Source organism: Nostoc sp. GT001 (assembly GCF_030382115.1).
Lineage (GTDB): Bacteria > Cyanobacteriota > Cyanobacteriia > Cyanobacteriales > Nostocaceae > Nostoc.
This window is the reverse complement of the sequence record NZ_JAUDRJ010000003.1, coordinates 7125837-7183507: the sequence shown is the minus strand read 5'-3', so window position 1 is coordinate 7183507 and position 57671 is coordinate 7125837. Positions and strand designations below refer to the sequence as shown.

The window sequence follows — 57671 nt, the reverse complement described above, 5'->3', positions numbered from 1 at the left end:
TACTTGTGAAAATTGTGTAGGTGCAGCCTGTTGTAGATATTGCAGCCTTTCTTGGTACAAACGCTGCCGCCACTGCTCATTTTCTAGTAGCACTCCCCAGGTTGTAAATGGCACTGCAAGTCTCGGAAATGTTACAGAGGAATTACCTAATCGTTGAACAAGATTTTCTGCTTGAACATTCGATAATTCTGGTAGTGGAGCGATCGCACCTTTCATCTCCTCTGTTCCACAAAATTGGTAGGTTATCCAAAAAGCATTAAGGTCTTTAATTAAGTGCTGTGCATCTATACAATAAGTCCTATCTACTTGGTCATAATCTGCTAGTGATTTAAGTTTTTGATGGGTTATGTAGCCCCAAATTCTTACCCACTCGCCATCTGGTGTGACTTGCACTGCTAAATAATAGTCTGCTGCCCAACTGGGAATGTCTACCCATTCTTGAGGAACTTCTAACTCGCTATCATCAATTGCCTCACTAGGAATTAAAACGACTCGCTTTTGGTTTAACAAAATTGCTGTGCCATTGACAAATTCCCAAAAAGCAGGAATACCAGGGGAACTGTGCCAGATACTTGCTTCTGGAACATATTCAGCTTTTACCCAATTTAAAAACCCATGAAGGCAAATTTGATTCATGTAAGCACGCCAACGACTGCTAAGTGTGGCGTACATTTGGCTTTCTTGCCAAGAACTTGTCTGTAATGATGGTGATATTTTTAACAATAGTTCCTGCGGTTCTGTAAAAGCGGAAGTCATTTTTACTACCTCATCCTTCATAATCTCAGCGAGATTCCCCATACTTAACTTTCAACCATTCTTCCAAAGCGGTACTCATATCATTAACTAGGTTGGAAGTCACAGAAATATTAAGCGTATCTTGACTCCATTGGATCAATGCTTTCAGCATTGATTCTCTAGCTTTGAGCAGTCGGCGAGAAACAGTAGGCTGACTAATTTGTAGGTGTTCTACAATCTGTGGCTGAGTTAACCCCTGTTGGTAGTAAAGTTTAAGTATTTCCTGAGTTTTTACCTCAAGTGTTTGTAATTTTTTTAACAAAACATCTTCAATCTGAGATTGTTGATTTTGTTGATTTTGGGCATCTTCTTGGGCTATCATCTGAGCAATTAATGAGTCAGAGGATGAATCTGGCAAATCAAAAGTTGTTGTGGAGTCATCTTCTAATATTGCTAAATTTAAAGAACTAACAGGTGGATACAGATAACCACGCACGTAGATAGCTGCCTGGGTTAGCCACTGTTCAATTTTCTCTCTCGTGGATTCTGGAGTAGGTTGAGTTAACTGATTTTGGCGTTCGTGGTTGTAGAGGCTGACAATAGCTTCCCAAAGTTGAGGTTCTGGTTCTGGTAGAGACTTTGTGCCACCTGGTTGGTTTTGAACATACAGTTCTTTGAAACAAGTCCAGGCTAATCGATATTGGGCAATTAGAATCGGTGATAATCCAGCTTGAGCAAGAGCTTCTAATAACTGCTTTTTGCTGACTTTGCGTAACAATGCCCAATTTGTGCAAATATCAGCTTCTTTGCGTTGGCGTAAAATATCTTTTAGCCGACTGGGAACTGCCATAGTAGCATAGGCTTTTAAGCTAGAGCATTTTTCTAGATTAAAATTTTTGAGAATTGTTTCAATTTCAGCATTCGCCATTTGAAAATAATCTGCTAGGCTATGTTGACTATTTGTAAATTTGGCAATTGTTTTTTTCGCAGCCCAATAATTTGGTTCCTGTAAATAAGCAGATAAATGCATTCTAGCAAGGCTATTAGATTCCTCTCGCCAGCACTTGTGCCAATATAACGCCCAAAAATTTTCTGAGTTAGGGACGAATGGTGAAGACTCCAAACAATTTTGAATATTTCGATGCAGTTTGATATCAATCAACCATTTGCTGAATCTGTCTCCTTCCAACTCAACGAAGGTTGAGAACATCTCGATAGTTTTTTGACGAGGGCGCATAAGCAGTTAAAAATTTCAATTTATCCGAACTTAAGCAACTATCCAAGCCGCAGAGATATCTGTAGACAATTGCAAGATACTGGTTTGCTAATTTGCAATTCAATAGCGCACATATTTTATTCCTTGATGTTTTTTAAAGATAACTCTACTCATATTCTGTTGAATCTAGATAATTTAGTTATTTTAAAGTTAAATTGGCGTAAAAAGCGATTTTAAGTAAGCGTTGCATAAATGCGGCATAAATCGAGTAAACACTAGTTGAGAAGGTCTAGCAAGATATTGTCTCTTAACTTTTTGAAAATTATCTTGCCAATTTCCGTGTGTCGAAAAGTGTTTATCGATTAGCGATTGTACGCCCATACGCTCTATTTGAGTTAGAAGTATAGGTATATCATTGACTCCTTCGTTTGTAATTATGGGTTCAGTAGCCATAATTGCGAACATATACCTAATTGATCTTTTTGGGAATATGCCCTTCGGTATACTTTGACTATCTACTTTTCCTAAATCCCTAAAAAATGGGCGAACCGGGAATAANNNAAGTTAATTGCTTATTTTTCAGCTTAAAGTATTTTAATTAAATCGACTAAATCAATTTTTTGAGCTAACTGCAAGTGAGTTTAAAAGTGAGAAAAATCAAACTACTGGCTTTGATATTAATTAGTTTGGCAATGGTGTTGTGGTTTAATTTGCGTTTTTCAACACCTTCGATACCCACTATTGCGGCTTCACCACCAAAAACTATCCGCTACTTCGATCGCACTTTGCCCCAAAGCATCGCTCACATCGTGTTGATTCCAGTTAATAGCAAATTTTTGGTGACTCCTGCAATATCACAAAAGGTAGCCACTGTAGAGGAATTTGCCCAAAAGCATCAAGCCGTGGCTATTTTGAACGCAGGCTTTTTTGACCCAGCCAACCAAAAAACTACATCTTATGTTGTCCGACAAGGAAAGTTGATAGCCGATCCCAAGGAAAACGATCGCCTGGTGAACAATCCCAACTTAAAATCTTATTTGGGTCAAATATTCAATCGCACAGAATTCCGTCGCTATTTATGCGGGCAAACTAGCCGCTATTCCATTGCCATACACAGTCAGTCACCACCAGCAGGTTGTCAGTTAGCTGATGCAATAGGTGCTGGCCCACGCCTATTACCAGAACTCACCTTAGAAAAAGAGGGTTTTGTAGATAATGCCAATAAACGAGATGCACTTGGCAGCAACCAACCCAATGCCAGAACTGCTGTAGGTATCACCCGTGATGGCAGCGTTATTTTAGTTATGGTGGCTCAAAAACCCTCGGCTTCGGCGAACTCTGGAATCTCTTTGCCAGCATTAGCTGATTTGATGAAAACTCTTGGTGCCAGTCAAGCGATGAATCTGGATGGGGGAAGTTCGTCTTCGCTTTATTACAAGGGGAAAACCTTTTACGGGAAGGTTGATTTGGAGGGAAATTCTATCAAGCGTCCTGTGAAGTCAGTTTTGCTGGTTCAGGAAAAGTAGGGATTGTAGGAATTATACCTACCTAGTGGTAGATTTTTGCCATATACTCAATTCCCGAATCCGAATTGAGTCACAATAATAATAGGCAATCATTAAAGGTGCTGTTATGCTTCGTCTAACCCAAATTATTCGGAACTTGTTCCTTCGTCTTGAAGGCTTGTTTGGTGTTTTATTCCAAAGCATTTCTAATTTTTTCGGAAATTTATTTGGTTTTTTTGGCAAGCTTTTCGGATTTTCTCAGTCTGGTTATTTCTTGGAATCCGATCAGGCGCAAGACGTAAAACAAGCTTCAGCTAAACAGCCAATTGAAACGAATCGGGATAATATTGCTAAAATTCCTGCCACTAACCGCCGTCGTTCTAATGCCAAACTTGACGACTACTACCTCAACATGGCTCGTGATGTGAAAAAGAAATGAAAAAAGCCATAAATTAGATTTTTATCTCAGAATTTTATCAATTACTGTTCCCTATACTAGTGGTCTGTTCTATTATTTATGAAGGGTGAATAAGTTTGTAGTAAGGACTTTAGTCCTGGATTTTTAAGCACTGAAGTGCTTACTAGAAACTCATTATATTTAATAGGATAAGCCACTAGGTAGTGTAAGGTTGCGAAAATCATCCAGCCATAATTAACAGATTTGTATGTGCGTAGACATCGCACCTTTCACAAAAATTTTGTCCAGTTTGAGGCTGGACAATAGCTAGAAATATTTTTGAGCTTGAATATTTACTTAGTTTTTAACTTACCAAATCAACTAAGGCGTTGCTTTGGAAGCGAACTATAGATGAAACTGAGCAACCTCGATAATTCTCAGAGGTGAATACTGATAGTGTGATATTAGCTTGACCTGGATCTAAAATGCGTTTTACCTTGCAGGTTTGCATTTTATTGTTGCAGTAAGCAATAATCCGATCGCCAGCCTTGACTTCCAACGCTTGAATTTTCAATTAATACCAACCTTGCCAGGAGTTTGCTTTGTTAAAGGAAAAATATATTGCTATATCTCACTCGTTTAACAATAGCAATGTTATTTTAGTATAGCACAAAAATTAAGGATATCAATGCTATCAATTTAATCTTGGTAATGTCAAGTTGATTCATACTGCAAATCCTAGTGCAGGAGGTAGGAGGCAGAAATTGATCTGTTGCTCTCAACCATATCTAATTCCAAGCCACCAAATCGTTCGCGCCGTTTATCGGTCGGAGTATTTGTTGAAATTCAGATGTAGGGAAACCTCTGCTCCTAAGAAGTTGGACTAAATTTTTTNNNGGACAGATTTTTCTTTCGATGTTTTTGTTACAATCATTGAAATTTTTACCTAAAAATACCACTATGGCTTTATACGCTGAATTACATAGACATCTAGGCGGCTCGGTCGTACCACGAGTTTTATGGCGATATTTCGAGCGGCATTCTTCGGAGTTAATTTCCCGCTTTGCTGACTATTCAGATTTTGAAGATTTTTATACCCGCCCACGTAACACCCTAGATGAGTATCTAGAATTACACACCTTGGTAGAAAGCGTGCAAACTGTGGAGACTTTGCCTTACTTTATTTATCGCTTGGTGCGTGGTGCTTACATATTTGAAAATTTGGCTTATCTGGAACTGCGTTACACTCCTTATTTGCGGACACCTGAACATCTGAGTCAATCGGAAAGAATTGACAAGATGGCAGAAATTGTGCGAGTAGTAGGGCTTGCCAGCCATCAGCCAGAATATCCGATTGTTACTAGCCAAATTCTCTGTATGCACACACGCCTACCTTATGAGGTGAACAAGGCGATTGTTGATTTGGCGGCGCAAAATAAGCAGTATGTCTGTGCAGTGGATGTAGCAGGAGGTGATAGTTATTACGCCGATCGCTTAGAAGAATGGATTAGCTTATATGATTATGCGCGATCGCAGGGCGTTAACACCACGGGACATCTATATGAAACCACCGCTGGTTGTTACCCAGAACTGCTACCATATCTAATGCGGATTGGTCACGGCATTCAAATTCCCCTACTATATCCAGAGCTACTTAATGATGTGGCTAGACGCGGGCAATGTTTAGAGGTTTGCCCGACAACTTACCTAAAAACTGGAACTTTGCAGGACATACGTCAACTCAAATTAGTTTTTGACCGTTGTCTTGATGCTGGGGTTGATATCGCTATCTGTACTGATAATGCTGGATTGCACAATGTGCGTCTACCGTTTGAGTATGAGAATCTCTTGACTTACAACATCATTAGTTTTGAACAACTACAAGCTTGTCAAGATGCAGCTTTCCGTCATGCTTTTGCTTGGCCTTACAGTCAACCTCCTGCATCGCTGTTGAATGGTTTGCTTAAACCTGAACCAGCTAAAATTTTGTCACTGAGAGATACTAATTAACAAATCGCCTAAAGATATTCATAAAGTCAGGTGATTTAATGTTAATTAATGTTGCAATTACTAATTTTTTCTGATGCGATAGAAAAAGTTGTAATGCATAATAGATATCTTGCAATAATTAATGTTTTAGAAATTAAACCACAGATGCACACAGATAATTTATCGGTGTTTATTTGTGGTTCTTTTTTTGCAGAGACAGGATTCTTGCTATAAGTCGTATATAGCGTGCCCCCAGAAGCTATAAACTATAATTTATGGCATCTACTATTCAAGCTCTACCAACAGAAGTTGTATATCTCATTACAGCTGGAGAGGTAATTGACTCTTTAGCCTCTGTGGTGCGGGAATTGGTAGAAAATTCCCTAGACGCAGGTGCAACGCGAATTGTGGTTTCTCTGTGGCCGCAGCAATGGCGAATTCGTGTAGCAGATAATGGTTGTGGAATGAATCTAGATGATTTGCAACAAGCAGCTACAGCCCACAGCACTAGTAAAATTCGCTCTAGTGCCGATTTGTGGAAAATTAACAGTTTAGGGTTTCGTGGTGAGGCGTTGCACAGTTTAACGACTCTGGCAGATTTAGAAATTTTGAGTCGTCCTCTAGGGGGAAATTTAGGATGGCGGATAATTTATGGCAATGGTGGGAAAGTTGTACAAGTTGAAGCAACTGCGATCGCACCTGGTACAGTAGTTACAGTTTCTCATCTTTTCGGTAATTGCTCATCTCGTCGTCAGGGATTACCCACAACAGCACAGCAAATGAAAGCTGTGCAAGCTACAATTTACCAAATTGCCCTTTGTCATCCCCGCGTTACCTGGCAGATTTGGCAAAATGATCGTCAATGGTTCACCATCTCTCCCGCCGCCACAACTGGACAACTACTACCGCAGATTTTACCGCAAGTGCGACAAGGTGACTTGCAAGAAATAAAACTCGAAATACCCAACCCACTAAACTCCTCACTCCTAACTCCTAACTCCCCACTCCCCACTCCTAACTCCTCACTCAATTTAGTGGTAGGATTACCCGATCGCACTCATCGTCATCGTCCAGATTGGGTACGTGTAGCCATCAACGGACGGATGGTTAAGACACCGGAACTAGAGCAAACGATATTATCAGCATTTCATAGAACATTACCACGCGATCGCTATCCAATTTGTTTCTTACATCTTGCCATTTCCCCCAATCAAATTAACTGGAATCGCAATCCAGCAAAAACAGAAATTTACCTCAACGAAATCATTTATTGGCAAGAGCAAATTACCCAAGCAATTAACCAAGCGCTCAGCATATCTTCTAACAATCTTAAAGAAGCTGTTCACACAACACGAGTTAGTAAATTACTCAAAGCCGCAGAAGCCAAAGGTGGTTACAATTTTAATCCTCAAAATCCCAACGAAAATCACAAAACTCCTAACTCCTCACTCTCAACTCCTAACTCTTTAAAAGCTGTCGCTCAAGTTAGCAACACTTATATTGTGGCGGAACATTCAGGTGGGATGTGGTTAGTAGAACAGCACATTGCCCATGAGCGAGTTTTATATGAGCAATTGTGTGATGATTGGCAACTTGTCCCCGTCGAACCGCCAATAATTCTTTATCAATTATCACCAGCGCAAGTATTGCAATTGCAACGCATCGGTTTAGAAATAGAACCCTTTGGCGAACAACTTTGGGCAGTCCGTAATATTCCCGCACCTTTGCAGCAACGAGACGACTGTGCAGAAGCAATTTTAGAGCTTAGTTGGGGAGGCGATTTACAAACAGCCCAAGTTGCTGTCGCCTGTCGTAGTGCCATTCGTAACGGTACACCGATGAATCAACAAGAAATGCAGACACTTTTAGATAATTGGCAACGCACTCGCAACCCCCGCACCTGTCCCCACGGACGACCAATTTATCTATCTTTAGAAGAATCAGCATTAGCCCGATTTTTCCGGCGTAATTGGGTAATTGGTAAAAGTCATGGAATTTGATGCAATAACTCAGTCAAATACTCTCAGCGTCAAGATCCCCGACTTCTTAAAGAAGTCGGGGATCTAATACCAATTCAATTAATGATTGCAACACATCCTTGGGTGAAGACGCGATGAATCGCGTCTCTACAAATGGTCTATTTGTCGCATTCTTTTTTTAAACTGGTATAACTTTTCACAAATGATTTAAGATTGCTATAGTCCACTTCCCTTTATAAGCTACGGTCTACACACATCTGTGTACAAAATAGATCCTCCTAAATCCTCCTTTTTAAGGAAGATTTTGAGAGGTTTGGAGAGAGGTCAGAATTGTAATTACCTTAACTATTAATAATCCGTTCCACCGCAACAGAAATATCTGGAAATGCCAGAGGTTGAATTGTTCCCGCAGTTAATGTCAATTTTGTCGCATATTCTCCATCTAAGATTTCTCGAAACACTACTAAATGAAGCTTTCTGAGATTGACAACCCAATACTCTAAAATACCTGCTTCTCCATAGATTTTACTTTTTCTCTCTAAATCTTTTTCTAAACTGGAGTTAGCATATTCAATCAACCAGAAAATATTCTCTGGGTAGGGATGATGCTCTCGATACTCGCGTCCTAAACGCTGGACAATGGCAATATCTGGTTCTGGTTCCGAGTCGTTGGGTAAGGTGATAGGCTTGGCTTGTCGGATTGCAGCACGTTTACCTAACAAATCCGCTAGATACTCTGCCGATTCATGACTACAATAAGCATGGGGTTCCCCTTCCGGCGACATTTCGACAATTTCTCCCTTAAGTAGTTCTACTTTGCGATCGCTCAAAATGCCAGCATCAATCATGCGGTGATATTCGTCAATCGTCCACTTAGCAACAATAACAGTCATGACGATTGATTCCTCCCAATGATTATTGATATTTTTCCATCTTAAACGTATTTCAAAGGAAGCCGCTAGCGCGTATGTACCCGTGTAGCCAAGACTTCCAATTTAAAACCAATTTTTTAGTAATTTACTCTTTCAAATATTACACTAAGAATACAAAAACTCCACTTTCTCAAAGTAAGTGGAGTAATTAATGTTTAACTATGATTAACGAATCATCGCTAATCTAGTATTTTTATTTTCAGTCCAAAAACGTAAATTAATCTAAAGCTTTCTTAAGTTCGTCTTTAATGTTTTCTACAGTGTGAGCAACTTGGGCTTCAGCTTGCTTCGCTTGTCCTTCAGCTTTATCTTGTGGATTACTCGGTTATTTCACTCACAACCTCTTGAACTTTCCCTTCAATATTTTTTGCAATAGCTTCTACTCTTTTTTCGGCACTCATGGTTTTTATTTCCAGCTTGTAGTTAATTGACCTATTACATAAACTAACAAGAGTGTATTATTTGTGACTTCCATCAACGGAGAGAAGATTTTTTTAGATTATGTATCTTAAGATAGATACGGGGTGCGACAGAACACCCTCCTTCAAAAATCTGAAAATATTATAAATTTGCGGTGTCCAGATCCCCGATTTCTTAAAGAAGTCGGGGATCTGAAAAGCCGGGGATCTAACTTTTCACGAAGAATTGAGGGCTGCTATATGCACCTTCATAGAAAATTAGTATAAGTCAAAGCAAATTTTCAACAAAAGGAAGGTAAAGGAGTGCCAACAAAACGTCAAAAGAATGTATGGAGGAGTGAGATTAATGACATCATTCGGGGTGCTTGCGGAGGTTTTTTATTTGGCATACCCTTGCTGTATACAATGGAGGTTTGGTGGATTGGATCGCTGGCAAAAGCACAATTTATCATGACGGCGATCGCATTAATGTTTATTGTGGTTTACTTGCTCAATCAGATAGAAGGCTTTCGCAAACGCAGATATAGCTGGCTCTCTCATCAAGCCGCAATGGATACTGTCGAAGCGATCGCGATCGGCATAGCTTGTTCTACCTTTGTGCTGTTACTATTACGAGAATTGACACCAGAAACCTCCCTAAAAGAATCTTTAGGTAAAATCATCTTTGAAAGTGTGCCCTTTGCTCTTGGTGTAGCATTAGCGAATCAGTTGTTGGGAGATACTGAAAACAGTAATGGAAAAGGACAAGCAAGCGATCGGGAAAATAGCACAACCAAGAACAAAGGTGATGAGTTACACGCCACCTTTACTGATGTGGGTGGAACCCTGATTGGTGCAACCATAATTGCATTTAACATCGCTCCCACAGATGAAATTCCGATGCTTGCAGCCGCAACCTCTCCACCTTGGGAGTTGGCAATGATCGCCGCATCTTTGCTGATTTCTTATGGCATTGTATTTCAGGCAGGTTTTTCTAACCAGCAAAAACGTAAAGAGCAAAAGGGAATTTTTCAACGACCATCGAGCGAAACCATTATGTCTTACTTAGTATCATTGCTAGCAGGCGCTTTTATGCTGTGGTTCTTTCAAAAATTAACTTTTAGCGACCCCTGGACAATGTGGTTAGATCACACATTGATACTGGGTTTACCTGCAACTATTGGTGGTGCAGCCGGAAGGTTAGCAATATGACTGAAACAGAACAAGAACCAAAGCGCTCAATAGCTGAGTGGATAACATTCAGCATCGCCTCACTCATCCTAGCAATCATTGTGAGTCTAGTAGGCTACACTTGGCTGAACGAAAAAAATCAACCTCCCATCCTTTCTGTCACTAAAAAACAAACAATTCGAGAAATTAATGGTCAGTTTTATGTTCCTTTTGAAGTTATGAATAGTGGAGGAGATACAGCTGAGTCAGTTCAGATTATGGCTGAGTTACTGATTAACGGCAAAGTTACAGAAACAGGAGAGCAACAGATTGACTTTTTATCTAGTGGGGAAAGCGAAGAAGGCGCATTTATATTCAGCCATAACCCGCGCCAAGGTCAGTTAAATCTACGTGTTGGTAGCTATAAATTGCCATAGGAGACTGACAAATAAAAAAATACCCCACAATATTGCATAATCTATTTGTTGGAAGTATACCCGAACTCAACCCTCACCACACTTGCTTTCAGAGTGGGAGCGCTAAGAGTTGAGTTTGGGTGCGTGCGATCGCGTGGGTGAGATATTTCTTTACCTGACGTTGACGTAGCCTCTGTCTCCGACATACTGTTCGCGTTCCTAGAGACGTTGAAATCTGCTGTATAAGTCCTATATTTTATTGCTTGCCCATATTTTCAACACGATAGCGCCCGCATTTTGATAACCTTGAAGAAATTAAATAATTTAAAAAAATAAATAATCGCATTTTTATTTCACCAGAGATATAAAATAGGATTAACTGTTTTGAGGTAGATTTCATCAAATATTTACAGTTTTAATATTTGTACTATATCAGTATTACAAATATTAATTACATTTGACATATAAAACTATCAAGAAATATTTTACATCCATTTATTGTTGGGATACCTAACAATAATTTATTGCTGGGTACTAGTAATGACGACCGGATTTGTGTTTGTGGAGACAATAACAATATCTCCGCCAGTCTTGAATAACCTAATTGATCGTGGAGAAGACAGGCTGATAATGGCGGTAATGAAACATTTAAGTGCAGTCGGCGCGATCGCAGCAGTTGCTTCAACTCTCTCGCTTTAAATAAAGCATTGTTGCATTTTGATGATATTATCTTAAAAAATTAAGGAGAAAACCTTGTGGGAGTTACGCTCAATCAATTATTTAAGTTATCTGTAAAATATTTTTCAGCGATCGCAGTCATAATAACGGTTCTCTCATTACCAGTTAAAGCCGCTACATTTTTAGTAACTGACCGCGCTGGTTTAGGAGGCAACGATCAAGTTAATTGGGAAAGTTTAGGTAAAGTCTTTAATCCCTCTGCCCCTGATTTTTCTGCTTTTTTACCTAACTCTTTTTCAGCAACATCACAACGTGGTTTAGGCTTAGATATAAATATAACTCCAACTAATAAGCCTCAAATTACTCCACCATTTGTTTTTCAAACTTTACCTTCACCTGGCATTCGGAGTAACTTCGCTCTAGGTGATTTTATTCTCTTCGGAGGTATAGACCCAACAGGTTTTATTCCTCTTCCTCCTGGTACTTCCGATCCTGGAACTAAAGGGAACGGCGAGCCTTTTTCGATTAGTTTTGCCCAGCCAGTTTTTGGCGCTGGAACTCAGATAGCTGTAGACACTAGTAAATTGAAAATTGAAAATTCGATCGCCGCTTTTGATAACGCCAATAACCTATTGGGTACTTTCTCCGTTCCAAATCTTTCGTCTTTAGCATTAGATAATTCGGCAGTATTTTTGGGGATTCGTAGTGACACTCCAAACATCTCACGACTTGTTTTTAGCAGTTCTGCTCCAGAATACGGCTTGGCTATTAATCAGGTAAGCATTCTTGCAACTCCCGAACCAACTTATACCTTAGCGATATTAGCTTTTGGAGTTTCAAGTACTGTTTTGAAACGACGTAAACATATTTGATACTCCCACAGCATCGAAATAGCTTTCATTTAATAAGTTAGAGATTTCGGACATACTCAAACTTATGTAAGTACGTAACGTAAGTTCCAGATAATTCTTGTCTTTAACCAAATTTAAGTCAATGTTATACAAAGAATTAGAAAACATCATAGACGCTAAGATACAAAAAGCCATACGGAAGCACGAAATTATAGTTGCTTTAATTAGTAGTATTATCGGCTTGATTTTTATCATGGGTTTGTTCCATGCTATTTTGCTCAACCACACTGAAATTCAAAGATTTTGTTTGTACTGATTACAAGCCAAAAACAGAACGTGCAGCCTAAAAATCTAGGTCTTAATTTAAGAATTACGAATTAAGAATTACGAATTACGAACGATTATGACAGGTCGCCGAGTATTATTTTTAGGCATCTTTGTAAGCATCCTTCTCACCTACGCAATTTGGCTCGGTGGGAGCATTCCTGCAAACATCATCAAACTTCCTGACCAAGGATTAAACTGGTACTACTGGAAGCTTCCCCAACCAACCTTTTGGAGTCGAGCAACGGCTTGGGGTATGTACCTTGGGCATCAGTTTAGCATCTGGGCGTGTATCTTGTGGGCGCAGCGATGGCTACGCCCGCCGCAGGCATCCCAGTTGAAATACAAATCAGCGTTGCACCCGATAAATTACCTCATGCTTGCCATTAATGGTGCATTCATTGCTTTACACTTTCTGCAAACATATATCTGGTACGATGCTCTAGCTCAAGATACTTCAATTTGGGCTTCTCAAGGTGCAGTTGTACTCTTACTAGTCTTCGTACTGATTTTAGAAACACCTCGACGCGGTTTATTTTTTGGCAATTCTGTGCCATTTCATCAACAGTTTTTGCAAATTATCAAGCTGTACCACGGCTATTTTTTCTCCTTTGCCGCTATCTACACCTTCTGGTATCACCCAATGGAAGCGACTTTAGGGCACTTAATTGGTTTTCTCTATATGTTCTTGCTTCTGCTCCAATCTTCCTTGATTTTTAACCGCACCCATGTAAACCGTTGGTGGACATTTACTTTGGAGGCTTCAGTGCTTTTACATAGTGTAATTGTGTCATTAATACTAGGACAAAGCAAGTGGCCCACATTTCTCTTTGGTTTTCTTGGTATTCTTGTTCTTACTCAGCTTCACGGTTTACCTGTGGGTATCTGGACTAAACGTACTATTTACGGAGCCTTTTTAGTGAGTGTAATGGCCGTTTATGGACTGACTGAACGCGGCTTGGGCAGAATTTACGAAGTAACCTATATTCCTCTGATTGAGTTTGGATTAGTTGGTGCAATTTACTTAATCTTCCTACTCATCTTATGGACAATTTCTCATTTACCTGTCAAGACATAATGTCATTTCTTGACAAGAGGCAGAGCCTCTCGGAACTCGTTCCTAGCCTGGAGGCTGGGAACGAGAAATACAATAAGTCTTTGGGCTTTTCTTAGTGCCATTCCATACTATACCAAAGCTACGCATCGCAGCAGGGCGCGGTTCGCTACATCGCCTGGTTAGGGACTTCCAACAAATAAATTATCCAATCTTGTGGGGTGGACATCTTGTCATAGGTGTCAAGTTAAGGTTAAAACCCATTTGTCAACGATAGGTTTTGTGAGGAACGAAGTATAAAGGTGAACTTTTTTCTGCCTTTTATACGCAAGCAGGGAGTGATGCTAATAAACAAAGCATTAATAGTCCCTGAAAAAGTTCGTTTTTTGTCCCTTGAAAACCGAATTTTTAAGCCTAAATGCTTATTGACATAGTAAGTTTGAGCTTAACTTGACACTAATGACATCTTGTCCGCCCCAAGGCTTGGGGCGGGCGAGACGCCACTTGTGTCAACTTAACGCGAAACCGCACGTCCGCCAGGGATTGTAAATCCCTGTCTCATAGCTAAAGTCCTCTGAAGAGGACTAAATAGCTCAAAAATTTTCAGTCTACTTCAGTAGACTTGAGCAATTAGTCAGGGATTTACAATCCTGGCTGGCGGGTGAACTGGCGGGTGAACAACACCCAATCAGTACGCTATTTTTGGCTTAAGTTGACACCAGTGGCGAGACGCCCACCCCACTACGACTGAATGAATTCGAGGAGATCGGCATTGATCTGGTCTGCATTTGTCGTCGGCATACCGTGCGGGAAACCCTTGTAGGTTTTCAATACCGCGCCCTTGACCAACTTAGCGCTCAGTGGGGCGGAGTCGGCATAGGGAACTATCTGGTCATCATCGCCGTGCATTACCAAAGTCGGCACAGAGAACTTCTTAAGATCCTCGGTAAAGTCGGTCTGAGAGAAAGCCACGATGCCATCATACTGCGCCTTGCTACCGCCCATCATGCCCTGACGCCACCAATTCTCAATCACGCCTTGCGACGCTTTCGCACCCGGTCGGTTGTAACCGTAAAAGGGCCCGCTCGGCACATCCCAATAAAATTGCGCCCGATTGGTGGCAACCTGCGTCTGAAAGTCGTCAAATACCTCTTTAGGTAAACCGCTGGGATTTGCTGGGGTCTTCACCATCAGTGGTGGCACGGCGCTAATGAGAACGGCCTTCGCGACGCGGCTTTCGCCGTGGCGCGCAATGTAGCGTGTCACCTCACCGCCGCCAGTCGAGTGTCCAACGTGGATGGCGTTCTTTAAGTCGAGATGCGCGGTAAGGGCAGCGAGGTCATCGGCGTAATGATCCATATCGTGCCCGTCGCCGCCTTGGGTCGAGCGTCCATGCCCTCGTCGGTCATGGGCGATGACGCGATAGCCGTGATTTAAGAAGAACATCATTTGGGTGTCCCAGTCATCGGCCGATAGAGGCCAACCATGCGAGAAAACTATGGGCTGACCGCTGCCCCAATCCTTGTAGTAAATCTCTATGCCGTCTTTCACTGCGATCGCGTTCATGTATTTTTCTCTAGTAGGTTGAATTTTTGGAAATGTCTATTAAAAAACTAACAATTTTACTCACCACTACTAATATTTTTTTGCTGTTGATAACGCTGTTTAAACTGCTGTTGTTGTATTTTATGATCCACAATTGGATCAGGATAACCAACAGCATGACGTTCTAAAGGTGGAATTTTCCCAGTAACTAAATATTCTGTATCTACAGACCGCAATTCCGATACCCATTGCCGAATATATTCCCCTTCTGGATCGAATTTTTGGGTTTGACTGGCTGGGTTGAAAATCCGCACAGGTTTGGGGTCCATACCGCTAGAAGCACTCCATTGCCAACCGCCATTATTAGCAGATAAATCACCATCAATCAACTTCTGCATAAAGTATTTTTCTCCCAATTGGGGATTAATTAGCAAGTCTTTAGTAAGGAAACTCGCAACAATCATCCGACAGCGGTTATGCATCCAGCCGCTTTCGTTTAACTGACGCATTGCTGCATCTACAATGGGGTAGCCTGTTCTTCCCTCACACCAAGCTTGGAAGTATTCTTCGTTAGTTTCCCAAGGAAAGTTCTTGAAGGTGTCGCGGAAAGCACCATCAGCTAATTCCGGGAAGTTATACATTGCATGTTGATAAAACTCCCGCCAAGCTAATTCCTGTTGCCATGTGCGGATATTAACTGCTGTTTCTTCACTGCGGCTATTTTCCAGCGCTTCTATCGTGGCTTGCCAAACGGTGCGAATGCCAATTACCCCAAATTTTAAAGCTGCACTCAGTTGTGATGTACCGTCCACTGCGGGAAAATTGCGCTGTTCTTGATATTCAGTAATAGCTTTATTAGTAAATTCTTCTAATCGTTCTTGTGCCGCCGCCTCTCCTGGTGAAATAATCAATGGTTCATCCCAGATAAATCCTAAATCTTTTGCTGAAGGTAGTGCCAAGGCTCCTGCAAGTTTGGCGATTTCCTGTTCGGCTTCCGTTAATCCCTCAACATTTTGCAGTGTTTCTACTGGTTGAGCCTTCGGTTTAGTAATCCAATTTTTCCAGAAGGGGGTGTAAACCGTGTAAGGACTGTTACCACCCGTGCGGATCTCGTCTGGGGAGTTGAGGATTTGATCCCAGTTTTGGTTAAGAAACTCAATGCCTTTTTCTTTGAGGGTATTTATAATAGTGCGATCGCGTTCTTGTGAATAAGGTTCTACATCCCAATTCCAAAAAACAGCTTTGGCATTTATTGCTTCGGCTAAGGCTGGTATCACTTGTACAGGATCGGCGTGGAGTATTAACAACTGGCTACCAACTTCAACATATCGCTCTTGGAGTTTCTGCAAACAGCCAATCATATAAGTTACTCTCACAGGAGCAACATCATCCCGTTCTAGAAGATTTGGATCGAGGCAAAACACGCCCACTACCTTCGGACTTTGCCGTTTTGCCGCAGCCAGTCCCGTATTGTCAGAAATGCGTAAATCGCGCCGATGCCAAAACAGAATTAAGTCAGACATTCCATGCTGGATATAGTTCACCCGTACTAGCTTAGATGCTAGTGGTACCAATAAGCATCATTCTGGCGATAAATTTATTCTTTCGCGATCCTTACGAATTTACATGAGAATTGCGATCGCAGGATATCAACAGTCAACGAAACCCCGGTTTCTCAATCGGGAATAGTGGCTTTTCATCTCAAAATTGAGTATACTCTTCTTAACAGTTAATTAGTCTTTTTGTCATGGCTAGCCTACTACTTGACGACGGTACGATTGAGAGCGATTTAGACGAAATAGCTCGCGAACTTGCCCCTCTTGGCATTCAACTCAAACACTACGACCCAGGAACATCAATACTCTTCCCTAATCTGCTAGACCAGGATGTTTTAACTGAGGCCGAGAAACGTTGTTGCGTAGAACTCCATAACAGCGTCTTTGAATTTCTTCAGCAAGAAAATGGCGCTCTCTGGTGTGACTTACTAAATGTGCATCCGGGTTCGTTCAATCTTCACCATCTGATCGCCACCTACAGTCGTTACCATACTCATTCTGCACCTGAACCCCTCTATGTGTTGGCAGGAGAAATGATTTATGGCTTTGTGCGACCTGATGGCAGTCAGGTACAGCTTTTAGTTCAGGCACAAGACTATCTTTATATCCCCCCCGGCGTTGAGCATTGGTGCAGCCCAACTGCATCGTTGAGTTTTAAAGGGATACGCTATTTTGCAATTGCAGAAGGTTGGGTTCCCAATTATACAGGGACTCAAGTGAGTGATTCGAGCCAAAAGCCGCGTTAAAGCTTATTTATAAACGTCCTTTGGGCGGCCTCACAAAATCGCGTTGCTCCCCCCTAAGCCTTGTGAAATGCGCTGTCTTTGCGTATATCCTGTAGTCTTTAAAGCAACAGTCTCAATTCGACTGTAAAGGAACTGGGGCAAAAGCCGAAGGAAATAGGCAGCTCCCAAGGTCAAAAGTGTACGGCGTGGTTCTTTAGAGAGAATATGCCAGTTGGTTGCTAATGCTCGATTCACCAACTTCACAGCCATTGCACCATCTTGCAGGCTGACTGCTCTACGCGCTAAGTACCGCAACTGGTAAGCTCTAGCCAGTGTTTCCCATTGATTAACTATTTCTGGGGCGTATAAACGTGCCCTAGAGATTGCCAATTCCCAAGAATCTAACTGCTTGAGCAAGTTTGCTGATAGTCCACCTGAATTTACCCTATATAAGGTCAAAGCTTCAGGAATACCCTCTATTTCCAGATCGCTCTTAACAGACATCCGAAACCAACATTCAACATCTGTTGAGTCACCATTAGTATGACGCGATCGCTCATCGAAATAAAAATTTTCAACTGTACCGTAAAGATTATCTTGAAATTCAATAGCTTCAAAAACTTCTCTTTTAATTACTGCTACCGAACCATTGCTAACTGGATTGCGGCAAAGGATAATCGCTGGAGTTATTCCCTGCATCTGAGGCATTTGATAAATACCTAAAGGGTTGCCATTATCATCAATAAAAGCAGAGCGGCTAAAGCTTACCCCGACATTAGGCGAATTATCTAAATGCTTAACGTGTTTTTCTAATTTTTCTGGCAACCATAAGTCATCAGCATCTAAAAGAGTTAAATAATCTCCCTGTGCATGGCGAATACCAGTGTTTCTTGCTCCAGGTAGACCCCGATTCTTTTGACGAATAATTTTAATTCTAGGGTCTGTAAATTGCTGACAAATTTCTATACTCTTATCAGGAGTACCATCATCAATAATTAAAATCTCGAAGTTTTCGTAAGTTTGTTCAAGAGCCGATTGCAATGTAGCAGCTATATATTTTTCTGCTTTGTAAACCGGAATAATGATAGAAACTTTCTTCATTGTTGACTATTCCCATTGATTTATTTTAATTAATATCTAATTAAATTTACTATGCACTAAGCAAGAAATCTAATTTGCTTTAGGCAGAGAAAGTTTTTAATTATTGATAGAAAACTTCTTAATTATTTTTAGATATCTTCTTGAAGAATACGACGTTTTTGGTTAGCCCCTACTATATTATTTGAAACCAGAGCTTCAAATTTATTGTAAACATTTTGAGGTAAGAGTAAAAGTAAATAAGCTGCTACCAGTGTCAAAATTGTACTTTTTGGATTTTCAATAAGAATATGCCAATCAGCTATTAAGGCTCGATTAATTAATTTTACAGCCATTGAACCTTCTCGTAGTCTTACGGCATTACGAGCTAAATACTGCAACTGGTAAGCTCTAGCTAGTGTTTCCCCTTGAGTAAATATTTCTGGAGCGTAGGAGCGTGTCTTTTCAATTAGCTTTTCCCAGAAATCTAACTGCTTGAGCATATTTGCGGAAAGCCCTTTTGAATTAACCCGATACAAGGTCAAGGGTTCTGGAATGCCCTCTATTTGCCAATTGCTTTTAATGGAAATCCGAATCCAAAATTCGTTATCTTCTGATTGGAGTAAGCGTTCATCAAAATAACAATCTTCATTAGTACCGTAAAGATTATCTTGGAATTTAATATCTTCTAGAACTTCTCTGCGCATTACCGCAGCCGAGCCGTTACCAACCGGATTGCAACTGAGTAAATAAGATGGCGTGATTTCTTTAAGCTTGGGCATCTGATACGTACCTAAAGCTTGTCCAGCTTCATCAATAAAAGCAGAACGACTGAAGCTGACACCGACTGCTGGTGAATTTTCTAAGTGAGCGATTTGTTTTTCTAACTTTTCCGGCAACCAAAGATCATCTCCATCCAAAAAAGCTAAATATTCTCCTTGAGCATGGCGAATACCAGTATTTCTAGCTCCAGATACTCCTCGATTTGCCTGACGAATAATTTTAATTCTGGGATCAGTAAATTGCTGACAGATATTTATACTCCTGTCCAAGGAAGCATCGTCGATAATTAGAAGCTCAAAATTTGTATAGGTTTGCTCAAGAACGGATTGTACAGTAGCAGCTATATATTTTTCGACTCCATAAACCGGAATAATTACAGAAACTTTTTTCATTTTCCAGACCGACTTTAGCTTCAGTTTTGATCTCAGATTTTACTGATAGTACAGTAATCTTTGATATGGCAATGGGAATACTATCTGATGGATACGATCGCACCTTCTAGTGATAGCATCTAAAAAAGCGAGATATTTATCCACCTGGCTATCCATCTAGTTATAGGACGAATTCCACTTCCTAACTTTTCACTGGATAATGTAAGATATCTCCTTCTAGTATGCGTTATCAAAGCAAATATTGTATTTAATAATACATATTGTCCTGCATGTGGATAGTCTGATTGAAATTCTTAGGGATTTCCAAATAAAAAAATATCCAATTAACTCCTGTGGGGTGGGCGACACGAGAACCCAGTCCATAGGGCGCTCATGTTGCCCACCCCACAATATTGGATAATTTATTTCTTGGAGTTTCCTTAGCAAGCGATCGCTCCACCATTACAGCACTTCCGGCAGCTATGAGGTACATCCTCAAAGCTGAAAGCTATGATAGAAAAGGGCAAGAAGAAAAACTGTACTGTATTCAATACCTTAGCCAAAATAAGAGGATGAGGAGAGAGGGCCGATGTAGTAGAGTTATTGTCTCTCACAACGACAACTCAAAAACTACAATCAGCCCATGTCCGATATCTTATCACTGCTACAATGCTTGCTACCGCAGATAAACGCTACGACGATGCGGCAATTGAACCAGATAATCCTGGCTATGTTAGCGATGAGCGGACGAGTCACGATGTTGGGAATTTCCCGTTGGGCAGGCATTGGTGGTAGTTATCGGACGATGTTGCGGTTTTTTCATACAGTAATACCTTGGGCTACATTGTTTTGGCTATTTTTCCGCAAGCATTTGTTCCGTGCGAATGAGGTATATTTGCTTGCAGGAGATGAAGTTGTAGTCAGTAAATCGGGTAAAAAGACTTATGGATTAGATAGATTCTTTTCTAGCCTAGCCAATAAACCGATATCAGGATTATCTTTCTTTGTATTATCATTAGTGAGTGTTGAACAGAGGCACTCGTTTCCGATTCAGATAGAACAGGTAATAAAGAAAGATACTCAAACAAAAAGTACCTCGACAATCGAAAAACCAAACAAAAAAGAAAAGCGTGGGCGTGGACGACCAAAAGGAAGTAAAAACAAAAATAAAAAGGAAGTGATATTAACATCTGAATTAATACTAATTCAGAAAATGATTGGTTCACTATTCAAGTTATTAGCTAACTCTATTTCCCTCACCTACTTGGTAGTAGATGGTCATTTTGGTAACAACAATGCTTTGCAGATGGCACGTCTTGTCAACTTGCAGATAATTTCCAAATTGCGCCATGATTCAGCATTATACTTCCCTTATGAAAATCCTGACTCCAGTAAGCGCTCTCGTCGTAAATACGGTGATAAGCTAGACTATCGTAATATACCTGACAAATACTTATGTAAAAGTGCTATTGAGGATGATATTCAAACTGATATTTATCAAGCCACTCTTATTCACAAAGAATTTGCCCAAGCTCTCAATGTAGTGATTTTGGTCAAAACCAATCTTAAAACTAATGCTTGCAGCCATGTAATTATTTTTTCTAGCGACCTAACTCTGTCATTTGAAAAAATTATCGACTATTACAAACTCCGTTTCCAAATCGAGTTTAATTTTAGGGATGCCAAGCAGTTTTGGGGATTGGAAGATTTTATGAACCTGAGCCAAACTGCCGTGACTAATGCTTCTAATTTAGCATTTTTTATGGTCAATTTATCCCACCATCTTCTCGCTGATTTCCAGCAACTCAATCCCGGTTCTGGCATTATTGACCTTAAGGCTTACCATCGTGGTTTTCGATATGTTCGTGAAATGTTAAAAATGCTTCCCGAAATCCCTGAGCCTATTTTATTAACCCAGATTTTTGCCAAGCTTACTTCTTTAGGACGTATTCATCCCGTTTCCACTGGCGTTGAACCCTCGTAAATTGGCAGAGGTATTGGTATTGCATAATAGCTGTCAGTGCTTTAACCCAAGTTTTTCTAGTCCTCTTCTAGAGGACTTGCACCATTAGACAGGGAATTCTATTCCCTGGCGGTCTGTATTGCTGAGTAACTATCCCATTGAGTTACCAAGTGGCAAGTACTACAACTTACCTCAACCGATTCTTTTTTCATCAATATTTAATTTTTGAACATGAGTAACGCGAATTTTACTAATAATCTTGAGTAAGTATGCAGAAATATTTTCTACAAGTATTTTTTTCAACAACAATTTAATAATTAGCTTTTGAGTTTCCTTTTCCAGGAGAATTTTTGGATATAGCTGAATTGCCTTCCTCAATTTTTGACTTGCTGTTTCAATTCCTTCATCACCTGTAATTCTTGTTAAGCAGAGTCTACAAGAATATCGGTAAACATAAGCTAAACTATGATTTTTCAAGATTTGAATTTCTGGCGATCCCGATTGAAAAGCTCGCTCCAACACTTTGAACTGACAGTCTTCCATAAATTCAACTTTAGAGGACATTGAATTTGAAGATTGACGATAAAAAATCTGCGGTTTAGTAACTACAACAAACGACCATTTTGCAGCTAAACGTAGCCAATAATCCCAATCTGCTGCTCCTGATACTGAAGGTTCAAACTCTCCGACAGATTCAATCGCTTGCTTACGGATTAATGGATTTGAACCACTAGCAATAAAGTTCCAGGTTAATAAATTAGCCAAAACATTACCTTGGAAAAAGATCGGCCGATCCATATGGCAATTTCCAGTTTCTTCATCCATAAAATAAGTCCAGCTATAAGCAACACCTGCCTCTGGATTTTTCTGCAAAGCTTCTAACTGAAGTTCTAGCTTGTCGGCTGTCCATAAATCGTCAGCATCAAGAAAGGCTATAAAATCTCCCTTGGCATGAGAGATACCACGGTTACGAGCTACTGATAAACCCCCATTCTCATAGGAAAAGACTTGTATACGACTATCTTTCAACTCATCCAGTAGCTTAATAGTTCCGTCTGTTGAACCATCATTGATCACAATTATTTCAAAATCAGAAAAAGTTTGTTGTTGTACTGAGACAATTGTATCGACAATTGTGCGCTCAGAATTATAAGCGGGAATAATGACAGATATAGTTGGCATGTGATTTTAATAAGTTGCTAAATTTTACTAGCGAATTAGTATCAAAAGGTTGCTTTTTAATAACAGCCTCTATTGCAGCCTTGGAACCGCAACAGACCTAGCCAAAGAAAAAGGTCGAGTCAAGTACTTAGCAATTCGAGGAGAAAGGACTTGCATTACTAGCCATTTCATTAAATAACGCTGAGTTAATCTTTCTCGCAAAATCTGAGGATATAAAGAAACCGTCTTCCACAATTTACGACCAGCTTGGTTGACCTGTTCTCTATTAGTCACATTAGCCAGTTCCATGCCCGTTAAATATTGATAGATATTTGCTAGGCTTTGATTTTTAAGATTTTGCAACTCTGGCGGTGCTGCTTGAAAACCTCTCTCCAAGACAATAAGCAAATATTTCTCCATTTTCTCAACTTTAGTTGACATAGATTTTGAAGAGTGGCGATAGAGAATTTGAGGTTTGGGAACTACTGCAAAATCCCAGTGCTGTGCTACACGAAACCAATAATCCCAATCTTCCACAGAAGAAAGTGTTGGGTCGAATTCTCCAGCAGATTGAATTGCTTGTTTACGAATTAAAGGATTAGAACCATTGGAAATAAAGTTACTGAGTAATAATTTGTCATACACCTTACCTTCATAGACTACATTATGACCAGGGTGAAAAATCTCTGCTGTTTCACTCATGTTCAGAGTCCAGCTATAAACAAGTCCTGCCTCTGGATGTTTTTGCAATGCTGCTAGTTGTAGCTCTAATTTATCAGGTGTCCATAAATCATCGGCATCGAGAAATGCCATAAACTCTCCAGTGGCATGAGAAATACCACGATTACGAGCTACTGATAGACCAGCATTGCTGTATGAAAAAATCTTGAGACGAGAGTCTTCAATAGTCTTCAATAGTTCTAAAGTCCGATCGGTTGAGCCATCATTAATAACAATTAGCTCAAAATCAGAAAAGGTTTGTTGAAGAACGGATTTTATCGTTTCTAAAATAGTGCGTTCAGCATTGTAAGCGGGAATAATAACGGATATAGTTGGCATAGAGTTTAACCAGATGGAAAGTAGAAGGATTTTTGTAAGTCCTAGTGTAGGGAGAGCATAAACCAGTTAGTTTGGGAATAGTTCCAATAATTCTTGTGCAGCCACCTGAATTTGTGAAGGTTCTTTTACAAATCTGCAAAAGGGAATTGAGTAAGTCCAAGCTTGATAAAATGCCTCATTTTTATGGTAAGCATTAGGTAGAAAGACATGAGGAATACCCATAAGAATGCAGAGAATATGTCCATGCAAGCGGTTTGTAATAATTAGACGATGCTGCTTGAATTGATACATTCCATGATGCATATAACTTAAGGATTTAAGATGCATTGAAGAGTTATATAAGTTATTAAATCCAAAGGAATAATGATGGAAGTATTTCCAGAGGTGTCGGTATATCCACTCACCAGGAATCACTGTACCTTTTTGCAAGCCTTCCCGAATGCGCTCCATGCGTTCAGTTGTGTCATATTTGAAAGAAGTCCAATCTTCTACAACTAAGTTAGGGAGATTAATAGAAGTCTGAGAATTATTTGGATTCAACTCTTTGTCATTTCTATAATGATACAAAATAGAGTTGCTGCGCTTATTTCTCGATAATAGACCAGGTAAGTTGACCATTTCAAAAGCCATATCAGGTGCTTTAATTACCTGACAATTGTAGAAATATTTCAGAGCAAGTTCATAGCTGTAGTCATCACGGACAAACAAAGTCAAATTAGGATGTGAGTTGAATACATTTGCTGCTTCGATTAAATTGGTTGGATCAACAAAATAAATACTTTGTGGTAGGATAATTATTGGTTGATCCCGGTATTTGGAAATAATCTGTTCACGAAATTTTTGATGAGCAGTCCAAAGATCGCCTAAATTCCCTCCTCCTTGCAGTAGAATAGGAGATTTTCCAATTCTTTCTTCCATTACTTGGCTAGAAAAGTTGTTAGGACTGGCAGTATATTTAATTTTTGTTTTTTGCACATTGATTAAATAAAGTACAGTACCTAACCCGATAAGGTGATCGCCAATATTAGGATAGTCAGGATAGTCTAGTAATGCACACTCTTGAAATGTCTCTAATTTTCCTAGTGATTTATGCAGAAGTTCTTTCAGCTGTTCCGGTTGGGTAGTAACCATTAATTTTAGTTCCTCGTTGTTATTCGTTATTTTTCAATGAATGAGCGTAGCTAGAAGCAGCTATTTACATAAAAAGCCAAGTTTTTACTTAGCTTTAACTAAATTCTGAAAGCTATTTAATTTTTATTTTGCGATTGATAAAGATTGAGTTCTAGATAAAACATATTTGCTAGCCCAAATGCTGTAAAGAGGTAACGCTAATAGATGAGTCATTAGCACCGCAACCGCTACCCAAAAAATTCCCCATTTTACAGCTACTAGTAATGAAATTGTAAAAATCGTAGTAAAAATTAGGTTCCAATAAAGATTAATGTGACTTTTATCTACAGAGTTAAGCAACATAGAAGCACCATCTGCAAATGGGCGTGGTAGCGCTGACAAACAGATAACTATCAATATTGGAATTGCTGTTACCCATTTTTGCCCAAAAACAATTGGGACATAAAATGGAGCTAGACTTGACTGTAACAAAACTAATGGAAATACAATTAAGGCAAATGTTTTGAGGCTACTAAAATAACGTTCTTGAAACTCCTTAACGTTTCCCCTAGCGGCACAAAGATGGGGGTATAAAGACCAAGTCATTGTATTTATGACATTCATGCTGATTCCTAACCCAGCATTGAAAGCGAAATAGTAAATTCCTAGCGCCTGGACTCCTAAAAAACGTCCAATGATCAGGTAATCAAGATTAGCTCTGAGTTTATTTAGTAACTCAACGCCAAGAATATTTCTAGCATAACTAACAACTTCCTGCCACTTACTAAAACTAAACGACATGGTAGGACGCCAAGGATGATTCATCAGATTGATAACAATCCATACTGGAGTCGTAATAACAATAGGTATAACAACAGCCCACATTCCCATCCCTAATAGGGCTAAAGCTATAGTGAGAATATTGATTAGAATCGACTGCGTGGCATTGCATAATGCTGTAATTTTCAGGCGGTTCTCTCGCTGGATTAAGGCAGATTGAACTGCAAAGATTGGCAGCATTAAGTAGACTAATGCCATAACGCAGATAGGTAAGATAACTTGGTTATTACTATAAAACAAAGCAACTGGTAAAGCGGCAAGACACTGAAGAATAAACATTACTCCACATAGTATCCAATTAAGGCAGTAAGATGTCTGACAAATAATTTTCAGATCCTTCTCTGCTGCCTGAACAATCTTAGATCCAATTCCCGCTCTTAAGGTAAAAACAGTTGCAAATTCATTGGTAGTCAAAACGATTGCTATCAATCCATAATCGTAAGGATTTAACAGTTGAGATAAAGTAACTGTTGTTCCCAATCGGAACACACGATTTACTAACTCTGCTCCCCCCATCCAACCAATATTACGCACATATTGACTAGATACTTTTTGCCTGAGCTTTTTGATTAACATGAGGGCATCCTTAAGAGACAATTAGATATTTTTTATCAAGTTAAAATTTAAGTATAAGCAGCTTCAGGCTTCTTATTAAGAGAAGATTTAGGAACCTGCACTTCTTCTTTAAATGCAATTCCCATGATGATTAAACCGGGATAGTATAAATAACCTAAAGCCTCTTGGCTATCATTAAATGTAAAAAGTAATAGAGTAACAAGAAAATACAATGCTCCCCTGGCAGTTGTGCTTTTCTGTGCTTTAATCAGCAAAACTATAAAACTCAATAAGATTGGTACTAAAAAAGCAATGAAGCCAACTATCCCTTTAACAAACAAGAGGCCAAACCAAGTATGGTGAGAGCCGATAGGCATTTCTGCTAACACTTTAGGCCCTGGTGCTTCTCGAAAACCGTGGCCCCATATAGGAGCTTCTTTCCATTTCTCTAAGGCAATTACACCTAAAGCTTCATGCACTCGTGAAGAGTCCGGTCTAGCATTATAAAATGCTTCTTTAGTATCCTTAATAGCACTAACAACTGCCGTGCTAAAAATACCTGCTAAAAAGCTAACAAATCCGAGCGCAATTTGCGTAGTAGGTTTAGTAATTTTTGTCAGCAATAAAACTGATGTGAAAACTATTGGTAAAGCTATAAAAGATAAGCGAGAAACAGATACTATACTCATAGCTAGAGAGCTGACTATACCAATCCAGCGCCACTTCTTGTTAGGTTCTTCAAGAGCAAGGAAAAAGTAGATGTTTCCAATAAGACCTAGCGCAGGTGCCCAAGGTGCGAATAGAAATAGGCGGACATTATTCGTACCGTAATCACTACCATAGAGATTTACATTGTAAAAAAGCTCACCATTCTGTATTAATCTTTCAATTGGAGAAGAATATAGGTGTGCAGGCAACTGTAATATCCAAGCTAGATAAAAAAGGGGAATTAAAATCAAACTTTGGAGGCATAAGATACAGACGGCTCTATAGATTATTTGTGGTCGAATATTGAGACAGCCGCTTAATGGAAATAGTGCTAGCAAAGCCCAATCTGTAAACCAATTGATTAATGACCTAAGAGTTTGATTTGTACCTACATCATAAGTTATACAGCCTAAAATGGTAGCGATCGCTATGACCAGAATAGAGACAATCCAAACCCAATGCATCCAATAAATTTTGATTTTTTTGTCAATACTAGTGCGCGCTGTTTGGTTCCAAAGCCGCTTACATAGGTAAAAAAACAGTATCCAGGCTAGTACGAAATTTACAGGATATAAAATCCCAAGAAAATAAAATACATAGGTACTAATTATCCAATACCAAACAAGACTTTCTTCAAAGTTTTGAGGTTTCATTGTTCCATTCTCTTCCTCTCTGTACTCACAGTCTTATCAGATATTAAATTTTTACGTTCGCGCCACCAAAGTAACACCAGCCCAAGGGATACGAAAAGGGAGCCGAAAGTTGAACCGAGTAAAACCAATTTATCTTTTGGTGAAGTCGGTTTCTCAGGTAATGTAGGCTGTATAACAAGTTGAATCAGTGGATAAGAACCAAAGGTATTCGACTTGCCAATATCTAGTCTGGTCAAATTGGAGGAAAATACCGCTTCTGCAATTTGCGCATTTCGTTTCAGCGAATCCAAGGTGGTCTGCAACTGTGTTAAATTTTTGAGCCTACTCTCAAGCTGGTTAATCTGTTGTTCTATTGCTTGAGCTTGAGCGGTGAATCCTTTTTGGTTTGCCTGAACTATAACTAGTTCTTGGGAAAGAGCGTCTCGAGGAACGCTGTTACCAGAGTTATTGCTACTAAGGCTTAACTGCTTTAGAACTGCCAAAGTGAATTTTCGCCCTAAAAGAGACTGACCTCGAACTAGCAGGGCTTCTTGAGCAGCGTCTCTTTTCGCTTGCTCTGCAATTAATGTTGGATGGTTAGGCAAAAATTTGGATTCTAAAACAACTACAGAAGCGGTAGCATCACTATAATTTTTTAAGTTCTGTTGAAATATCTGGTCTGTTTGAAGAGTAAAAGCATCTGTAGCTTGTCCAGCAGATAGTTTTAAATTATTCGATAATTGTGCCAGACGAGTACTAGCCTGTTGCTGTTGACCGATTATTTCAGCTCGTTGTCTACGTAGCTGTTCAATGTTGGTTGTCAGATCCTTAATTTGATCTTCAGAGTTCAAACCCGAACGTGCTTTGTAATCGGCAAGGCGCTTATGAGCAAGTGCTAATTTGTTTTGCGAAGAAATCAGGGAAGTTTGATAACCTATATCTCTTTGAACAGCTTCTTGATTTCGTAGTATGTTGAGTCTTGCTTGTAAGGCTTTATAAAAAGCTAAAGATTTATTTCGAGCTTCCTGGGGACTAGCGCCTTCAAAGTCAATGCTCATCATGGAAGTATTAATTATTAGCTTGAGCCGAGGTTTGCCAAACTCTTCTAAAGACATATTAAGCTGATCCGCTGCCGCTTTTAATATAGGGTCGCTTTCAGCAATAAATTTATAAATTTCTCTGGGATCTTGAGAAGCAAGAGCAGCGTATGGAGACACATTTTCATAATTAGCATAGCCAATGTTTGGTAAATTAATATTGGCATTTGACCATGCTCCTGGCAGATTAATAGCTGAAGAACTAGTATAGGTCGGTGGCGTAAGCTTTAAATAAAGAAAAGTTGAAGTCCAAAATGCTATGTTGGTAGCTAGACCTAGAAGTAAGTAACGCTGCCAACATCCTTGTTTCGTTACTAATTTTCTCAAACTGCTAGGGTAACCCGCAGAGATTTCTGTATGATTGGCCATTAAAAATCCTCTAAAGTCGGGAACTGGCTGCGGAATTACAAAATCTAGGTGGGGTTTTGCGATTCGCCTAAGTAAACTTACAGGATCGTACTACATCGTTGCTTAAATATTTATTAATAATTCTTATTAAGTCAGTTTCCTTCTTAAACAGCAATGACAAAACTGCCTGATGGTCAATATTGTCTCAATACAGACAGCATCCTTTAGGGTTCAATAAATTTATCCACCTAGATATCCACCTAGCTGTACCTGATTTACTTTGCTTTAATTTACCTCTTGTAAAGTGAAGTAAATACTTGCAAATCTTATGAAAATAGCAATGAGCGATCGCCGTTTTTGGAGGCTGCTAGCGCAAACAATTTGTATTGCTATACTTACGCTGGCTATTGTCGTCAAATTTACACCCCTTAAATCGAGTTGGAGTACTACATCAGGCTATCACTGGGCTAATGTATCGATTGGAGGAGGTGGTTATGTTACAGGCATTTATTTGCATCCACGAGAGCGAAATTTAGTCTATATCAGAACTGATATGGGTGGCTTTTATCGTTGGAATTCAAAAGACTACAAATGGATTCCGCTAACAGATATGTTTAGCTTGCAACACAGCAATTACTACGGGGGAGAAGCCTTAGCACTTGACCCAAATAACCCAGATATTGTATACATCGCAGCAGGGAAATATACTGCCAGTTGGAGTGGATTAGGAACAATTTTTAAATCGAGCGATCGCGGTAAAACCTGGAATAAGCTGAAAATAGATTTGCCAATGGGCGGCAATGAAACTAAACGTTGGCTAGGAGAGAGGCTAGCCGTGAATCCCTTTAATTCCAATGTTATTTTATTTGGCTCGCGATTGAATGGGCTATGGAAGTCTTCAGATGGTGGTACAACATGGGGGAAGGTTAGCTCCTTTCCCAACAAGTCGGAAGCAAATATTGGAATTGCAGGTATTGTATTTAACAAAAATGTGTATGGATTAGTCTATGCTAATGCCTATGGAGATGGCATATATAAATCCACTGATGCAGGTGTTACCTGGAGCAAAATACCAGGAAGCCCATCACAAGTGAATCGAATGGCTCTCGCAAAGGGCAGAATTATGTATGTAACGCATACATCAGGTGTCAGCAAATATGCAAACGGTATTTGGAGCAATATCACACCAAGTAACGCGAAAACTACATTTAATGCCATTTCTGTAGATCCAAAGAATCCCAATCACCTTTTAATTGTTTATGACCAGTATGTTTCCACAACAAACGATCGTGTAATATTTCAATCTACTAATGGTGGAGCTACATGGCAACAGAAACAGCATATCTTGAAACCTCAAGTGCCCTGGTGGCCTAAGTGGTATTTTGCCTCCTCAACCTCAGCTATTGAGTTTGATCCAAAAACTCCTGGACGGTTATGGTTAACAGACTGGTATGGAACATGGCGGACAGACAACATCAACGCAGAGCCATCTGTTTGGTCGAACTATGAAAAAGGACATGAGCAGATAGTTAGCTTCGCCCTAGCCTCGCCTCGAAGTGGCTCTAAATTGTTGAGCGGTGTTGCTGATACGGATGGATTTAACCACAGCAATGGGCTAGATGTCTACCCATCTACGCAGTTTGGTGGCAAAAATAGTCCTCGGTTTCAGGATACCTATGGCCTTGCTTATAGCGAAAGCAATCCTTCACAAATGGTACGTGTTGGTGGTAATCGATGGAACAATATTTATACGGGAGCAACTTCGAAAGATGGGGGACTGACATGGAAAAAATTTTCCTCGTTTCCGAAGAACACAATACCGTTGCGTGTAGCCATGTCAGCTACAAATCCAAATCTATTTGTCGTAATTGTTCATCGAGGACAGCCGATTCGCACAACCAATGGCGGATTTTCTTGGAGCGAAGTATCAGGATTACCCAAAGGCCCTAAAGGCCCGTGGTACTGGGGTCAACCATTAGTAGCTGACACATTAGATGGCAACACTTTTTACTATTACAGTCGTGGCAATTTATACCGTAGTAAGAATGGAGGCGCATCCTTTAGGATTGTAAACTCATCATTGCCTTCAGAAAGTTGGTCTATGCTCAAAACAGTTCCGGGGGTTAATGGCGAAGTCTGGCTCAGTCTTAACTCTCACGGACTTTATCGCTCAACAAATGGTGGTGTGAACTTTGCCCATATTCCGAAAGTGAAGAAAGCTTATTTATTCGCTCTTGGAAAGGCACGGAATGGAAGCAAAATTCCTGCACTGTATTTGTATGGGGAAATTGCTGGTATGAACCAAGGAGTATTTCGCTCTCTCGACAAAGGAAAAACATGGATAAATATCGCCTTTTTACACCAACCTATGGGCAATGAGCCGAATGTAATGGAGGCTAGCTGGCAGAAATTCGGACTAGTCTTTATTGGCACTAACGGTAGAGGAATATATCGAGGTAGCCTGTAAAAAAATACTCTTGTTTGTACAACTGACATCAGCTGGAAGAAAACCACAAAGCTAAAAGATTATTAATTTTTGTACTCTATGTTAATTTTTGTAAAAAACATAGTAGTATGATTTTTGCGACGTTATTTAATACAATTAGGTTGTTAGTATGAGGTATACAGATATGTAGTATATGTATAGTTAACGCTTATGAAATGACAGCTTAACATCAGCAAAGCTTTTGCGATGCTGCAATATACGGGTTTTAAGTAGTATTCTAGGTAACTTTAATTAAGGTGGTAGAGATATTAGGTAGTGATAGCTATTAGCTTGATACCTTTCTTAATTCATTCATCTAGGAAAGGTAATTTTTTAAACCCTCTGCATACTAGTATTTTACTGCTAGTGTTGTGTTTATTCGGACAGCAAGTCTTCAACCTCTTGATAGCACACCTAAATCATGAAGTATACGATCGGGTAACTCATGCTTTACTCGTAGGGCGAGAAGGAGAACGTCTACTCAATGCTGTGATCGATAATCAAGAAAAAGGTTTTCTAGAAAATTCCACTCAGGGACAAACTAATCTTATAGATGATCGTCAGAAGAGGCCCAGCTTTCACAACAGCTTCAACCATCTGTACAATCTCGTACAAGACAACCCCGATCAAATAAAACAACTCAATAAAATTAGATATATCTATAACCAGTGGCAAAGGGAGTTGAAGCAAAAAACGCTTTCTGGTTCTGTGAGCAACTCTGCTCTAACAAAAAGCACTTTATTTGATTCCTTGCACAACGAGATTGGGAAACTCATTCAGCACGAAGAAATGCTTTTGAGGGTTCGCAAAAATCGCGTACAGTATTTGAATAATATTAACACTGCGAGCAATATTTTCAGCACATTAATCATTTTGTTAGGAGCAATTTTAAATCTCCAGTTGTTGCATTGGCGAGTCAAACTTCCATTAAGCAAATTGACACAAGTTTGCAAACTTTGGCAAGCGGGACAAATGGAAGTGCAACTATCCCATTCTTCTAAAGATGAGATTGGGCAACTAGCTGGAGTTCTTAACGCGATCGCAGATAAGACTCGTCATCGTCAACAAAGTATTGAGGTGCGTAACCAACAGCTTGAAGACATGATATCTGCACTTTCCCACGACCTACGTATTCCTTTACTTGCCACTCGCAACACTTTAGATTGTATGCTCAAAGGAGCTTTTGGTTCAGTAAATGACACTTGGAAGGAAGTTTTTCAAGAGTACCATGAAGCTAATGAGGATCTGCTTAAGCTTGTGGAACTCCTTTTAGATATCTCCCGTTATGAAGCACGCAGCGCTTGTTTAATGTGCGATCGCCTGAATTGGGAAAAGATTTTAATTAAAGTAATTAGTCAAATAAAAGCAACATCTACACGTGAGTTAGCCTTCATTTGTAAAACTTCTCAATTGTTGCCAACTGTCTATGGTGATGAACTAGAAATTCAAAGGGTTCTACAAAACTTACTTGATAACGCTGTGCGAGTAAGTAAGCCTAACGGGGAAATTCTGATTGAGATAACGCCTGATGGAGAAGAGCAAGTGCGGGTTTCGGTGCGTGATTACGGTTCAGGAATTGCACAGCAAGCTCAGGAAAAGCTATTCCACCGCTTTATTCAAGGACGAGGGCATCGTGGCAGAAGTGGGCTTGGTCTGTACTTATGTCGTCAAATTATTGAGGCTCACGGAGGAAACATTGGTGTAGAAAGTTCTCTTGGAAAGGGAAGTACTTTCTGGTTTACTCTCCCAAGTGCCATAAATAAACTTGATTGCAACGATGAACAGAATATAAACAGATGTAGTAATAATGATACCTAATATTGACAAAGAGAAAACTGTGCGGGTTCTATTAGTTGACGATCACGCTTTAATCCGCCGAGGGATGAAAGGGCAATTTAGCCTAGAACCTGGTTTTAGTATAGTTGGAGAGGCATTAGACGGTGGAGAGGCTGTTGAATTAGCTAGTCAACTCCAACCAGATGTAGTTTTAATGGATATCGATCTACCAGTTATGGATGGGATTACAGCCACCCAGCACATAAAAAGTAACTGCTTGACTACTTGTGTTCTAGCCTTAAGTGCCTTCGACGACGATATCCAGGTCATGGGGATGCTTGCAGCTGGTGCTGATGGTTACTGTCTTAAAACCATTGAATGGGAACAGCTCATCGCTGTTATTCAATTGATACTTCAAGGTGGTGCTTATTTAGATCCTCTAATAGCTCAAAAAGTTGCTCGGATGCTTAGGTCAACCGCTGTCACTCCCGATGCTCCTGTATCTCAGGTAGTAGCGCAACCTATTCTCAGTAATCGCGAACGCGAAATTCTTAAACTTATTGCACAAGGACGCTCAAACCAGCAGATTGCAAACCAACTCTACCTCTCACTTGGAACCGTCAAGTCTTATGTACGTATGGTTCTCAACAAACTTAGCGTTGACGATCGCGTTCAAGCAGCAGCTTTAGCCGTACGCCAAGGGTTGATTTAAGCTTATAGGAATTTATGTAAACAGTCAGATAATTCTGTCAAAGTGGTAGCCAGTGGTGAGATGTCATTCACAAGTTGTTCTGACCACAAAATGTAAGGCTGAAGTAGTTGATGCTGGAATTGCTCAGGTATGGGTAGACATAACACCAATACATGAGGTTCAAACAAAGCGATCTCTTCCGGCGTGGGAATACAATAATATGGAAAAACTTCTGCATTTTGTTTTAGGCAATGACTGCTGACGCGCTGCACGGTCATGACGTTGCTACCAACAACCATAATTCGGTGTCTTTTCATAGTCTTTTCATATCTTTAGACTTCTCTGCAAATGGGAAATTCCTACTAGAAAATGGTTTTAGCGATCGTAAAGGAAGTGCGATGGCTTAACCGCCTTGAATGGACGTAACAATAAGGCTTTGGGCGAAGAAGTTGAGCTAAATCATCAGTTGAAAGATAGAAAGAATAAAGATTGATTTTTTCCCAAGCAGTCTCAAGTCATTAACAGATAAAGAGCATAAGCAATTAAATTGCAATCTGACAAGCCCACAGACTGCCATTCTTAGCTGACTATAGAAATGACGAGATAAACAAAACTTCTCACTCGCTACTGGAAATATTTTCACNNNACATATCATTTGTTCAACACCAATTCTGCGTGGCAATAATTGTTTAATTGTTTGNNNTCTTAATTTCCGTAGTTGCAAAATCTCTGATTTTTTTAGTTTTTTATGTGGTGTAGTCAGNNNATCGGCGTTAAAAAACAAAGCTATGTGAAGAAATGTAAATTCGCCAAGTAGCTTATAAATTGGTTATTGTATAGGTTTGAAAAAATTAAACATACGTTTGTTTTATCGTGCCTAATTACCTTATTATGAAATTTAGACTATCTGTACGCCACAGCCAAACGGATAGTTAACTGGATAATTTTATTCCTCATTAGGATACTGTATAAAAAATAATTTAAGTAGCCATCAGATAGTATTTTATATCGGTATTTGCGTACGAAAGTATACGTAGGTTTCACTAGGTTTTTACTCAACCTTGTGAATAAACTCTCAATTTAAATCAAATCTTTTATGGTACTTACACATTAAAAAGTTAAGTATCTCAAAAGCCCTGACAGATTAAAGATTTCAGCTTTGTTGCAGGTAATGCTCACTTACCAGCAGCCACAATTTTTTGTGTCGATTAATGTATAACACTGTCAGTAAATTTCCGGTGAGCAGAAAATATGGGCAATGCTCTGAATCCTACTATTTTGAAACTCCAGATGGCGAGCATTAAATTATATGGCAGACCGAGTTAGTTTTCTCGATACTGATTTTGATCGTATGCCTCTATACGAGGCGATTGAACTATTACTGGCGCAGTTGCTGAAGCGGCAGGGTGGTCGAGTGTATTATGCTAACGCCCACACTATGGTAACTGCTGCCAAAAACCCAGCATTGGCAAAGGCGTTAGAACAGAGTGATTTGTTGTTGGCAGATGGGAGCGGAGTTCGTTGGGGTAGTGCTTTATTGGGTACACCATTGGTGCATAATCTCAATGGCACTGATTTAGTTCCGGCTTTGTGCAAAGAAGGGGCAGCAAAAGGTTTATCAGTCTATTTTTTAGGTGGTAAGCCGGGTGTCGCTGAAGAAGCGGCAGCTAACCTCAAGAAAGCATATTCTGGATTGATAATTGCTGGAACTCAGCACGGTTATTTTCCTGAATCACAAACGCAGCAAGTATTAGAGAGTATTCGGATAGCCCGCCCGCACCTGCTGTTAGTGGCGATGGGCGTACCCCTACAGGAAATTTGGATTAACCAATATGCTAGCCAATTGCCTCGTATCACTTGTATGGGTGTGGGTGGTCTGTTCGATTTTATGGCTGAACGTGTGGCTCGTGCCCCCTATCCAATTCGCTCTGTTGGTATGGAGTGGCTGTGGCGACTGGCAATGGAACCGACTCGACTTTGGCAGCGCTATCTTCTAGGCAACTTGATCTTTTTACGTTTAGTACTAACCTACGCGTTTGCTCGACGCCAAAGTGAAGAACAAAGTAGCCAAATCACATTAGCTGCACGAAATAAGTCTGGATTTGAAAACGATTTGAACTTTTAATTCATCACCAAGAGTGATTAAAAGTTGCTTGTAACACTACTCTTTAGGTGATTCATCTAGTCAAAGTAGATTTTATAGATAGTTTAGGCTTAACCGCTTTACTTAAGGGGGTTTCGTCTACACGTTCAAGTACCTGTCGTTCGTTAATTTGAAATTTGCAAGCACCTGTTCGGATGATCTTGGAACTAACTCAGATGGATTCAGTGTTTGAAATTTATGAGAATTATGACGCCGTTGTAACGATGTTGAATGCTTAAACATTAAGTATTGATCGCTACCGTCATTGCAAATATCTTAAAGAACAGATTGACTGGTGACATATTTACTTGCTTAACCGATTAAAAAGTTTTATTCCCGCTTTTACAGGTTACTGAAATAAGTAAATGTACATATTATCGAGTTCATAAACCTTACCTACTAAACCTGTAATTATTTATGTCTAATACCTTTACTTCTCATCGTTTTGATATGCAAGTTCTAGATAATACCCATACTCTTCCTAAAGTTAAAGTTCCAGTTCATCCCTCTGTCATCAGTAAAGCCAAGCGAATGATTGACATCTTGGGTGCTGTGATTGGGCTATCGATTACAGTATTCTTAGTAATTCCTATTGCGATCGCTATTAAGTTAGATAGCCCAGGTTCTATATTTTACAGTCAAATTCGCTGTGGTTTGAATGGGCGTCACTTCCGAATTTGGAAATTCCGTTCGATGTCAGTTGGAGCTGACCAACTTAAGCATCTAGTTAAGAATGAAGCTCAAAGCGATCAGATATTCAAAAATGAGAATGATCCCCGCATTACCTGTGTAGGAAAGTTTCTCCGCCGCACTAGCCTAGATGAACTTCCTCAGTTTTGGAACGTACTGCTGGGAGAAATGAGTCTAGTCGGTACCCGCCCTCCTACTCCTAATGAAGTGATACACTACTCAAACCACCACTGGGAACGTTTGAATGTCAAGCCGGGTATGACAGGTGAATGGCAGGCTCATGGTCGCTCCAGTATTAAAGATTTTGAAGATATTGTTCACATGGACTTAGACTACCAACGTAAGTGGTCTATCGTTTATGATATGAGTCTTATCTTGAAAACTTTAAAAGTTGTGTCAAATAAGAGCGGTGCTTGCTAACCTACAGTTGACAGAAAAACAGTTATAAGTTTACTCAAAAATAAGCTTGCAATAGTTGCTCTAAAATTATGTAGGCAAACGCAAGTCTGTCTCCAAGAGTTGCCCGTCCTAGACATCGCAAATTGAAGTATTGTCTCTGACTCAATTAGAGGATTTAAGAGGTTGTTTGAAAAGTTTTTTCGTAGTGACTTTAGCCACTTTTAGATCCCCACTAACCCACCTTAAAAAGGGGCTAACTGGAATCAAAGATCCCCTTTAAAACAGGGATTTAGAGGGAGCTAAAACTTTTAATATCGACAACAGAACTTTTCAAATATCCTTTAAGATCGACTTTATTCAAAATTAAGTTAAGCTATGAATCGCCGTCCCTACAATAATCATTCTTTTGTAGAGACGGCGATTTATCGCGTCTTGGTGATAATTTATCTTTACTCAACTTCCTCACAATGAATTAACAGCTTTTCCATCGCTTCTGCTAGAGAAATCAACTCTGTCCAAGAGGAACCACTAACTAAATTTTGGGCGTGAGCTAATCGGTTTCGCAACTGTTCAGCAGACTTGAGGAAACGTTCGCCAAACCGTTTTGATTTTAATCCTAGTTGCTGGAGAAGTTCTGGTTGATTTAAAATCAACTCTCGCTTATCACAGAATTGCAGATAATCTAACAAATCGGTGGCTTCGTTTCTTTCCTGACTCTCTCGCCACAGTCGTTGAGCAACTTCTAAGCGGTCAGGTTTAAGGACTTTTTGCCAAGAATCTTGGGGATAGTAAATCCGCACCAGCCGCAGCAAATTCATTTCTAGCAGCGTTACTAAGCCAAAGAGTAGCATTCGCACGGGTGCTTTCTGCAAATCACCACAGGTAACAATACCACTTACCTGATTGCAATCTAAGACAAACAATCGCGGAGTTTGTTGCAAAATGGGTAGCAACTTGATCAGTGGGGTGGAAATGGCAATTAGTTCTTTGGGATGAAACACCCGTTGATAGTCGCTACATTTACCTTTTTTGCCTGGGATCAAACTAGAGCGTTCTACATAACCACTAATAATATCTCCCGTCTCAACGCCGATAACATCAAAATTTTGTGCTTGCATCCAATGCAACACTTCTTTCGCCTCCGCATCAGCTGGCATAGCTTTTAGGGGTTCTGCCACGTATTCAATGGTGATATTGTTCTCAAATAAACTCCGCAGGTCTTGAGAACGTGATTTTAGGTGTTTCATCCCCCGGCTGTGAACTCACGTTAAATAATCCTACGGCACTCACGCGATGTCTGCGACGGGCTACGCCTACGCCAGTGGAATTTTCTGTTAGATTATCCTTGCGTAAGCGTAGNCTATCCCAACAAATACCATAGACCAATGTTATACCATCTTAGTTGGTATCATTTTAGTGATAATTTAGACAATTTCAAGTAACAAAATATTTCGCATCTACAAAAAAATAAATGTATATGTAGTTAACTATATGAGAATAGTTGATTAGTTTGCGATAAAAATGCCGAAAATACCGACAAAAAAATGTTATTACTAAAACGACGTATCGAATTGACACTTGGTAGAATTTTACCAAGATAACCAAAATTGATAATATTATTATGCCAAGAAAAGAACAAGGATGGGTTACATTTCAAACTTCAGAGGATGAGCGGAAGATTCTAGAGGAGTTCTGCGAACAGTCTCAACGCACCAAGACTGAGATTCTGCGGGAACTCGTGCGTAGTCTCACTCAGCAGTCATCAACACCAATATCACCAGCAACTCAGCAAGAAAAACAGGAAGATATCTATTACACTCAAAAGCCTGATATAGAAAGTAGTATTCACAAGAAATCACTAAAAGTTAGCTCTCGCAATATTCTTAAAGGTGTGGTTAAACGAGTTGTTTTTGGAGCAGTTAATAGTGAGGTTACTCTGGAGATTATTCACAAAGTAGAATTAACTTCCATTATCACCAGAGCTTCCGCAGAAGAGTTGGAATTATCTGAGGGAAAAGAAGCTTATGCGGTTATTAAATCTAACGATATTGTCATTGCTAGAGAATAGAATTAAATATTAAGAGCATAAACTTTCTTTACTTGAGTAAATATATTTGATGCGATCGCTTATGTAATATCATGTCCGGGTAATTAGTTATGATTTCCACAGTCATTGCACCCCACTCCCCGCCTGCGGGGAGGGGAGACAAAGCATAGCTTTGGCGGGGTGGGGTTCTTGAGGTTTAATAAGTAACCAAGGGGACATGATATAATAGCTATTTTCGTATAAATGGAATACACGATAAGGTAGCGTAGGTGTGCTACCTTACTGAAAACGAATATTAACCTTCTTTAATCGCTGCTTGATAGCGACCTAGTGCGATTAAAGGAAAGTATTGTTGATACATATGATACTTAAGATAAAAATGGCAAGGGAAGCCAGTACCTGTAAAGTCCGCCTCAAACCAAGTACCATCGGGCTGTTGAGTTGCCACCAGATAGCCAATTCCTCGCTCGATCGCATCAAGAGCTAATTTACCTGTTGCTTCACCTGCTGCCAAAAGGCCAATTAAAGCCCAAGCAGTTTGAGATGCAGTACTATTTCCTTTGCCTTTGAGACTAGGATCGTCGTAGCTGCGGCAAGTCTCGCCCCAACCACCATCTGGATTTTGGCATCCAACTAACCAAGCTGCTCCTCGTTCTATACTTTTTTTATGCCTTTGAGGATCGATTAACGCTAAGGCTGACAAAACGCCACTGGTGCCGTAGATATAATTTACACCCCAACGACCAAACCAACAGCCTTCAGTTTCTTGTTCGCGTAGAAGATAAGTAAGCGATCGCTCTAAATTATCACTATCAATTGACAAATCACAAGCACCCAGCATTTCTAGTACTCTAGCCGTAACATCTGCGGTGTTTGGATCGATCATCGCTTTCAAATCGCCATAGGGAATTGAGTTAAGCCAATCTTGATCGTTATCCAAATCAAAAGCAGCCCAACCACCTGGTTTACATTGCATAGATGCAATCCAGTTTAAGGCACGAGCGATCGCAGCTTGCTTGATTTTTTCATTCGGGAGTTTCGCCAAATGTAGCGCCATCACCACTACAGCCGAGTCGTCTACATCGGGATAAAAGCGATTTTCAAACTCAAACGCCCAAGCCCCTGGTTTTCCCTGGCGATTTTTTACAGCCCAATCTCCGTAATCTAAAATTTGTTTTTGTAATAACCATTCTCCAGCCTTGACGACAGCTGGATGATCAGGTGCAAAGCCAGATTCTACTAAAGCACGCATTGCCCAAGCCGTATCCCAAACAGGTGAAACACAAGGCTGTACCCGGTAGCTATCCTCGGTTTCAATGGCAAAGTTATCAATTGCTTGCAAACCTCGTTCCACAATGGGATCGTTTCGGTCATAATCCAGACACCGCAAAGCTAGCATTGAATTCAGCATCGCTGGAATAATGCCGCCCCAATCGCCTGTAGCTTCTTGGCGCTCTAAAATCCATTTTTCGGCGGCTTTGATGCCTTCTTGACGAAAGGGTACTAAATTAAGGCTTTCTGCCAACTTGAATCCTTGATCGAGGGTGAGGAATAAATCTGTCCAATCACCACTTTGAGGCAATTCCCACTGGACTCGATCAATACCTTCAGCGTAAAGTTCATCTAGGTTGATAGCTGAGTCGGTGAGATAAACAGGTTTGCGATCGCATACAATCAGCAACGGTACAGTACTGGAACGTGCCCAGCTAGACATCTCGTAGATATTGACAGGAAAAGCTTTTGGCAACAGCATTATCCAAGGTGGTAGCGAGGGAATACCGCGCCAGTTGTAGCAGCCAATCAAAGCTAAGTGCAACTTGGTAAAAATCCGAGTTTTGCTGATCCCACCCCGTTGGAGAATAAAAGCTTGCGCCCGAATCATCGCCGGATCGGTTGCTGGTACGCCTAGCAATCTTAGAGCCATGTAGGCTTCAACCGAGGTGCTAAGTTCTCCACCATCACCATAATAAAGTTCCCAGCCGCCATGCTGCCGTTGCTCTTGACGCAAATATGCTTCAACTTTGTGTAAAGGTCTGGTTTGGTCTGTTCCCCAAATCTTATGCAGGAGAACGACTTCAGCAGTGATGGTGACATTAGATTCTAACTCTGCCCACCAATAACCTGCCGGATTTTGAATTGAAAGCAGATATTCTTGGCTAGCTGCGATCGCTGTTGCGACTTGATTGACTTTTAACCTGTCTTGTGTTTGCATCAAAAACTATTTAACCTCAACACCCAAAACTAGTTTTGAATCCGGCACTCAAGTAAAATTTTTTTCCTCTATCAGTAGAGATAGTATTGTGTCTGAGTCACTGAAAATTTGCAATAGGTCATTCTTTTTTTTGAATTTTGAATTTTGAATTGGAGCAAAGCGACAGTCATGGATGTAATTGTATTAGGATTGATGCTGTTATCCTTGACAATTTGGTTAGGATTACTGTGTTTTTGGGGACAGTTTTGGCGGACAGACCAGCAATTAGAGGTTACAGAAACTCAGCTAGAATCTTTACCTGTGGTTTGTGCTGTAGTTCCAGCGCGTAACGAAGCTGAGTTAATACCAACTAGTTTGCGATCGCTCTTACTTCAAGATTATCCTGGTTCTTTCAACGTGTTTTTGGTAGACGATCGCAGCACAGATCGGACAGCAAATTTTGCTGAAGGAGTTGCACACGCTGTAGGGAAACCCCAGCAATTGCATATTATCTCAGGTGAATCACTGCCTCCTGGTTGGTCTGGTAAACTTTGGGCAGTTGAGCAAGGTATCAAAAGTGCGAGTTTATTAGCACCTGACTATTTTTTGCTGACTGACGCAGATATCGAACACGATCCTGGTAATCTCCGCCGACTCGTAGCCAAAGCTGTGCAGGAAGATTTAGATTTGGTTTCTGTAATGGTGCGACTCAGGTGTGAAAGCTTTTGGGAAAAACTTTTGATTCCAGCTTTCGTCTTTTTCTTCCAAAAACTTTATCCTTTTCGTTTAGTGAATAATCCCAATAATCCCATAGCCGCCGCCGCTGGGGGATCAATTCTGATCGCCCGTGAAGCTTTAGAGCGAATCGGCGGTATTCAAGTCATTCGTCAAGCTTTAATCGACGATTGCGCTCTGGCGATGGCTGTTAAGAAGAGTGGGGAAGACAAGGGGACAAGGGGACAAGGGGACAAAGGGACAAGGGGAACTACTAAACCCAATCCCCACTCCCTAATCCCCAGCCAAGGGCGTATCTGGCTAGGTTTGAGTAGCTTAACTCGTAGTTTGCGCCCTTATGACTCGCTGGCGACGATTTGGGATATGGTTGCTCGTAGTGCTTATACCCAATTGAATTATTCTCCATTACTACTATTGGGAACTTTGGTAGGAATGCCTGTGATTTATCTAGTTCCACCTGTGTGTGTAATTCTAGGTGCAGTTTGGGGTAATTGGGCGATCGCACTTACAGGTTTATTAGGATGGCTATTAATGACTTTCGCTTACTATCCGACGATCCGCTTTTATAAATGTTCTGTCTGGTTCGCTTTTAGTTTACCTGCGATCGCTTTTCTTTATACCCTGATGACTCTAGACTCAGCACTCCGTCACTGGCAAGGGCGCGGCGGCGCTTGGAAAGGAAGAGTGTACCCAAACCCAGATAATTCATAGCTGGGATAAAATTAGATTTAAAAATTTGAATCAAGAAGCAAAAAACTTTATTCAAAATAAGATGATTTTACGTGTTAATAATAAAAACAAACCTATTGATTCACCTCTTAAATCATCTTTACTAGCTGAAACTTCAATGACTGATGATCTGGTAGATTCAGGGATTTCTGTAGTATGGACCTTGGATGATCTCACCATCTGGAAACGAGGTTTCCAAGAACAGAGCGCCTCTACTACTGGGAAAGAGCATTCCAGTTTGTTCCAAGGGTGGAATACCCAGTTTCTTGGCTCCCCGAAAATCAGTATTGGTCAGGATAGTCCAATCCAAATTAATCCCAGCGAACTCAACTTCAGTCAAGGTAGCACTGTCCAAAACAGCCCCCGAAAAATCAGCATTGGTCAGATTAGCGCCATCCAAGGAGGAGCAAGCCAAATTAGCACATCTCAGGTTAGCGCTGGTCAAGTTGGCATTAGACAAAATTGCTCCTCTCAAATCGACACCTCGCAAATTGGTGTAACTCAAATTGGCACGCATCAACCTAGCATCTTCAAGATTGGCACCGATCAAGTCAGCCCCTTCCAAGTTGGCATCTTCGAGAACAATATATGGCAAATTAGCTTCTCTCAAACTGGCTCTAGCTAAATTAGCTCTCCTCAACTTGGCTTCACTCAAATTAGCTCTAACCAAGTTAGCTCCTTCCAAGTCAACCCCACTAAAATCTCTCCCCAGCAGCATATCGCTGGAGCAACTCCTCAGCAGTTCTCCTCATCTATAGACCTCCGCAATAAATTCTGGAATGAACTATATTTCAATTTCAGTAACATTAACATTTCTTAAGTTTACTCAATTCCTTATAGCTAAAATTAAAGTAAGCTGGAAGTGATTGATTCAAAAAATTATGACAACCGCAATACCAACAAATAATCCTGTTATTGTCCCCAAAAATCTGCCTTTTCTGGAGTCAATTTGTTGGCAAACTGCTGATGTATATCGGTTTACTCCAGAAGAAATGCTGAGTCGCTACGAGCGTGGTTGGCAATATCGCAACCTATTTAATAATCTTGAGGGTGAAGAACTCAATTTTCTTCAAGAACTCGCCAGACGCTATAAATCCTGGTTGCAAGTTTATTTATGACCTCCAGATTTGAACATCATAATAAAATTCTTACCGTTCTTGAATCCTTAGATTCAGACATACTTAGGAAGGGTTCTGCTTACTTCGGTGGCGGAACCCTTCTAGCTTTTGAGTTTGAAGAATATCGCTGGAGTAAGGATGTTGATTTTATCGCTTCTGTTGGTACAGAAGGCTACAAATATCTGCGTACAGTAGTATTTGAGAGTGGGCATGAAGCATTATTTCGTGATTTAAGTAAAATTCAAGTTGGACGTAGCACAACTGACCAATATGGAATTCGGATGATAGTTATTGTAGATGATGTGCCGATTAAAACGGAAATTATTGCCGAAACTCGTTTTCAACTAGACCCACCAAGATATCTAAACTGGTCACTCGTTCCCTGCTTAAGCTCCAATGACTGTTTTACCTCTAAGCTGCTGTCAAATTCTGACCGTTACATGGATAACAGTGTTGAGGCAAGAGATTTAATTGATTTAGCAATTCTCAGGCTGCAATCTCCAATCCCTCAAGCATCAATTGAGAAGGCTGAAAAAGCCTATGAGGTTATGCGCCCTTTGAAAAGAGCGATCGCACTATTTCAGGGAAGACCAGATTACAGGGAGAAATGCTTTCTCAGTCTGCAAGTCGATCGATCTCAGATACCCAAAATTATCGACGGTATTGATTTGCTATCTACAGATTTAGGTTTATCTCACACTCCAAGGACTTTTCGAGAACAACATGATATCTTTGCCAACTTAGAAACACAAATTGAAAAACGAGAAGATTCTTAAACAGATAGCGATCGCCCCATGCCCCATTTCTCTAAATCCTTGCAGATGTTTGTTTAGTACTGGCAGGTTCAACAGGTAATGGTTGAGCAGCTTTCAATACCACATCCAGCAACCCTGGAAATAGCACCTCTAAATCTTCACGCCGCAGGATGTTAATATGGTGTGTCCCTTCTTTGCGTGTAAAGACTATCCCCGACTCCCGCAAAATCTTGAAGTGGTTGGACATAGTAGACTTAGCGATCGCAAAATCAAACCTCGCACAGCATTGTTCCCCTTCAGTCGCCAACAGCCGCACAATCTCTAGCCGCACCGGATCGCCCAATGCATACAACACGCCCGGTAAAGAAATATTTTTTCTATCTGGATGATAAAGGAATCTCATAGTTGCATTATCTCATCAGGTGGCATATATTTTTATTATTCGATATTATCGAATAATAGAATTAAGTAGGAAGGCAATTTATGTCATCCATTACAAACGTCACAGAAGCCACATTCAAGCAAGAAGTCTTGGAAAGTGAAATTCCGGTATTAGTGGACTTTTGGGCACCGTGGTGCGGTCCTTGCCGGATGGTCGGCCCAGTCGTCGATGAAGTTGCTGCTGAATACGAAGGACAGGTGAAATTTGTGAAGTTGAACACAGATCAAAATCCTACTGTCGCTAGCCACTATGGAATTCGCAGCATTCCGACATTGATGGTTTTTAAAGGAGGTCGCCAGGTCGATACTGTCGTAGGGGCGGTTCCAAAAACTACCTTGAATAAGACCTTAGCACAGCATCTTTAATCTAGGTACTATTGTGAGATGCATTTAGTTTGCAGTCTTCTTTAGAGGGAGTCAGGAGTCAAAATATATTAGACTCCTGACTGCTGAATTCTGTTTCAACTAATGGGGAAAGAGCGAAATGGACTTGAAATTGCATGGTAAATCCGCCCTGGTGAGTGGCTCAACCGCAGGTATTGGTTTGGCCATCGCTCTTGGGTTAGCTCAAGAGGGTGCATCAGTAATTGTCAACGGTCGGTCTGAAGAAAGAGTAGCTCAAGCGATCGCTAAAATTAAGCATTCTACACCGGACGCGAAAGTTTCTGGTATTGTTGCTGACGCTGGCACTGCATCAGGCGTAGAAAAACTCATTCAAGAGGTTCCTCACGTTGATATACTCATAAATAATGTGGGTATTTATGAGCCAAAAACCTTCTTTGATATTACTGATAAAGATTGGTTAAACATATTTGAGGTTAACGTCCTCAGTGGAGTCCGTTTGAGTCGGCAATATCTGCAAAAGCAGCTAGAGCAAAACTGGGGGCGGATAATTTTTATCTCCAGCGAATCTGGTATTCAGATCCCAGTGGAAATGATTCACTACGGCACAACTAAGACGGCGCAGCTTGCTATTGCCAGAGGTCTAGCAGAAATGACTGTGGGGACTGGAGTTACAGTAAACTCCGTCCTCCCAGGACCAACTCGTTCAGAAGGAGTTGAAGACTTTATCACCAACCTGGCACAGGAACGCGGTATTACTCGCGCTGACGTTGAGGCAGAGTTTTTTGAAAATGTGCGTCCAAGTTCGCTAATTAAACGCTTTGCAACTAATGAAGAAGTAGCAGCGATCGTAGTTTACCTTTCTAGCCCCGTAGCATCGGCAACTAATGGTGCAGCTTTGCGGGTGGATGGTGGCGTTATTCGGTCGATTGTTTAGTATTTGAACCACAACCGCATAGTCTATTTACTTGAAATAGCTGTAATGCGCTGCACGCAAAATTGGGTATGGGGAAAACTTTTTCCTTTGTCTGCGACACGCTGCGCGAACGTAGAGAGCGTCATTTTGAATTGGAGTAAAACGACATGACTACTGATATCAACTTATTTTCTCCTTACCAGTTAGGAAATCTGGAACTACCTAACCGGATAGTGATGGCACCCTTAACCCGAAACCGGGCAGGTGAGGGAAATGTACCACACCAACTGAATGCTACCTACTACGTCCAACGTGCTTCCGCCGGACTGATTATTTCTGAAGCAACACAGGTAACTCCTGAAGGACAGGGCTATCCCGCGACACCAGGAATTCATTCACCAGAACAGGTGGAAGGATGGAAGTTAGTAACCGATGCCGTACATCAGCACGGAGGCAGAATTTTTCTGCAACTATGGCACGTAGGCAGGATTTCTCACCCTGATTTACAACCGAATGGAGTTTTACCTGTGGCACCTTCTGCCATTACTCCTAAAGGTGAAGCTGCAACTTATGAGGGGCCAAAACCCTTTGTTACTCCCCGTGCTTTAGAAACTTCGGAAATACCGCAGATAGTCGAACAGTACCGTCAGGGAGCGGCAAATGCCCTAGCGGCTGGGTTTGATGGCGTGGAAATTCACTCGGCTAATGGTTATTTAATAGATCAGTTTCTCCGGGATGGTACGAATCAACGTACAGATAAATATGGAGGTTCTATTGAGAATCGTGCCCGATTCCTGTTGGAGGTGACAGAAGCAGTAACTAGTGTGTGGGATTCTAACCGAGTCGGGGTACGTTTCTCTCCCAGTGGGACTTTTAACGATATGCGTGACTCCAATCCCCTGGAGACATTCGGTTATGCGGCTCAAGCATTAAATCAGTTTAATTTGGCATATCTGCATATTTATGAGGCAACAGAAGCAGATATTAGACATGGTGGGATAATAGTACCCACTAGTCATATACGCGATCGCTTTACAGGTACTCTCATTGTCAATGGTGGCTATACCCGTGAAAAAGGCGATGCAGTACTGGCAAACAAAGCAGCAGATTTAGTTGCCTTTGGCACATTATTTATATCAAATCCCGATTTACCCCGACGCTTGGCTTTGAATGCACCACTAAATGAACCAAATCAAGCAAGCTTTTACGGCGGTGGTGAAGAAGGATATACAGATTATCCATTTTGGTCGCCTGCTAGTGAAGCAGTAGCTAATGCGTAATTCGTAATTCGTAATTGTCCCTTGCGAATAATTTTTGTTTTTGTTTCATGAATAAATAAATTCGCTTGTATGCTAATTACGAATTATTTGGTCATAATTCAACTATCAGGAGAATCTCATGAGTTCCATCATCCAAACCCAACCTTTAGATGTACCCAGTGCGATCGCTCAACGTCGTTCTATCAAAACTTTTAAAACAGACCCCATCGCCCCAGAACTACTCAAGCAGTTGGTAGAGTTAACTGTGGCAGCGCCCAGCAGTTTTAATATTCAGGACTGGCAAATTATTCTCGTGCAAGATGAGGCGCAAAAGGCAGCTTTATCAGCAGCAGCTTGGAATCAACAGCAAATTGTCCAAGCACCAGTTACTTTTGTTTTTGCTGCCGATGCGAGTGCATCTGAAAAAAACTTGAACCCGATAATTGAACAGGCTCTTGCAACTGGGGCATGGAATGAAAGCACAGCTAATTATTTTAAAACTGCTATTCCGCAATTTCAAGAGACACTAGGAGACAAACAACGGGAGTATGCGATCAAAGATGCGATTATCGCTGCTACCCATTTGGTGTTAGCAGCTGAAAGTCTGGGTTTATCTACCTGTTTTATGAATGGTTGGCTTGAAGACAAGGTAAAAGAAGTGATTGGTGCAGGAGATAATCCAGATTTAGCGATCGCTGTTTTAGTTCCTGTTGGCTATGCAGCCGAACCACGCTTAAATCCCGGTCGTTTGCCATTCTCCTCCAACGTCTCTGTTGATAGAATCGGTAATCCTTATGCAGGGTAGCTTTCCCTAAATTGGGCAGAGGGGAAAACCTACTGCAACTTCTTCCCTGCCCCCCTGCCCCCTAAATAGCTTTCATGGGGAGACTGACAACGAATGTCGCCCCCTGTCCAATTCCTGGACTTTCGGCCAAAACTGTGCCACCGTGTAATTCTACCAAGTGACGGACGATCGCTAACCCTAATCCTAGTCCGCCATGCGATCGCGTGCTAGAACTGTCAGCTTGACGAAAGCGTTCAAATACATGGGGTAGGAATTCGGCAGCAATTCCCGCTCCCGTATCACTCACCCGAATTTGCACGTAAGATTCAATGCACTCTAATTGCACATCAACTCTGCCGCCCTTGGGTGTAAACTTGACGGCGTTGGAGAGCAAATTCCACACAACTTGTTGCAAGCGGTTGGCATCACCCACAACTACCTCTACTTTCGGGTCGAATTTACACTTGATATTAATCTCTTTAGCCTGGGCTGCTGGGTACACAGTATCGATTGCTGCCTCTACAAGTGGTACAAGTTCTACCCGCTCTCTACTTAAATGGAGTGTGCCTCTAATAATCCGTGACACATCGAGAACATCTTCAATTAGTTGTGTCAGGGATCTCGCATTACGTTCAATTGTCTCTAGTGCCCGTCCAGTAGTAGCTTGATCGAATTTGCGAGTTCTAAGTAGCTGTGCCCAGCCAAGTATAGCATTTAGGGGTGTACGGAGTTCGTGGGAAAGTGTGGCGAGAAACTCATCTTTCATCCGGTTGGCAGTTTCGGCATCGGCGCGTGCTGCTTGTTCGCGTTTAAGCAGTTCTTCGCGTTCTTGCTCTGCTTGCTTGCGATCGGTGATGTCAATCATGAATCCGTGTAGTAGCTGCGGCCCCTTTTCGTTCCGCACCACATTCACAATGTCATATAGCCAAACAACTCTGCCATCAGCTGCCAACATTCTGTATTCAAGTTCGTAATTATTTAGTGACAGTGAAGATTCTTGATAATACTGGATAGCCCACTCCCGATCTTCTGGATGCATATTTTTTGCCCAAAAATTATCGGTGTACCAGTCTGATAATGGATAGCCTAGAATCTCAACAGTTTGTGGCCCTACATAAGTAAAATTCCCGGTAGTGGCATTTACCTCCCAAGGAATCACGCGGACTTTTTCTGTCAGCGTCTTTAACCGTTTCTCGCTTTGTTTGAGAGCTGCTTCTGCTAACTTGTGAAGTGTAATATCTGTGATTAGAGCAACAAATCCTGCAACTTTCCCCTCCTGACTGAACTGGGGAATGTAAGTGACATTCACGTAATGGTTTGTGCCATCTTTATTAGGTAATTGGGTTTCGTAAGTTACTTGCTCTCCTGAGAGTACTGCTTCTACATAAGGGAGAATTGACTGATAAACCGACTCTCCCAAAATTTCTCTAATGTGTTTACCAGAAATTTCGGAAGCAGGAAGCTCAAACCAGTCTTCATATTCTTTATTATTAAAGCGATAACGTTGTTCGCTATCAACATAAGAAATCTTGGCGGGCACAGCATTGGTAATTAGGCGCAGTTCATCTTCTCGTTGACGGAGTGCTGCTTCCGCTCGTTTGCGTTCTGTAATGTCGCGTTGAGTTCCCCACGCTCTCACTAAAAACCCATTTTCGACAATTCCCACCAGATTATTCAAAAAATATTTGGAATTACCTTGCTTATCTATTTCATGGGACTCGGCATCGATTAGTCGGTAGTTAGAACGGATAAAATTGCGCAGGTATGTAATGTTATGTGGATCGGAGGCAACAAGAAAGTCTCCTAGTCTGACACCGAGAATTTCTTCGGCACGAGAACAGCCATACATCTGCGCCATAACATTGTTGCATTCTGCCAGGTAAACATATTGGTAAAAATGTTGAATTTGTTCATCCTCTGGACAATCTACTGAAATTGGTACTTCCAGTTCAATGCACCAAATACCTTCTGAACTATGCTCTAAAAAAGCGCGGTAGCGTTCTTCGCTTTTGGAAAGGGCAAGCTCTACTTGTTTGTGTTTACTTAAATCGATTACAAAAGAGATAATATCATCTTGGTTATTTTCTAACAAAGCAGAAGCTAACAGGATGGGAACGTGGCTCTTATCTTTGCGGATGTATTCGTTCTCAAAAGGCTGACACACGCCTTTCGTTGTGAGTTCTGCAATCGCACTGTTGTTAGTTTCAATATATTCTGGTGGAATCATCTCGCGCCATCTGACTCGTCCTGCGATTAAATCCTCCTGCGAATAACCTATCATTTGTAAAAAAGCATCATTAGCCTCTGCGTAGGCGTAGCCCGCTGTAGGCATCGCCCCGTCCATATTGGCTACAATTACTCCAATGATGTTGGACTCTACCAACCCTCTAAATCTGGCTTCGCTCACCTGTAGTTTCTGCAAACTCGTTTGAAGATGTTGTTTGGTAGTGCGTAATTCTGAGTTCAGCAAGTTAATAATTGTTGTCACCAGCACAAACAAGCCTAAGCGCAGTATGTTGTCTAGACTCGCAACCAAGAGCGAAAATACTGGTTCTAAGAAAAAATAGCTGACGGCTAAAGTAGACAAAGCAGTAGCCAGTAATCCTGCTTCCATGCCGCCATACCAGGCACTAACCGCCACGGCAGCAAAAAACAGCAGGAAAATCATTTGTTTCAGTAGTGGCTGTAGCAATAGTGTTAGCAGCAATACGCTACCAACAGCCAATAGTGCCACAGCATAAGGCGCTAGAAGGGAACGTGTTCCTTTCAATGTGGCTTCTCCTTTATGCAGCTAGCTAAAGGATTATTCCCAAAATCAGCTAGAAAATATGTAGGCGTAGCCCGTCATAGACATCGCTCAACACCTAATAATGCATCGGAAAAATACATACCTAACTTTATGGGTAAAATATTCTGGATTCTGTTAGCGCAGCGAGGCGTAGCCCATTCTGAATTCTGACTCCTATTTATTAAGTTTTTAAATTAATTCCCTTTAGTATATAAGTCATCATTTCACCTTTACCTTTCACTTGAATTAAACCTCGTTTCTCCAATAAGTATTTATCCTTTAAAATCTGATAACTTGCTTCACAAACCTGGATACTACCTGCAATACCATGTGATTCCATTCTACTAGCTATATTGACTGTATCTCCCCAAAGGTCGTAAGCAAACTTTTTCAGCCCAATCACTCCTGCTACTACTGGCCCTGTACTTATGCCAATACGAATGCTAAAGGATTGGTTATTTTCTTTGTTAAAAGTAGCTACAGCCTTTTGCATATCCAAAGCCATGTTAGCCATTGCTGGAGCATGATTGTTAGATTGATTTGGCAACCCAGCTACAGCCATATATGCATCGCCAATGGTCTTAATTTTCTCTACCCCATGACGTTCTGCTAATTGGTCAAACAGACAGAATATTGTATTTAATAACTCGACTAATTCCGCCGGTGAGGTGTGAGATGAAAGCTCTGTAAAGCCAACAATATCAGCAAATAGCACCGTAACTTCTAGAAAATTATCGGCAATAGTTGCCGGCTGTTGTTTTAATTGTTCTGCAATCATCTCTGGCAAAATATTTAGTAGCAGCCGTTCTGATTTGTGCTGTGCTAGTTCCATTGCCTTACGAGCGTAAAATTCTTTTTTTCGTAAGTGTTCGTATAAATAGACAGAAAAAACACAAATTATACAAGTCCAAAAAAAATATAATCCTTGTTCAATATAAAAAGCTGACGGATTTTTCAAGATGGGGCTATATAAAATATATAAAGTTAAATAGCAAAGTATTGTTCCAATTTGAGATATTAAATGCATCCACCATTGGACTGGAATGATTGTAGCTTGAGTAAGAAACATCAAAGTCCAAATATTGATTCTCGGCTCTAAATTATTGAACAGCAAAGCTATATCAATTTGAACGGTACAAGTTACAGACCAGCATAAACTCAAAAAAATTAAATCAGGATAGCGGCGACCGATAGGAGTTTTGCATAAACCCCAACAAATAAGAGTAAATAATTCTACTACAAACCCAATTTTAAAAGCGTATATCTTGCCTTCTAGTTGTGAATTTACCCAAAGAAAAAAAGCAATTAAAGTCAAGCCAGCTACCAACATAATCTGCGCCTGCAATTGCAGCCGTTTCAACAAAAAGCTCTGTCGCTGTTCTTTGTAAGATTCGGACAGGTTATTGTTGGTTTGCCGATAGGACATTCCGTGACTAATGAGCGCATCTAGTTGGCTTTTGTCGGAGTTAGTTGGATTAATCATGCACTTTTTACGTTATTAGTAATTAAGGGAGTAAGAATTTTAGATTTTGGATTTTAAATTGAAATTTAATCCAAAATCTAAAATCCAAAATCCAAAATTGAATTGCCCAATGCCCAATAATCATGGCTCGTACCCCTACATTAAATTTTGATCGTGGCACATTAATTTTGCATCCACCACCACGCGGCAAAGGTTGGATGGACTATGCTACGTGGGATGATAGAGTTGAAAAATTCCGCATCCCAGCAATTAGATACCGATCGCTAGTAGAAGCACTACAAGCGGAAGATGTGAATTTTATCGATGAGGCCAAGCAATTTTATCCTGTAGATTTGGTTCCTACTCTAGAAATGGAACCCTATCCCCACCAAACTGAGGCGCTAGCGGCTTGGAAACTGGCGGGTAGGCAAGGGGTAGTTGTGCTTCCCACGGCGGCGGGAAAGACTTATTTGGCGCAAATGGCGATGCAATCAACGCCGCGCACGACGCTGATTGTAGTGCCAACTTTGGATTTGATGCATCAGTGGTATGCACATTTAGTAGCGGCTTTCCCTGATGCTGAGGTGGGATTGCTGGGAGGTGGTTCGCGGGATAGAACGGCAATTTTAGTTGCAACTTACGATAGTGCCGCAATTCACGCCGAAACGTTAGGAAATCAATATGCGTTGATTGTTTTTGATGAATGTCATCATTTACCTACAGATTTTAATCGGGTGATTGCTGAATATGCGATCGCACCTTATCGCCTGGGACTCTCCGCGACACCGGAACGTACCGATGGTAAACACGCTGACTTAAATATCCTCATTGGTCAAGAAGTATATCGCAAACGCGCTGAAGATTTAGCAGGGAAGGCGTTAGCAGAGCATGAAATTGTCCAAATTAAGGTAAAGTTATCGCAGCTTGAACGGGAAAGATACAACCAGTTAATTCAAACCCGCAATGACTTTTTGAAGCAATCGAAAATTTCTTTGGGGAGTCTGCAAGGTTGGCAAATGTTTGTGCAAATGAGTGCTAGATCGCAATCTGGACGTAGGGCGATGTTAGCGCACCGAGAAGCGAAAGATATCGCTTTGGGTACTGATGGAAAATTGCGAATTTTGATTAATTTATTGGCAGAACATTATCCGGCAAGAATTTTAATTTTCACTGCTGATAATGCGACGGTTTACCGCATTTCTCAAGAGTTGCTCATTCCAGCAATTACTCATCAAACTCCTGTGAAAGAACGCCATGAGATATTAACAAAGTTTCGGGAGGGTAAATATAATACTTTGGTTGCTTCTCATGTGTTGAACGAAGGGGTTGACGTGCCTAGCGGCATCTGTGGCAATTATTTTATCGGGAACTGGTTCGGCTAGGGAGTATACTCAGCGATTGGGTAGGGTTTTACGGAAGGGGAATATTGAGAATAAACAGGCGATTTTGTATGAGGTGGTGGCGGAGGATACGAGTGAAGAGGGAACTTCGGCTAGGCGGAGAGGGGAGAGGACAAGGGGACAAGGGGAAAAGAAAGGGAATTTACAGGTTGTGTATGGGAGTGGGAAGGAAAGGAGTTTGAAGGCGGCGGAACAGTTAAAAATTAATTATTCAGTTCAAAATCCAAAACTTGTACTGAGCGAACTTGTACTGAGCGAACTTGTACTGAGCGAAGTCGAAGTAGTCGAAGTATCTAAAATCCAAAATTCAACAGATGTTACCGACAGACTTACTGATGCATCGCCAAAACGGGGAGGAGATCATCCCGAAGAGACTGAAGATTGATCGAGCAACTTCAGATTTGGCGATTGAGTTAATTAATTATTTTCAATCAGCAGTGGGAAAGACTCAAGGTGTGCTTGAGCGACAACTGACTGATTTTGAAGGAGATTCTACAGATTATCGGGTGAAGCGAGGGTTAGCTTATATTCTCAAAAGTAGTTTTTGCACTTTTGAGGTGGTTAGTCCTTTGGAACCCCAGATGTTAAGAGAACGGGTGTTTTCTCTGGCTGCAAAGTCGGTTTCTAGTCGAGAATCTACCCAAGTTACTTTGAGTAAAATTGCTGATGAGTTAACTCAAGAACTTGAGCGGGAAGTTTTATTAGAACAGGTTCGCAATGGATTATATGCTGATTTATCTGAAAATAAGATTTTGACTGTTTTTGATGCACCAACAGCGCCAGATTTATTAAATAGATATAACTTATCTCAGGTGCAGGGTGTGTTTTATAAGGCCAGTAAACTGGTGTTAAATGCTCATCGCAATGTTCCGGGAGAATATAAGCTGTTATTTCGCTATTTGAAGTTGTTTCAATTGATGGCTTATATTGAAGGTGATGCTGACCACGGGTTTACAATTACCATTGATGGGCCGACAAGCTTGTTTAATCCTAGTACGCGATATGGGTTAGCGATCGCTAAACTTATTCCGGCTTTACTTCACGTTACCAAATGGAGTCTTTCGTCGATTCTCCAAACCCGTGACGCTTATACAAATAGTTGGAAAACTGGACGTTTCACTCTCAATTCTGAATGTGGTTTGGTATCCCACTATCCACCAGGAAAACCCTACGATAGTATGCTAGAAGCATCTTTTGCAGATAAGTGGGATGCGTTAAAAAGTGGCTGGGCGTTAGAGCGAGAAGTTGATTTGATCCCAATTCCCGGTAGTGTGATGATTCCTGATTTTCGCTTAGTTCATGCTGATGGCCGCACCTTTTTGTTAGAAATTGTTGGTTATTGGCGGCCTGAATATTTACAAAAGAAGTTTTCTCAGGTGCGGCGGGCTGGACGTGATGACTTAATTTTGGCTATTTCCGAGCGCCTTAATTTAGAAAAGGCGGGAGTAAAATTAAATGATGTCCCCGCGAGAATTGTTTGGTTTAAAGATAAGTTATTGCCGAAAGCTGTGTTAGCTGTAATGGATTTTTGACTTCCCCAAAGGGGCTGATTAACCCCAAACGCTTCTGCGTTCCCAATACTCAGCAACTCTTTTTTCCCACTGCTCCCAGTAATCTTGAATAACTGCTGATTCAAACCAAAATACCTCAGCTGGCATTTCTGGAATCGCTACTACTAACAGAGCGTGCTTTAGCTGAATGCCATAATCTCGATAATACTCATTAGCTGCTCCTATGTATGCCGTAAGTTGTAGTGGATGTTCATATAAATGCTCAATTGAACCTTTGGGTTTGTCTGCTGTTTTCCACTCACAAATACAGGGAATACCTTGATAGCTGGCAATACAATCAACTTTGCCAGAATAACTCAAATTATGATGAAAAACAGAGCCTTCCACCAGTCTAACTGTGTCGATTTCTTGTAAAACTGGCTTGATACTCTCCCAATAAGGGCGACTTGCTTCGGGACAAACAGGGTTTTGACCAAGGAGGTAGCGCTCAATTTGTTTGTGTGTTTGGGTTCCCCGACGACTAGCAGATGTAGTAATGCGGGTAGCTTCTTCTGTACCAACACGCGCTTTCCAGTTTAATAATCTGTCTCTGTCTACTTGTGATTTAGTGGCATTAAGTATTGTAGTAACACTGGGAAAGCGATTTCCCTTGGCATCTACATAATATTGTTTACCATTTTCTCTTTTAGCTGTGGCATTAATGCGTGGTAGCAGTTGGGTATCAAATTGCATTATTAATTCGTAATTCGTAGTTCGTAATTTGTAATTAAAAAAGTGGCGATTATAAATTGCAGTTCATCTTGCATACATTTAAAACTTGCTTTTGCAGGTTTTAAAAATTTAATTTTTATTAGCCCGCGTAAGTAGACTACCCTGTGTTAAGCTGCAAAGCGTCTATGTTTGTATGAGCGCGAATTCTATTCGTCAAATCATTGAAAATGATTTTATTTGGGAAAATAACGATAAATATCTTTCCGGTGTAGTACTCGCTGAAATAGGACTGTTTCTCCATCAAAAATAAGTCCAATACGATAATCACCGACACGGATGCGATAAGCATTTTCATAACCTTGAAGTTTTTTGAGGTTAGCAATTTCTTCAAAGGTTGATATTTGTGGTATTTCTTCAAAAGCAAGGACTCTAATAGTCTCATAGTAAGGTGTACTTTTCAGAGCCTTGAGATCCTTGATAAAGCTTGGTAGATATTGGGTAATCACTCTTGTTCTAGTTGTGCTAATGCTTCATCAATATTCAGAGGTCTTTCATGTTCTACTGCTTTCATTGCTAAGACCAGTCCTTCATCCTCAATAGCTTCTAGCAAGCGTAGATAGTCATCAAAATCTATGATTACTTTGCGGATATTACCTTCCTTATCAGTAATCAGTTCTTGAGCAAAAGGGTATTTATCAGCTTGCATTAGGGTTGTGATTTTAGTAGTCATACTCTGACTTTAGCGTTAATAAATATAGTATGGCTTTAGTAAATGTAGTTGTGAAATTTTACTTAAGATAAAAACGCGATAAAACCCGCCTTTCAATATAAATCTTAATAATTTTGTATTATCTCTTCTCAGATGAGATGCACTAAAGTAAAATATCTCACAGTGTTATTTCGTAATTAATGGGTAAAATATGAAGCCTGTAACCCTGAGAGCAGGTGCGTAGGCGTAGCCCGTCGTAGACATCGCTACCTTAGTGATTACGAAAGCTTTTGAAAAAACTGGCGAAATCCTGGGAGAAAAAGCTTTAGAGCAAGCTGGTAACTTATTATCATTGCTCATAGTAGATGAAGCTCAAGATTGGAAAAAAGCCAGACGTGATTTGTTACAGTTACAT

The 57671-nt window shown here is 40.6% G+C and carries 50 protein-coding genes and 2 pseudogenes (2 of these 52 cut by a window edge); 27 read left to right on the top strand and 25 right to left on the bottom strand.

What is annotated here, in order from left to right:
• Together QUD05_RS33345 and QUD05_RS33340 are read right to left on the bottom strand one after the other, a co-directional pair.
• A protein-coding gene (locus tag QUD05_RS33345) for a DUF1822 family protein (RefSeq protein ID WP_289799784.1) crosses the window boundary here: on the bottom strand, positions 1–756 show its 5' portion. The gene continues 450 nt to the left of window position 1, outside the view; only the first 756 of its 1206 coding nucleotides appear in the window; its start codon is at positions 754–756; its stop codon lies off the left edge, out of view.
• A gap of 25 nt (positions 757–781) precedes the next feature.
• Positions 782–1945 carry a sigma-70 family RNA polymerase sigma factor gene (locus QUD05_RS33340; RefSeq protein ID WP_354666167.1) on the bottom strand — a complete coding sequence of 388 codons (1164 nt, stop codon included), beginning with the start codon at positions 1943–1945 and terminating at the stop codon, positions 782–784.
• 653 nt (positions 1946–2598) lie between these two features.
• Here QUD05_RS33340 and QUD05_RS33335 point away from each other — a divergent pair.
• On the top strand, positions 2599–3477 hold the full coding sequence (locus QUD05_RS33335; RefSeq protein WP_289799782.1) for a phosphodiester glycosidase family protein: 879 nt from the start codon (positions 2599–2601) through the stop codon (positions 3475–3477).
• 106 nt (positions 3478–3583) lie between these two features.
• Positions 3584–3895: a threonine dehydratase gene (locus tag QUD05_RS33330; protein ID WP_289799781.1), complete on the top strand. Its 312-nt coding sequence runs from the start codon at positions 3584–3586 to the stop codon at positions 3893–3895.
• A gap of 322 nt (positions 3896–4217) precedes the next feature.
• On the opposite strand, the gene QUD05_RS33325 is transcribed toward QUD05_RS33330, so the two are convergent.
• Positions 4218–4427 (bottom strand): hypothetical protein, encoded by a 210-nt coding sequence (locus tag QUD05_RS33325; RefSeq protein ID WP_094352741.1) that lies wholly within the window; start codon positions 4425–4427, stop codon positions 4218–4220.
• 386 nt (positions 4428–4813) lie between these two features.
• Here QUD05_RS33325 and QUD05_RS33320 point away from each other — a divergent pair, with 386 nt between their 5' ends.
• Both QUD05_RS33320 and mutL read left to right on the top strand, forming a co-directional pair.
• Positions 4814–5863: an adenosine deaminase gene (locus tag QUD05_RS33320; RefSeq protein WP_289799780.1), complete on the top strand. Its 1050-nt coding sequence runs from the start codon at positions 4814–4816 to the stop codon at positions 5861–5863.
• Between the two features lie 254 nt (positions 5864–6117).
• A complete protein-coding gene (mutL, locus tag QUD05_RS33315) occupies positions 6118–7842 on the top strand; it encodes a DNA mismatch repair endonuclease MutL (RefSeq protein WP_289799779.1) in 1725 nt (574 codons plus the stop codon).
• Between the two features lie 320 nt (positions 7843–8162).
• On the opposite strand, the gene QUD05_RS33310 is transcribed toward mutL, so the two are convergent.
• Both QUD05_RS33310 and QUD05_RS33305 read right to left on the bottom strand, forming a co-directional pair.
• Positions 8163–8714, bottom strand: a complete 552-nt coding sequence (locus tag QUD05_RS33310; RefSeq protein ID WP_289799778.1) for a Uma2 family endonuclease — start codon at positions 8712–8714, stop codon at positions 8163–8165.
• Positions 8715–8970: 256 nt separating this feature from the next.
• Positions 8971–9154 (bottom strand): annotated as a pseudogene (locus QUD05_RS33305) (CsbD family protein).
• Positions 9155–9475: 321 nt separating this feature from the next.
• On the opposite strand from QUD05_RS33305, the gene QUD05_RS33300 reads away from it, so the two are divergent.
• The 5 genes from QUD05_RS33300 to QUD05_RS33280 all read left to right on the top strand — a co-directional run bounded on the left by QUD05_RS33300 (position 9476) and on the right by QUD05_RS33280 (position 13668).
• The gene (locus QUD05_RS33300) at positions 9476–10363 is read left to right on the top strand and encodes a TIGR02587 family membrane protein (RefSeq protein ID WP_289799777.1); all 888 of its coding nucleotides are present in this window, start codon (positions 9476–9478) and stop codon (positions 10361–10363) included.
• Positions 10360–10758, top strand: coding sequence for a TIGR02588 family protein (locus tag QUD05_RS33295; RefSeq protein WP_289799776.1), 399 nt, complete (start codon positions 10360–10362; stop codon positions 10756–10758). Before QUD05_RS33300 ends, QUD05_RS33295 begins: the two co-directional genes overlap by 4 nt.
• A gap of 519 nt (positions 10759–11277) precedes the next feature.
• Positions 11278–11436: a hypothetical protein gene (locus QUD05_RS33290; protein ID WP_289799775.1), complete on the top strand. Its 159-nt coding sequence runs from the start codon at positions 11278–11280 to the stop codon at positions 11434–11436.
• 56 nt (positions 11437–11492) lie between these two features.
• The gene (locus QUD05_RS33285) at positions 11493–12287 is read left to right on the top strand and encodes a hypothetical protein (RefSeq protein WP_289799774.1); all 795 of its coding nucleotides are present in this window, start codon (positions 11493–11495) and stop codon (positions 12285–12287) included.
• Positions 12288–12669: 382 nt separating this feature from the next.
• Complete coding sequence (locus QUD05_RS33280; protein WP_289799773.1) at positions 12670–13668, top strand: hypothetical protein; 999 nt, start codon at positions 12670–12672, stop codon at positions 13666–13668.
• A gap of 717 nt (positions 13669–14385) precedes the next feature.
• Here QUD05_RS33280 and QUD05_RS33275 read toward each other — a convergent pair.
• The gene (locus tag QUD05_RS33275; RefSeq protein WP_289799772.1) at positions 14386–15210 is read right to left on the bottom strand and encodes an alpha/beta fold hydrolase; all 825 of its coding nucleotides are present in this window, start codon (positions 15208–15210) and stop codon (positions 14386–14388) included.
• 56 nt (positions 15211–15266) lie between these two features.
• On the bottom strand, positions 15267–16712 hold the full coding sequence (locus tag QUD05_RS33270; RefSeq protein ID WP_289799771.1) for a deoxyribodipyrimidine photo-lyase, 8-HDF type: 1446 nt from the start codon (positions 16710–16712) through the stop codon (positions 15267–15269).
• Between the two features lie 224 nt (positions 16713–16936).
• On the opposite strand from QUD05_RS33270, the gene QUD05_RS33265 reads away from it, so the two are divergent.
• Positions 16937–17491 carry a 1,2-dihydroxy-3-keto-5-methylthiopentene dioxygenase gene (locus QUD05_RS33265; protein WP_289799770.1) on the top strand — a complete coding sequence of 185 codons (555 nt, stop codon included), beginning with the start codon at positions 16937–16939 and terminating at the stop codon, positions 17489–17491.
• Positions 17492–17521: 30 nt separating this feature from the next.
• Here the strand turns inward: QUD05_RS33265 and QUD05_RS33260 are convergent, their stop codons facing one another.
• The gene (locus QUD05_RS33260) at positions 17522–18571 is read right to left on the bottom strand and encodes a glycosyltransferase family 2 protein (RefSeq protein WP_289799769.1); all 1050 of its coding nucleotides are present in this window, start codon (positions 18569–18571) and stop codon (positions 17522–17524) included.
• 128 nt (positions 18572–18699) lie between these two features.
• Entirely contained in the window at positions 18700–19722 is a 1023-nt protein-coding gene (locus QUD05_RS33255; protein WP_289799768.1) for a glycosyltransferase family 2 protein, read from the bottom strand.
• A 622-nt stretch (positions 19723–20344) separates the two neighbouring features.
• Between QUD05_RS33255 and QUD05_RS33250 the strand changes: the two genes are divergently transcribed.
• Complete coding sequence (locus QUD05_RS33250) at positions 20345–21685, top strand: transposase (protein ID WP_289794346.1); 1341 nt, start codon at positions 20345–20347, stop codon at positions 21683–21685.
• A 171-nt stretch (positions 21686–21856) separates the two neighbouring features.
• Here the strand turns inward: QUD05_RS33250 and QUD05_RS33245 are convergent, their stop codons facing one another.
• The 6 genes from QUD05_RS33245 to QUD05_RS33220 all read right to left on the bottom strand — a co-directional run bounded on the left by QUD05_RS33245 (position 21857) and on the right by QUD05_RS33220 (position 29195).
• A complete protein-coding gene (locus QUD05_RS33245) occupies positions 21857–22846 on the bottom strand; it encodes a glycosyltransferase family 2 protein (protein WP_289799767.1) in 990 nt (329 codons plus the stop codon).
• A gap of 69 nt (positions 22847–22915) precedes the next feature.
• On the bottom strand, positions 22916–23884 hold the full coding sequence (locus QUD05_RS33240; protein ID WP_289799766.1) for a glycosyltransferase family 2 protein: 969 nt from the start codon (positions 23882–23884) through the stop codon (positions 22916–22918).
• Between the two features lie 66 nt (positions 23885–23950).
• Positions 23951–25015 carry a polysaccharide pyruvyl transferase family protein gene (locus QUD05_RS33235; protein ID WP_289799765.1) on the bottom strand — a complete coding sequence of 355 codons (1065 nt, stop codon included), beginning with the start codon at positions 25013–25015 and terminating at the stop codon, positions 23951–23953.
• A 123-nt stretch (positions 25016–25138) separates the two neighbouring features.
• On the bottom strand, positions 25139–26410 hold the full coding sequence (locus QUD05_RS33230; protein WP_289799764.1) for a lipopolysaccharide biosynthesis protein: 1272 nt from the start codon (positions 26408–26410) through the stop codon (positions 25139–25141).
• 47 nt (positions 26411–26457) lie between these two features.
• On the bottom strand, positions 26458–27306 hold the full coding sequence (locus tag QUD05_RS33225; protein ID WP_289799763.1) for an O-antigen ligase family protein: 849 nt from the start codon (positions 27304–27306) through the stop codon (positions 26458–26460).
• A gap of 440 nt (positions 27307–27746) precedes the next feature.
• A complete protein-coding gene (locus QUD05_RS33220; RefSeq protein WP_289799762.1) occupies positions 27747–29195 on the bottom strand; it encodes a GumC family protein in 1449 nt (482 codons plus the stop codon).
• 307 nt (positions 29196–29502) lie between these two features.
• Between QUD05_RS33220 and QUD05_RS33215 the strand changes: the two genes are divergently transcribed.
• From QUD05_RS33215 to QUD05_RS33205, 3 genes are all read left to right on the top strand, one after another.
• Complete coding sequence (locus QUD05_RS33215; RefSeq protein WP_289799761.1) at positions 29503–31641, top strand: hypothetical protein; 2139 nt, start codon at positions 29503–29505, stop codon at positions 31639–31641.
• A 384-nt stretch (positions 31642–32025) separates the two neighbouring features.
• Positions 32026–33477: a sensor histidine kinase gene (locus QUD05_RS33210; protein WP_289799760.1), complete on the top strand. Its 1452-nt coding sequence runs from the start codon at positions 32026–32028 to the stop codon at positions 33475–33477.
• A complete protein-coding gene (locus QUD05_RS33205; RefSeq protein ID WP_289799759.1) occupies positions 33467–34147 on the top strand; it encodes a response regulator in 681 nt (226 codons plus the stop codon). The genes QUD05_RS33210 and QUD05_RS33205 overlap by 11 nt, the downstream gene beginning before the upstream one ends.
• A 2-nt stretch (positions 34148–34149) precedes the next feature.
• On the opposite strand, the gene QUD05_RS33200 is transcribed toward QUD05_RS33205, so the two are convergent.
• Positions 34150–34443, bottom strand: a complete 294-nt coding sequence (locus QUD05_RS33200) for a hypothetical protein (RefSeq protein ID WP_289799758.1) — start codon at positions 34441–34443, stop codon at positions 34150–34152.
• Between the two features lie 992 nt (positions 34444–35435).
• Between QUD05_RS33200 and QUD05_RS33195 the strand changes: the two genes are divergently transcribed.
• Both QUD05_RS33195 and QUD05_RS33190 read left to right on the top strand, forming a co-directional pair.
• A complete protein-coding gene (locus QUD05_RS33195; protein WP_289799757.1) occupies positions 35436–36251 on the top strand; it encodes a WecB/TagA/CpsF family glycosyltransferase in 816 nt (271 codons plus the stop codon).
• 468 nt (positions 36252–36719) lie between these two features.
• Positions 36720–37379 carry a sugar transferase gene (locus QUD05_RS33190; protein ID WP_289800133.1) on the top strand — a complete coding sequence of 220 codons (660 nt, stop codon included), beginning with the start codon at positions 36720–36722 and terminating at the stop codon, positions 37377–37379.
• Between the two features lie 428 nt (positions 37380–37807).
• Here the strand turns inward: QUD05_RS33190 and QUD05_RS33185 are convergent, their stop codons facing one another.
• Positions 37808–38605, bottom strand: coding sequence for a hypothetical protein (locus tag QUD05_RS33185; protein WP_289799756.1), 798 nt, complete (start codon positions 38603–38605; stop codon positions 37808–37810).
• 374 nt (positions 38606–38979) lie between these two features.
• Here QUD05_RS33185 and QUD05_RS33180 point away from each other — a divergent pair, with 374 nt between their 5' ends.
• Complete coding sequence (locus QUD05_RS33180) at positions 38980–39426, top strand: TOBE domain-containing protein (protein ID WP_289799755.1); 447 nt, start codon at positions 38980–38982, stop codon at positions 39424–39426.
• Between the two features lie 274 nt (positions 39427–39700).
• Here the strand turns inward: QUD05_RS33180 and shc are convergent, their stop codons facing one another.
• Positions 39701–41617 carry a squalene--hopene cyclase gene (gene shc, locus QUD05_RS33175; protein WP_289799754.1) on the bottom strand — a complete coding sequence of 639 codons (1917 nt, stop codon included), beginning with the start codon at positions 41615–41617 and terminating at the stop codon, positions 39701–39703.
• A 168-nt stretch (positions 41618–41785) separates the two neighbouring features.
• Between shc and QUD05_RS33170 the strand changes: the two genes are divergently transcribed.
• On the top strand, positions 41786–43042 hold the full coding sequence (locus QUD05_RS33170) for a glycosyltransferase (RefSeq protein ID WP_289799753.1): 1257 nt from the start codon (positions 41786–41788) through the stop codon (positions 43040–43042).
• A gap of 157 nt (positions 43043–43199) precedes the next feature.
• Here QUD05_RS33170 and QUD05_RS33165 read toward each other — a convergent pair whose 3' ends face one another.
• A complete protein-coding gene (locus QUD05_RS33165) occupies positions 43200–43778 on the bottom strand; it encodes a pentapeptide repeat-containing protein (RefSeq protein WP_289799752.1) in 579 nt (192 codons plus the stop codon).
• A 163-nt stretch (positions 43779–43941) separates the two neighbouring features.
• Between QUD05_RS33165 and QUD05_RS33160 the strand changes: the two genes are divergently transcribed.
• Together QUD05_RS33160 and QUD05_RS33155 are read left to right on the top strand one after the other, a co-directional pair.
• On the top strand, positions 43942–44178 hold the full coding sequence (locus QUD05_RS33160) for a hypothetical protein (RefSeq protein WP_289799751.1): 237 nt from the start codon (positions 43942–43944) through the stop codon (positions 44176–44178).
• The gene (locus QUD05_RS33155; protein ID WP_289799750.1) at positions 44175–44954 is read left to right on the top strand and encodes a nucleotidyl transferase AbiEii/AbiGii toxin family protein; all 780 of its coding nucleotides are present in this window, start codon (positions 44175–44177) and stop codon (positions 44952–44954) included. The genes QUD05_RS33160 and QUD05_RS33155 overlap by 4 nt, the downstream gene beginning before the upstream one ends.
• Positions 44955–44985: 31 nt before the next feature.
• On the opposite strand, the gene QUD05_RS33150 is transcribed toward QUD05_RS33155, so the two are convergent.
• The gene (locus tag QUD05_RS33150; RefSeq protein WP_289799749.1) at positions 44986–45336 is read right to left on the bottom strand and encodes an ArsR/SmtB family transcription factor; all 351 of its coding nucleotides are present in this window, start codon (positions 45334–45336) and stop codon (positions 44986–44988) included.
• Between the two features lie 80 nt (positions 45337–45416).
• Here QUD05_RS33150 and trxA point away from each other — a divergent pair, with 80 nt between their 5' ends.
• From trxA to QUD05_RS33130, 4 genes are all read left to right on the top strand, one after another.
• Complete coding sequence (gene trxA, locus QUD05_RS33145) at positions 45417–45740, top strand: thioredoxin (RefSeq protein WP_012412473.1); 324 nt, start codon at positions 45417–45419, stop codon at positions 45738–45740.
• A 118-nt stretch (positions 45741–45858) separates the two neighbouring features.
• Positions 45859–46653 (top strand): SDR family NAD(P)-dependent oxidoreductase, encoded by a 795-nt coding sequence (locus QUD05_RS33140; protein ID WP_289799748.1) that lies wholly within the window; start codon positions 45859–45861, stop codon positions 46651–46653.
• Positions 46654–46799: 146 nt separating this feature from the next.
• Positions 46800–47912 (top strand): alkene reductase, encoded by a 1113-nt coding sequence (locus QUD05_RS33135; protein ID WP_289799747.1) that lies wholly within the window; start codon positions 46800–46802, stop codon positions 47910–47912.
• 118 nt (positions 47913–48030) lie between these two features.
• Complete coding sequence (locus QUD05_RS33130; RefSeq protein WP_289799746.1) at positions 48031–48696, top strand: nitroreductase family protein; 666 nt, start codon at positions 48031–48033, stop codon at positions 48694–48696.
• 61 nt (positions 48697–48757) lie between these two features.
• Here the strand turns inward: QUD05_RS33130 and QUD05_RS33125 are convergent, their stop codons facing one another.
• A complete protein-coding gene (locus QUD05_RS33125) occupies positions 48758–51445 on the bottom strand; it encodes a PAS domain S-box protein (protein WP_289799745.1) in 2688 nt (895 codons plus the stop codon).
• A gap of 199 nt (positions 51446–51644) precedes the next feature.
• The gene (locus QUD05_RS33120; protein WP_289799744.1) at positions 51645–52946 is read right to left on the bottom strand and encodes an adenylate/guanylate cyclase domain-containing protein; all 1302 of its coding nucleotides are present in this window, start codon (positions 52944–52946) and stop codon (positions 51645–51647) included.
• Between the two features lie 122 nt (positions 52947–53068).
• Here QUD05_RS33120 and QUD05_RS33115 point away from each other — a divergent pair.
• Positions 53069–54710, top strand: a pseudogene (locus QUD05_RS33115) (DEAD/DEAH box helicase).
• Positions 54640–55857 (top strand): DUF790 family protein, encoded by a 1218-nt coding sequence (locus QUD05_RS33110; RefSeq protein ID WP_289799743.1) that lies wholly within the window; start codon positions 54640–54642, stop codon positions 55855–55857. Before QUD05_RS33115 ends, QUD05_RS33110 begins: the two are co-directional and overlap by 71 nt.
• A gap of 18 nt (positions 55858–55875) precedes the next feature.
• Here QUD05_RS33110 and QUD05_RS33105 read toward each other — a convergent pair whose 3' ends face one another.
• The 3 genes from QUD05_RS33105 to QUD05_RS33095 all read right to left on the bottom strand — a co-directional run bounded on the left by QUD05_RS33105 (position 55876) and on the right by QUD05_RS33095 (position 57277).
• Complete coding sequence (locus QUD05_RS33105) at positions 55876–56568, bottom strand: PD-(D/E)XK nuclease family protein (RefSeq protein ID WP_289799742.1); 693 nt, start codon at positions 56566–56568, stop codon at positions 55876–55878.
• 212 nt (positions 56569–56780) lie between these two features.
• The gene (locus tag QUD05_RS33100) at positions 56781–57053 is read right to left on the bottom strand and encodes a type II toxin-antitoxin system RelE family toxin (protein WP_289799741.1); all 273 of its coding nucleotides are present in this window, start codon (positions 57051–57053) and stop codon (positions 56781–56783) included.
• Entirely contained in the window at positions 57050–57277 is a 228-nt protein-coding gene (locus tag QUD05_RS33095) for a RelB antitoxin-like protein (protein ID WP_289799740.1), read from the bottom strand. Before QUD05_RS33095 ends, QUD05_RS33100 begins: the two co-directional genes overlap by 4 nt.
• A gap of 253 nt (positions 57278–57530) precedes the next feature.
• Here QUD05_RS33095 and QUD05_RS33090 point away from each other — a divergent pair, with 253 nt between their 5' ends.
• Positions 57531–57671, top strand: the 5' portion of a protein-coding gene (locus QUD05_RS33090) for a hypothetical protein (protein ID WP_289799739.1). 18 nt of this gene lie beyond the right edge of the window; the window shows 141 of its 159 coding nt (coding positions 1–141); it begins with the start codon at positions 57531–57533; the stop codon falls past the right edge of the window.

Bases quoted from the DNA above. Each gene is read 5' to 3' on its own strand.
- QUD05_RS33340 (WP_354666167.1), bottom strand. From the start codon at position 1,945: ATGTTCTCAACCTTCGTTGAGTTGGAAGGAGACAGATTCAGCAAATGG.
- QUD05_RS33330 (WP_289799781.1), top strand. From the start codon at position 3,584: ATGCTTCGTCTAACCCAAATTATTCGGAACTTGTTCCTTCGTCTTGAA.
- QUD05_RS33320 (WP_289799780.1), top strand. From the start codon at position 4,814: ATGGCTTTATACGCTGAATTACATAGACATCTAGGCGGCTCGGTCGTA.
- mutL (WP_289799779.1), top strand. From the start codon at position 6,118: ATGGCATCTACTATTCAAGCTCTACCAACAGAAGTTGTATATCTCATT.
- QUD05_RS33310 (WP_289799778.1), bottom strand. From the start codon at position 8,714: ATGACTGTTATTGTTGCTAAGTGGACGATTGACGAATATCACCGCATG.
- QUD05_RS33295 (WP_289799776.1), top strand. From the start codon at position 10,360: ATGACTGAAACAGAACAAGAACCAAAGCGCTCAATAGCTGAGTGGATA.
- QUD05_RS33290 (WP_289799775.1), top strand. From the start codon at position 11,278: ATGACGACCGGATTTGTGTTTGTGGAGACAATAACAATATCTCCGCCA.
- QUD05_RS33280 (WP_289799773.1), top strand. From the start codon at position 12,670: ATGACAGGTCGCCGAGTATTATTTTTAGGCATCTTTGTAAGCATCCTT.
- QUD05_RS33275 (WP_289799772.1), bottom strand. From the start codon at position 15,210: ATGAACGCGATCGCAGTGAAAGACGGCATAGAGATTTACTACAAGGAT.
- QUD05_RS33270 (WP_289799771.1), bottom strand. From the start codon at position 16,712: ATGTCTGACTTAATTCTGTTTTGGCATCGGCGCGATTTACGCATTTCT.
- QUD05_RS33265 (WP_289799770.1), top strand. From the start codon at position 16,937: ATGGCTAGCCTACTACTTGACGACGGTACGATTGAGAGCGATTTAGAC.
- QUD05_RS33260 (WP_289799769.1), bottom strand. From the start codon at position 18,571: ATGAAGAAAGTTTCTATCATTATTCCGGTTTACAAAGCAGAAAAATAT.
- QUD05_RS33255 (WP_289799768.1), bottom strand. From the start codon at position 19,722: ATGAAAAAAGTTTCTGTAATTATTCCGGTTTATGGAGTCGAAAAATAT.
- QUD05_RS33250 (WP_289794346.1), top strand. From the start codon at position 20,345: ATGTCCGATATCTTATCACTGCTACAATGCTTGCTACCGCAGATAAAC.
- QUD05_RS33245 (WP_289799767.1), bottom strand. From the start codon at position 22,846: ATGCCAACTATATCTGTCATTATTCCCGCTTATAATTCTGAGCGCACA.
- QUD05_RS33240 (WP_289799766.1), bottom strand. From the start codon at position 23,884: ATGCCAACTATATCCGTTATTATTCCCGCTTACAATGCTGAACGCACT.
- QUD05_RS33235 (WP_289799765.1), bottom strand. From the start codon at position 25,015: ATGGTTACTACCCAACCGGAACAGCTGAAAGAACTTCTGCATAAATCA.
- QUD05_RS33230 (WP_289799764.1), bottom strand. From the start codon at position 26,410: ATGTTAATCAAAAAGCTCAGGCAAAAAGTATCTAGTCAATATGTGCGT.
- QUD05_RS33220 (WP_289799762.1), bottom strand. From the start codon at position 29,195: ATGGCCAATCATACAGAAATCTCTGCGGGTTACCCTAGCAGTTTGAGA.
- QUD05_RS33215 (WP_289799761.1), top strand. From the start codon at position 29,503: ATGAAAATAGCAATGAGCGATCGCCGTTTTTGGAGGCTGCTAGCGCAA.
- QUD05_RS33205 (WP_289799759.1), top strand. From the start codon at position 33,467: ATGATACCTAATATTGACAAAGAGAAAACTGTGCGGGTTCTATTAGTT.
- QUD05_RS33200 (WP_289799758.1), bottom strand. From the start codon at position 34,443: ATGAAAAGACACCGAATTATGGTTGTTGGTAGCAACGTCATGACCGTG.
- QUD05_RS33195 (WP_289799757.1), top strand. From the start codon at position 35,436: ATGGCAGACCGAGTTAGTTTTCTCGATACTGATTTTGATCGTATGCCT.
- QUD05_RS33190 (WP_289800133.1), top strand. From the start codon at position 36,720: ATGCAAGTTCTAGATAATACCCATACTCTTCCTAAAGTTAAAGTTCCA.
- QUD05_RS33185 (WP_289799756.1), bottom strand. From the start codon at position 38,605: ATGAAACACCTAAAATCACGTTCTCAAGACCTGCGGAGTTTATTTGAG.
- QUD05_RS33180 (WP_289799755.1), top strand. From the start codon at position 38,980: ATGCCAAGAAAAGAACAAGGATGGGTTACATTTCAAACTTCAGAGGAT.
- shc (WP_289799754.1), bottom strand. From the start codon at position 41,617: ATGCAAACACAAGACAGGTTAAAAGTCAATCAAGTCGCAACAGCGATC.
- QUD05_RS33170 (WP_289799753.1), top strand. From the start codon at position 41,786: ATGGATGTAATTGTATTAGGATTGATGCTGTTATCCTTGACAATTTGG.
- QUD05_RS33165 (WP_289799752.1), bottom strand. From the start codon at position 43,778: ATGCTGCTGGGGAGAGATTTTAGTGGGGTTGACTTGGAAGGAGCTAAC.
- QUD05_RS33160 (WP_289799751.1), top strand. From the start codon at position 43,942: ATGACAACCGCAATACCAACAAATAATCCTGTTATTGTCCCCAAAAAT.
- QUD05_RS33155 (WP_289799750.1), top strand. From the start codon at position 44,175: ATGACCTCCAGATTTGAACATCATAATAAAATTCTTACCGTTCTTGAA.
- QUD05_RS33150 (WP_289799749.1), bottom strand. From the start codon at position 45,336: ATGAGATTCCTTTATCATCCAGATAGAAAAAATATTTCTTTACCGGGC.
- trxA (WP_012412473.1), top strand. From the start codon at position 45,417: ATGTCATCCATTACAAACGTCACAGAAGCCACATTCAAGCAAGAAGTC.
- QUD05_RS33140 (WP_289799748.1), top strand. From the start codon at position 45,859: ATGGACTTGAAATTGCATGGTAAATCCGCCCTGGTGAGTGGCTCAACC.
- QUD05_RS33135 (WP_289799747.1), top strand. From the start codon at position 46,800: ATGACTACTGATATCAACTTATTTTCTCCTTACCAGTTAGGAAATCTG.
- QUD05_RS33130 (WP_289799746.1), top strand. From the start codon at position 48,031: ATGAGTTCCATCATCCAAACCCAACCTTTAGATGTACCCAGTGCGATC.
- QUD05_RS33120 (WP_289799744.1), bottom strand. From the start codon at position 52,946: ATGATTAATCCAACTAACTCCGACAAAAGCCAACTAGATGCGCTCATT.
- QUD05_RS33110 (WP_289799743.1), top strand. From the start codon at position 54,640: ATGTTACCGACAGACTTACTGATGCATCGCCAAAACGGGGAGGAGATC.
- QUD05_RS33105 (WP_289799742.1), bottom strand. From the start codon at position 56,568: ATGCAATTTGATACCCAACTGCTACCACGCATTAATGCCACAGCTAAA.
- QUD05_RS33095 (WP_289799740.1), bottom strand. From the start codon at position 57,277: ATGACTACTAAAATCACAACCCTAATGCAAGCTGATAAATACCCTTTT.